The organism is Proteus sp. GOKU (assembly GCF_015475555.1).
In the GTDB taxonomy this organism is placed as follows: domain Bacteria; phylum Pseudomonadota; class Gammaproteobacteria; order Enterobacterales; family Enterobacteriaceae; genus Proteus; species Proteus mirabilis_B.
The window spans coordinates 3,740,001-3,797,671 of record NZ_CP034105.1 but is presented as its reverse complement, the minus strand read 5'-3'; the positions used below and the strand labels follow the sequence as shown (position 1 = coordinate 3,797,671).

At 40.2% G+C, this 57,671-nt stretch carries 54 protein-coding genes and 1 riboswitch (1 of these 55 only partly in view); of the genes, 35 read left to right on the top strand and 19 right to left on the bottom strand.

From position 1 onward, the window contains the following. Positions 1–25 precede the first annotated feature (25 nt). On the top strand, positions 26–601 hold the full coding sequence (locus EHE21_RS17340; protein ID WP_036933913.1) for an aminodeoxychorismate synthase component II: 576 nt from the start codon (positions 26–28) through the stop codon (positions 599–601). Positions 602–718: 117 nt separating this feature from the next. Further along, a complete protein-coding gene (argD, locus tag EHE21_RS17335; protein ID WP_088494370.1) occupies positions 719–1,933 on the top strand; it encodes a bifunctional acetylornithine/succinyldiaminopimelate transaminase in 1,215 nt (404 codons plus the stop codon). Between the two features lie 94 nt (positions 1,934–2,027). On the opposite strand, the gene crp is transcribed toward argD, so the two are convergent. After that, positions 2,028–2,660 (bottom strand): cAMP-activated global transcriptional regulator CRP, encoded by a 633-nt coding sequence (gene crp / locus EHE21_RS17330; protein WP_004246872.1) that lies wholly within the window; start codon positions 2,658–2,660, stop codon positions 2,028–2,030. A gap of 313 nt (positions 2,661–2,973) precedes the next feature. Between crp and EHE21_RS17325 the strand changes: the two genes are divergently transcribed. Further along, on the top strand, positions 2,974–3,381 hold the full coding sequence (locus tag EHE21_RS17325) for an OsmC family protein (protein ID WP_023583286.1): 408 nt from the start codon (positions 2,974–2,976) through the stop codon (positions 3,379–3,381). A gap of 89 nt (positions 3,382–3,470) precedes the next feature. On the opposite strand, the gene EHE21_RS17320 is transcribed toward EHE21_RS17325, so the two are convergent. The 3 genes from EHE21_RS17320 to EHE21_RS17310 all read right to left on the bottom strand — a co-directional run bounded on the left by EHE21_RS17320 (position 3,471) and on the right by EHE21_RS17310 (position 5,604). Next, on the bottom strand, positions 3,471–4,340 hold the full coding sequence (locus EHE21_RS17320) for a phosphoribulokinase (RefSeq protein ID WP_088494371.1): 870 nt from the start codon (positions 4,338–4,340) through the stop codon (positions 3,471–3,473). A gap of 65 nt (positions 4,341–4,405) precedes the next feature. Beyond that, entirely contained in the window at positions 4,406–4,627 is a 222-nt protein-coding gene (locus EHE21_RS17315) for a YheU family protein (RefSeq protein WP_036933921.1), read from the bottom strand. After that, on the bottom strand, positions 4,624–5,604 hold the full coding sequence (locus EHE21_RS17310) for a hydrolase (RefSeq protein WP_088494372.1): 981 nt from the start codon (positions 5,602–5,604) through the stop codon (positions 4,624–4,626). Before EHE21_RS17310 ends, EHE21_RS17315 begins: the two co-directional genes overlap by 4 nt. A 98-nt stretch (positions 5,605–5,702) precedes the next feature. On the opposite strand from EHE21_RS17310, the gene EHE21_RS17305 reads away from it, so the two are divergent. The 3 genes from EHE21_RS17305 (at position 5,703) to EHE21_RS17295 (ending at position 9,573) form a co-directional block, all read left to right on the top strand. Next, entirely contained in the window at positions 5,703–6,308 is a 606-nt protein-coding gene (locus tag EHE21_RS17305) for a LysE family translocator (protein ID WP_194951366.1), read from the top strand. A gap of 710 nt (positions 6,309–7,018) precedes the next feature. Further along, entirely contained in the window at positions 7,019–7,879 is an 861-nt protein-coding gene (locus tag EHE21_RS17300; RefSeq protein WP_165122195.1) for an SIS domain-containing protein, read from the top strand. Positions 7,880–8,028: 149 nt separating this feature from the next. After that, entirely contained in the window at positions 8,029–9,573 is a 1,545-nt protein-coding gene (locus EHE21_RS17295; protein ID WP_088494375.1) for a methyl-accepting chemotaxis protein, read from the top strand. 99 nt (positions 9,574–9,672) lie between these two features. Here EHE21_RS17295 and EHE21_RS17290 read toward each other — a convergent pair whose 3' ends face one another. The 3 genes from EHE21_RS17290 to EHE21_RS17280 form a co-directional block, all read right to left on the bottom strand. Then, positions 9,673–11,418 carry a methyl-accepting chemotaxis protein gene (locus tag EHE21_RS17290; protein WP_194951365.1) on the bottom strand — a complete coding sequence of 582 codons (1,746 nt, stop codon included), beginning with the start codon at positions 11,416–11,418 and terminating at the stop codon, positions 9,673–9,675. 539 nt (positions 11,419–11,957) lie between these two features. Then, positions 11,958–13,646, bottom strand: a complete 1,689-nt coding sequence (locus tag EHE21_RS17285) for a methyl-accepting chemotaxis protein (protein WP_088494377.1) — start codon at positions 13,644–13,646, stop codon at positions 11,958–11,960. Between the two features lie 331 nt (positions 13,647–13,977). Further along, the gene (locus EHE21_RS17280) at positions 13,978–15,912 is read right to left on the bottom strand and encodes an ABC transporter ATP-binding protein (protein ID WP_194951364.1); all 1,935 of its coding nucleotides are present in this window, start codon (positions 15,910–15,912) and stop codon (positions 13,978–13,980) included. A gap of 118 nt (positions 15,913–16,030) precedes the next feature. On the opposite strand from EHE21_RS17280, the gene kefG reads away from it, so the two are divergent. The 4 genes from kefG to slyD all read left to right on the top strand — a co-directional run bounded on the left by kefG (position 16,031) and on the right by slyD (position 19,382). After that, complete coding sequence (gene kefG, locus EHE21_RS17275) at positions 16,031–16,585, top strand: glutathione-regulated potassium-efflux system ancillary protein KefG (protein WP_416384055.1); 555 nt, start codon at positions 16,031–16,033, stop codon at positions 16,583–16,585. Further along, positions 16,585–18,438 (top strand): glutathione-regulated potassium-efflux system protein KefB, encoded by a 1,854-nt coding sequence (kefB, locus tag EHE21_RS17270; RefSeq protein ID WP_194951362.1) that lies wholly within the window; start codon positions 16,585–16,587, stop codon positions 18,436–18,438. The genes kefG and kefB overlap by 1 nt, the downstream gene beginning before the upstream one ends. Positions 18,439–18,451: 13 nt before the next feature. Then, positions 18,452–18,655: a YheV family putative zinc ribbon protein gene (locus EHE21_RS17265; protein WP_088494381.1), complete on the top strand. Its 204-nt coding sequence runs from the start codon at positions 18,452–18,454 to the stop codon at positions 18,653–18,655. Between the two features lie 88 nt (positions 18,656–18,743). Then, positions 18,744–19,382: a peptidylprolyl isomerase gene (slyD, locus tag EHE21_RS17260; protein ID WP_194951361.1), complete on the top strand. Its 639-nt coding sequence runs from the start codon at positions 18,744–18,746 to the stop codon at positions 19,380–19,382. A gap of 80 nt (positions 19,383–19,462) precedes the next feature. On the opposite strand, the gene EHE21_RS17255 is transcribed toward slyD, so the two are convergent. Further along, a complete protein-coding gene (locus tag EHE21_RS17255) occupies positions 19,463–19,681 on the bottom strand; it encodes a SlyX family protein (RefSeq protein WP_023583298.1) in 219 nt (72 codons plus the stop codon). 334 nt (positions 19,682–20,015) lie between these two features. Between EHE21_RS17255 and fkpA the strand changes: the two genes are divergently transcribed. Beyond that, positions 20,016–20,768 carry an FKBP-type peptidyl-prolyl cis-trans isomerase gene (gene fkpA / locus EHE21_RS17250; RefSeq protein ID WP_088494382.1) on the top strand — a complete coding sequence of 251 codons (753 nt, stop codon included), beginning with the start codon at positions 20,016–20,018 and terminating at the stop codon, positions 20,766–20,768. A 98-nt stretch (positions 20,769–20,866) separates the two neighbouring features. On the opposite strand, the gene EHE21_RS17245 is transcribed toward fkpA, so the two are convergent. Both EHE21_RS17245 and EHE21_RS17240 read right to left on the bottom strand, forming a co-directional pair. Beyond that, the gene (locus EHE21_RS17245) at positions 20,867–21,748 is read right to left on the bottom strand and encodes a DMT family transporter (protein WP_194951360.1); all 882 of its coding nucleotides are present in this window, start codon (positions 21,746–21,748) and stop codon (positions 20,867–20,869) included. A 146-nt stretch (positions 21,749–21,894) separates the two neighbouring features. Then, positions 21,895–22,050, bottom strand: a complete 156-nt coding sequence (locus tag EHE21_RS17240) for a hypothetical protein (protein WP_194951359.1) — start codon at positions 22,048–22,050, stop codon at positions 21,895–21,897. Positions 22,051–22,397: 347 nt separating this feature from the next. Between EHE21_RS17240 and EHE21_RS17235 the strand changes: the two genes are divergently transcribed. The 18 genes from EHE21_RS17235 to EHE21_RS17150 all read left to right on the top strand — a co-directional run bounded on the left by EHE21_RS17235 (position 22,398) and on the right by EHE21_RS17150 (position 43,942). Beyond that, positions 22,398–23,102 (top strand): helix-turn-helix transcriptional regulator, encoded by a 705-nt coding sequence (locus EHE21_RS17235; RefSeq protein ID WP_023583301.1) that lies wholly within the window; start codon positions 22,398–22,400, stop codon positions 23,100–23,102. A 9-nt stretch (positions 23,103–23,111) separates the two neighbouring features. Further along, positions 23,112–23,507 carry a sulfurtransferase complex subunit TusD gene (tusD, locus tag EHE21_RS17230; protein ID WP_088494384.1) on the top strand — a complete coding sequence of 132 codons (396 nt, stop codon included), beginning with the start codon at positions 23,112–23,114 and terminating at the stop codon, positions 23,505–23,507. Next, on the top strand, positions 23,507–23,875 hold the full coding sequence (gene tusC / locus EHE21_RS17225) for a sulfurtransferase complex subunit TusC (protein WP_194951358.1): 369 nt from the start codon (positions 23,507–23,509) through the stop codon (positions 23,873–23,875). Before tusD ends, tusC begins: the two co-directional genes overlap by 1 nt. 31 nt (positions 23,876–23,906) lie before the next feature. Beyond that, on the top strand, positions 23,907–24,200 hold the full coding sequence (tusB, locus tag EHE21_RS17220) for a sulfurtransferase complex subunit TusB (RefSeq protein ID WP_098941725.1): 294 nt from the start codon (positions 23,907–23,909) through the stop codon (positions 24,198–24,200). 127 nt (positions 24,201–24,327) lie between these two features. Continuing rightward, the gene (gene rpsL / locus EHE21_RS17215; RefSeq protein ID WP_004236497.1) at positions 24,328–24,702 is read left to right on the top strand and encodes a 30S ribosomal protein S12; all 375 of its coding nucleotides are present in this window, start codon (positions 24,328–24,330) and stop codon (positions 24,700–24,702) included. A 98-nt stretch (positions 24,703–24,800) separates the two neighbouring features. Further along, positions 24,801–25,271 (top strand): 30S ribosomal protein S7, encoded by a 471-nt coding sequence (gene rpsG / locus EHE21_RS17210; RefSeq protein WP_004246897.1) that lies wholly within the window; start codon positions 24,801–24,803, stop codon positions 25,269–25,271. Between the two features lie 78 nt (positions 25,272–25,349). Continuing rightward, the gene (fusA, locus tag EHE21_RS17205) at positions 25,350–27,464 is read left to right on the top strand and encodes an elongation factor G (protein ID WP_088494386.1); all 2,115 of its coding nucleotides are present in this window, start codon (positions 25,350–25,352) and stop codon (positions 27,462–27,464) included. Between the two features lie 67 nt (positions 27,465–27,531). Further along, positions 27,532–28,716 (top strand): elongation factor Tu, encoded by a 1,185-nt coding sequence (tuf, locus tag EHE21_RS17200; protein WP_088494064.1) that lies wholly within the window; start codon positions 27,532–27,534, stop codon positions 28,714–28,716. Positions 28,717–28,988: 272 nt separating this feature from the next. Continuing rightward, positions 28,989–29,366 (top strand): preprotein translocase subunit SecE, encoded by a 378-nt coding sequence (gene secE / locus EHE21_RS17195; protein WP_023583091.1) that lies wholly within the window; start codon positions 28,989–28,991, stop codon positions 29,364–29,366. A gap of 7 nt (positions 29,367–29,373) precedes the next feature. Then, on the top strand, positions 29,374–29,919 hold the full coding sequence (nusG, locus tag EHE21_RS17190; RefSeq protein WP_004246900.1) for a transcription termination/antitermination protein NusG: 546 nt from the start codon (positions 29,374–29,376) through the stop codon (positions 29,917–29,919). 146 nt (positions 29,920–30,065) lie between these two features. Then, positions 30,066–30,494 carry a 50S ribosomal protein L11 gene (rplK, locus tag EHE21_RS17185; RefSeq protein WP_088494387.1) on the top strand — a complete coding sequence of 143 codons (429 nt, stop codon included), beginning with the start codon at positions 30,066–30,068 and terminating at the stop codon, positions 30,492–30,494. A gap of 4 nt (positions 30,495–30,498) precedes the next feature. Continuing rightward, positions 30,499–31,200: a 50S ribosomal protein L1 gene (rplA, locus tag EHE21_RS17180; RefSeq protein ID WP_072064767.1), complete on the top strand. Its 702-nt coding sequence runs from the start codon at positions 30,499–30,501 to the stop codon at positions 31,198–31,200. A gap of 326 nt (positions 31,201–31,526) precedes the next feature. Continuing rightward, a complete protein-coding gene (rplJ, locus tag EHE21_RS17175; protein WP_006534706.1) occupies positions 31,527–32,024 on the top strand; it encodes a 50S ribosomal protein L10 in 498 nt (165 codons plus the stop codon). A 63-nt stretch (positions 32,025–32,087) separates the two neighbouring features. Further along, positions 32,088–32,453 (top strand): 50S ribosomal protein L7/L12, encoded by a 366-nt coding sequence (gene rplL, locus EHE21_RS17170; RefSeq protein WP_023583093.1) that lies wholly within the window; start codon positions 32,088–32,090, stop codon positions 32,451–32,453. Between the two features lie 352 nt (positions 32,454–32,805). After that, on the top strand, positions 32,806–36,834 hold the full coding sequence (gene rpoB, locus EHE21_RS17165) for a DNA-directed RNA polymerase subunit beta (RefSeq protein WP_072071066.1): 4,029 nt from the start codon (positions 32,806–32,808) through the stop codon (positions 36,832–36,834). A gap of 122 nt (positions 36,835–36,956) precedes the next feature. Beyond that, positions 36,957–41,183, top strand: coding sequence for a DNA-directed RNA polymerase subunit beta' (gene rpoC / locus EHE21_RS17160; protein WP_194951357.1), 4,227 nt, complete (start codon positions 36,957–36,959; stop codon positions 41,181–41,183). 79 nt (positions 41,184–41,262) lie between these two features. After that, the gene (locus EHE21_RS17155; RefSeq protein ID WP_194952707.1) at positions 41,263–42,618 is read left to right on the top strand and encodes a polysaccharide deacetylase family protein; all 1,356 of its coding nucleotides are present in this window, start codon (positions 41,263–41,265) and stop codon (positions 42,616–42,618) included. A 190-nt stretch (positions 42,619–42,808) separates the two neighbouring features. Then, positions 42,809–43,942 carry an Rpn family recombination-promoting nuclease/putative transposase gene (locus EHE21_RS17150; protein WP_194951356.1) on the top strand — a complete coding sequence of 378 codons (1,134 nt, stop codon included), beginning with the start codon at positions 42,809–42,811 and terminating at the stop codon, positions 43,940–43,942. Between the two features lie 187 nt (positions 43,943–44,129). On the opposite strand, the gene thiH is transcribed toward EHE21_RS17150, so the two are convergent. The 7 genes from thiH to EHE21_RS17115 form a co-directional block, all read right to left on the bottom strand. After that, complete coding sequence (thiH, locus tag EHE21_RS17145) at positions 44,130–45,248, bottom strand: 2-iminoacetate synthase ThiH (protein WP_194951355.1); 1,119 nt, start codon at positions 45,246–45,248, stop codon at positions 44,130–44,132. Next, positions 45,248–46,027 (bottom strand): thiazole synthase, encoded by a 780-nt coding sequence (locus EHE21_RS17140; protein ID WP_194951354.1) that lies wholly within the window; start codon positions 46,025–46,027, stop codon positions 45,248–45,250. Before EHE21_RS17140 ends, thiH begins: the two co-directional genes overlap by 1 nt. A 1-nt stretch (position 46,028) precedes the next feature. Then, positions 46,029–46,229 (bottom strand): sulfur carrier protein ThiS, encoded by a 201-nt coding sequence (gene thiS / locus EHE21_RS17135; protein WP_006534717.1) that lies wholly within the window; start codon positions 46,227–46,229, stop codon positions 46,029–46,031. Beyond that, entirely contained in the window at positions 46,226–46,975 is a 750-nt protein-coding gene (locus EHE21_RS17130) for a HesA/MoeB/ThiF family protein (RefSeq protein ID WP_194951353.1), read from the bottom strand. The genes thiS and EHE21_RS17130 overlap by 4 nt, the downstream gene beginning before the upstream one ends. Beyond that, positions 46,969–47,616, bottom strand: coding sequence for a thiamine phosphate synthase (gene thiE / locus EHE21_RS17125; RefSeq protein WP_194951352.1), 648 nt, complete (start codon positions 47,614–47,616; stop codon positions 46,969–46,971). Before thiE ends, EHE21_RS17130 begins: the two co-directional genes overlap by 7 nt. Next, positions 47,600–49,552 (bottom strand): phosphomethylpyrimidine synthase ThiC, encoded by a 1,953-nt coding sequence (gene thiC / locus EHE21_RS17120; RefSeq protein ID WP_194951351.1) that lies wholly within the window; start codon positions 49,550–49,552, stop codon positions 47,600–47,602. Before thiC ends, thiE begins: the two co-directional genes overlap by 17 nt. A 141-nt stretch (positions 49,553–49,693) precedes the next feature. Beyond that, a riboswitch (TPP riboswitch) is annotated at positions 49,694–49,816 on the bottom strand. A 44-nt stretch (positions 49,817–49,860) separates the two neighbouring features. Then, positions 49,861–50,541: an HAD family hydrolase gene (locus EHE21_RS17115; RefSeq protein ID WP_194951350.1), complete on the bottom strand. Its 681-nt coding sequence runs from the start codon at positions 50,539–50,541 to the stop codon at positions 49,861–49,863. 145 nt (positions 50,542–50,686) lie between these two features. Between EHE21_RS17115 and nudC the strand changes: the two genes are divergently transcribed. The 6 genes from nudC (at position 50,687) to EHE21_RS17085 (ending at position 55,130) form a co-directional block, all read left to right on the top strand. After that, positions 50,687–51,472 carry an NAD(+) diphosphatase gene (gene nudC, locus EHE21_RS17110; RefSeq protein ID WP_069368758.1) on the top strand — a complete coding sequence of 262 codons (786 nt, stop codon included), beginning with the start codon at positions 50,687–50,689 and terminating at the stop codon, positions 51,470–51,472. 88 nt (positions 51,473–51,560) lie between these two features. Further along, a complete protein-coding gene (gene hemE, locus EHE21_RS17105) occupies positions 51,561–52,634 on the top strand; it encodes a uroporphyrinogen decarboxylase (protein WP_069368752.1) in 1,074 nt (357 codons plus the stop codon). After that, on the top strand, positions 52,627–53,295 hold the full coding sequence (gene nfi / locus EHE21_RS17100) for a deoxyribonuclease V (RefSeq protein WP_088494399.1): 669 nt from the start codon (positions 52,627–52,629) through the stop codon (positions 53,293–53,295). Before hemE ends, nfi begins: the two co-directional genes overlap by 8 nt. A gap of 74 nt (positions 53,296–53,369) precedes the next feature. Beyond that, positions 53,370–53,960: a YjaG family protein gene (locus EHE21_RS17095; RefSeq protein ID WP_075673760.1), complete on the top strand. Its 591-nt coding sequence runs from the start codon at positions 53,370–53,372 to the stop codon at positions 53,958–53,960. Positions 53,961–54,150: 190 nt separating this feature from the next. Continuing rightward, the gene (locus tag EHE21_RS17090) at positions 54,151–54,423 is read left to right on the top strand and encodes an HU family DNA-binding protein (protein WP_004246922.1); all 273 of its coding nucleotides are present in this window, start codon (positions 54,151–54,153) and stop codon (positions 54,421–54,423) included. Positions 54,424–54,467: 44 nt separating this feature from the next. Then, on the top strand, positions 54,468–55,130 hold the full coding sequence (locus EHE21_RS17085; protein ID WP_227718966.1) for a DUF1481 domain-containing protein: 663 nt from the start codon (positions 54,468–54,470) through the stop codon (positions 55,128–55,130). A gap of 24 nt (positions 55,131–55,154) precedes the next feature. Here EHE21_RS17085 and purD read toward each other — a convergent pair whose 3' ends face one another. Next, complete coding sequence (purD, locus tag EHE21_RS17080; protein ID WP_194951349.1) at positions 55,155–56,444, bottom strand: phosphoribosylamine--glycine ligase; 1,290 nt, start codon at positions 56,442–56,444, stop codon at positions 55,155–55,157. 12 nt (positions 56,445–56,456) lie between these two features. Continuing rightward, positions 56,457–57,671, bottom strand: partial view of a bifunctional phosphoribosylaminoimidazolecarboxamide formyltransferase/IMP cyclohydrolase gene (purH, locus tag EHE21_RS17075; RefSeq protein ID WP_194951348.1) — the 3' portion only. The gene runs 375 nt beyond the window's last position; 1,215 of the gene's 1,590 nt are visible here — the last part of the coding sequence; its start codon lies off the right edge, out of view — the gene reads right to left on this strand; it ends in the stop codon at positions 56,457–56,459.

The following is a 57,671-nucleotide window of genomic DNA, read 5'->3' as shown; positions in this document are numbered from 1 at the left end:
AAGAAAATCAGTCGGATAGGCTAATATGCTGTTACTTATTGATAATTACGACTCGTTTACCTACAACCTCTATCAGTATTTCTGTGAATTGGGTGCTGAGGTTGTTGTTAAGCGTAACGATGAGATCGGACTTAAAGAGATAGAAAAGATGATGCCAGCACATCTTGTTATCTCGCCAGGACCTTGTACTCCTGATGAAGCCGGGATCTCTCTTGAGGCTATACAGCGGTTTGCCGGTGAAATTCCTATTCTTGGGGTTTGTCTTGGACATCAAGCGATAGGGCAAGCTTTTGGTGCATCGGTTATCAGAGCACGAGAAGTGATGCATGGTAAAAATTCATTAATACATCATAACCAACAAGGTGTTTTTAAGGGACTGAATCGACCTTTAAGTGTGACGCGTTACCACTCTTTAGTGATTGATGCGACAACATTACCAGTACCTTTTGAAGTGACGGCATGGAGCCAACATGATGGAAATGTTGATGAAATTATGGGAATTCGCCATCGTACACTTCCAATTGAAGGGGTTCAATTTCACCCAGAAAGTATTTTAAGTGAACAAGGACATGAGCTATTAAATAATTTCCTTAAATATTAAATGGATAGCATTTAAATAGCGAAATAATGCCTTTTTATACAAAACCACATTTGATTTTTTATTCATATTTAGTGATTATATTTTCATATTGAATATGAATAACGATCAGGTGGGGTAATGACAAAGCAAAGCATCAACAGGGCAACTTACGATCAAGTAATGTTGCCAATTTATTCACCCGCAGAATTTATTCCTGTTAAAGGGATGGGTAGCCGTGTTTGGGATCAGCAAGGAAAATCGTATATCGATTTTGCTGGTGGTATTGCGGTTTTAGCACTAGGGCATGCCCATCCTGCTCTAAATCAAGCCTTAAAAGAACAAAGTGAGCAACTTTGGCACGTCAGTAATATTTTCACGAATGAACCTGCATTACGTTTAGCACAAAAATTAATAGATAACACATTTGCAGAACGTGTCTTTTTTGCCAATTCTGGCGCAGAAGCAAATGAAGCCGCATTTAAATTGGCTCGCCATTATGCCATTACTCGCCATAGCCCTTATAAAACAAAAATTATTGCCTTTCACAATGCATTTCATGGCAGAACGCTGTTTACAGTATCTGTTGGTGGACAACCTAAATATGCGGATGGTTTTGGTCCTAAGCCTGCCGATATCGTGCATGTTCCGTTTAATGACTTAGATGCCGTTAAAGCGGTAATGGATGACCACACTTGCGCCGTTGTTTTAGAGCCAGTTCAAGGTGAAGGTGGCGTAACAGCAGCAACGCCTGAGTTTATGAGAGGGCTACGTGAGTTGTGCGATAAGCATCAAGCACTGCTTGTTCTTGATGAAGTACAAACAGGTATGGGGCGTACCGGCAAGCTTTTTGCCTATATGAACTATGATGTGACACCAGATATTATTACAACCGCCAAAGCGCTGGGAAGTGGTTTCCCACTCAGTGCGATGTTAACAACATATGAGATAGCTTCTGCAATGGGTGTTGGAACTCATGGTACAACTTATGGTGGCAATCCATTAGCTTGTGCAGTGGGCAATGTCGCATTTGATTTAATTAATACACCTGAGGTACTTGAGGGTGTCGAAAAGCGCTATCAATGGATTGTGGATGAGCTAGCGTCAATCAATCAAACGTATCAGGTCTTTTCGCAAATCCGTGGACAAGGTTTATTGATTGGTGCGCAATTAGCGCCACAATATAAAGGTAAAGCCAAAGAGTTACTCGGTCTTGCTGCTAAACATGGCTTAATGATGTTAAATGCAGGAGCTGATGTGATGCGTTTTACACCGTCGTTAATTATTACCCAAGAAGAGCTACAAGAAGGAATGGTGGCATTAAAAGCGGCTATCGCAGAATTTGTAAAAGGGTAGTAGCAACTAAAAACCCCATCAGCGAGGATGGGGTTTACACAAAAAGTATATCAATAGCCCTGTTATGGGCTATTGTTTGTTTGAGCGGGGAAACTTAACGAGTCCCGTAAACGACGATAGTTTTACCGTGTGCGGAGATCAAGTTTTGATCTTCCAGCATTTTCAGAATACGGCCTACAGTTTCGCGTGAACAACCAACGATTTGACCAATTTCCTGACGTGTAATTTTAATTTGCATGCCATCAGGATGCGTCATTGCATCGGGTTGTTTTGCTAAGTTTAATAAGGTTTGTGCAATACGACCTGTTACATCAAGGAAAGCAAGGTTACCTACTTTTTCTGATGTTGTTTGTAATCTGTTCGCCATTTGAGCAGAAAGGCGCATCAGAATATCAGGGTTAACCTGAATTAATTGGCGGAATTTTTTATAGGAAATTTCTGCTACTTCACAGGCTGTTTTTGCTCGAACCCATGCACTACGTTCTTGATCTTCTTCAAATAATCCAAGTTCACCGATGAAATCCCCCTGATTTAGGTAGGAGAGGATCATTTCTTTTCCTTCTTCATCTTTAATAAGAACAGCCACGGAACCTTTAACAATATAATAAAGTGTTTCCGCTTTCTCACCTTGGTGGATCAGCGTGCTCTTGGATGGATATTTGTGAATATGGCAGTGTGACAAAAACCATTCAAGAGTCGGGTCTGTTTGCGGCTTGCCGAGAACCATTCGCGTTATCCTCTGTACGTTAAATGCAGCCTTTCAAAACGGATAGGCTCCCTTTTGAGACAGCGTGCTTAAAAATCCTATCTTTACCTATTAACTTCCTGAGAACACGGTAAGTTAATATGGAGTAGATTATAATAAATGAGAAAATAATGCATTGATCTTAACCACTATCATCAAGCAGATATTGTTTTTAACACAATTAGTGCATTAAGTCTCGTTTTACGCAGTCAGCATAATAAACCTATTTGCTAATTGCTAGTTGAATTATGAGAATGTACTCTTTTAGTTTCTGTCATCTTTAGGGGGAAAATAAATGGAAGCACGAGTTAAGTGGGTTGAAGATTTATCTTTTGTCGGCGAATCTTCATCTGGCCATCAAATTATGATGGATGGGAATTCGGGCGATAAAGCCCCAAGCCCAATGGAAATGGTATTAATTGCTGCGGGTGGATGTAGTGCTATTGATGTCGTAAGTATTTTACGTAAAGGGCGTCATCAAGTAACTGATTGTGAAGTGAAATTAACATCAGAGCGCCGTGAAGAAGCCCCTCGTTTATTTACTGATATCAATTTACATTTTATTGTTTCAGGTAAAGAATTAACGGATAAAATCGTAGAACGAGCCGTTCAATTATCCGCAGAAAAATATTGTTCTGTTTCCTTAATGTTAGGAAAAGCAGCCAATATTACGCATTCATTTGAAATAAAAGATGCCGACTAATTTTGATATTTTAAAATAAAGTTTAATTTGAAAAATAATATCCCTTAATTAATGGGATATTATTTTTATAGAGATAAATTTTATTTTGGTTAACTTATCTTTTCGCCATTTAATAATTTTTTGACTAATGGTGCCATAATTAATTCCATCGCTAATCCTAATTTCCCGCCCGGTACAACAATAGTGTTTATTGTTGACATAAACGAGCCATGTAACATCGCAAGTAAATAGGGAAAATCAATATCAGTTAAACCACGAAAACGAATAACAATAAAGCTTTCATCGAGAGTGGGAATTGCTTTGGCAGAAAAAGGGTTCGAAGTATCAACAGTCGGAACACGTTGGAAGTTAATATGAGTGCGTGAGAATTGAGGAATAATGTAGCTAATATAATCATCCATTGAGCGTACAACGGAATCTCTTACCGCCTCTTGTGAGTGTCCTCTTTCTGTCGTGTCTCGAATAAGCTTTTGTATCCACTCTAGGTTGACGATAGGAACAACACCGACCAATAAATCAACATGTTGAGCTACATCATGTTCGTTGGTAACAACGCCACCGTGCAATCCTTCATAAAAGAGAACATCAGTATTATTAGCTAATGGCTCCCAAGGGGTAAATGTTCCCGGTAATTGGTTGTAAGGAGTTGCTTCATCATAAGAGTGTAGATATTTGCGAGATTGTCCTTGTCCTGTATCGCTATATTGACTTAAGGTCTTACTCAGTAAGCTAAAATCATTTGCTTCAGGGCCAAAATAACTGATATGTCTGCCTTGTTCTCTAGCTTTTCTTATCGCCATATCCATTTCAGGACGGGTATAGCGATGAAAACTATCTCCATCAATCAATGCAGCATTTGCATTGAGTTGTTGGAATATTTTACGAAAAGCTTGGCTTGTTGTGGTGGTTCCTGCACCGCTTGAGCCAGTCACTGCGATGATAGGATGCTTAATTGACATAGGTTATCCTTTTGCTAAATAAGGTTGGCCCTTATTGATGGCGATACATCGCTAACTTTGAATAACTAATCAGAGCGAAATTGCGATGCAGGCATAATATTGACGCTCTCATGAAGTTCAGACCAAACTAACACGGCCTCACCGGATTTAAGCTGTTTTTTGACGTCGGCGACTTTTTGTTCAAGCGTTTTCTCTTGGATACCATAATCAGTACCTTCGCGTAAAACGAAACTTTCAATGAGATTGTCTAGTGTTTCAGTTGAAAGCTCGTTCCAAGGTATTATCATTTTGCTTTCTCCAAATAGGTCGCCAACCAGTCAGGGATACGGCTTTCTAGCCACATCACTGGTTTAGAGAGCTTTCCTCCAACAAATCCTACATGTCCACCAAACTCAGTAAGTTGATATTCAATGTTATTGGGTAGTGTTTTGACATCAGGAATAACATCCGCAGACATAAATGGATCGTCTTTAGCATGAATGATAAGTGTCGTTTTCTTTATTTTATTTAATAAAGGCAACGCACTGCATTGGCGATAATAATCTAATGCATCTTTAAATCCGTGAATTTTAGACGTAATAAGATCGTCAAATTGACGTAGTTTTTTGATGGATTTTATCGTCAATAAGCTAATCGGTAAGGATTCTGGATAGCGAATAAGTTTTCGTGTTGCGTTGTTTTTGAGCTCTTTTAATAGATACCATTGGTAAAAACGGGAAAAACCATGTTCAATTTTTGTTGAGCATGGTTCTAGCATTAATGGTGCAGAGACAATAACAGCAGCGTCTACAACTGCATTTTCACCACTTTCAGCAAGATAATAGGCAAGCATATTTCCACCAAGTGAATAGCCAACTGCGGCTGTTGGTTGCTCGCCAAATTCCTTTTTCAACCAATTTAAGAAGTAGCGAGCATCTTCTGTTTCACCTGAGTGATAAATGCGATTTTGTCTATTGGGTTCACCACTGCATCCTCTAAAATGCATCACAACGCTTAGCCAGCCTCTCTCTTTTGCAGCAGCTAACATGCCATGAGCATAAGGGCTACTAAACCCACCTTCTAAGCCATGAAAGATGACTAAGCGTGGTTTATCGAGTGCCGTCGTTGGGTCTTCACTCCATGCTAAATCGACAAAATCATTGTCCGGAAGATTGAGCCGCTGCCAATGTGGCGTAAGTTGTGGCGTCCTACGTACAATTCTTGGTAAGAGCGTTTGTAAATGTGGATTTTTAGCCCAACGCATTGGATTAAAGTATTGAGACATATTTTCCGTCTATCAAAATGAATTAACACTTGTTTGCTAAATAACATACTGCTATTTTCGGTGAAAATAAAACGTCTGTCACATCTTTGAGCCACTTTATGACAATTAGCCTTATTTTCTCTTTAACTATTTTCCTGTTTATTGCAGCGATAACACCTGGACCGAACAATTTACTGCTTACCTCATCAGGGGCTAATGTAGGCTTTAAAGGCTCGTTAAAGCTAATGGCAGGCATTATGCTGGGTATGCAATGCGTTTTATTGAGTTCTGCATTTGGCGTAGCCGCATTATTGATAATTTATCCTGCACTGCATATCGGATTGAAGATAGTCGGGAGTGCGTATTTACTTTGGCTTGCTTGGAAAACAGCGACATCATCTTATCAGCGTTTAGATATTCCAGCAAAAACACCCCAAGCAGTAAGTTGGTTTCAGGGCGGATTATTGCAATTTCTAAATCCAAAAGCATGGATGATGGGATTAGGCGCAGTAGGGAGCTTTAGTCTATCGGGTGATGCTTATTTTAGCTCTGTTATTGCTATTAGTATTGTTATGGTTATTGTTAACTTCGTTGCTGGTATTGTTTGGATATTAGGCGGAACATTAATTAGCCTATTTTTACAAAGCAGACGCTCTTGGTTTATTTTCAATATCTCAATGGGGCTATTAACGGCGCTCTGTGTTCCTTTGATTTGGATAGAGTAAACTCATAAAATAGGTATAAATCAAGGGTTAATCAAACTTTTTTGATTTAAATGATGTTTTTTTAAGATTGGTTGAAATGATCTCTCTTGATATGTGTCAAAAAAAGAGTATTCCTCTATAAAAAGAGAGATCTACGATCGCCCACTGACACAATCATTCATGTTAAAATGCTCTCTTATATCAAGTGATGACTGATTTTTAGTCGTTACATAGATCCTATTATTTAACTATTTAGTTTTTTATTTCTTATTATTAACACTATTAAAATGGACAACTAACTATTTTATATGGGAATTATTTATTCTTTTTAATGTTTCTATTAAAGTAATTTTTATTACGTTTATGTGTTTGAATTGTTATTAAATAAAAGGAAGTGTTTGAAAATAACAAATTATTAAGAGTAAATAGATTAAGTCTATATCGTTCTATTGACCTAAAAGAATAAATTATTATTAAAAATAGAGAGGGAATAAATTAAGTATTATAAATGTAGGGATTGATGAGCATAGTTCTGATTGAAAAGATATTTATAAAACTATTATAAAAACAAGTATTCTAATAATAAGGTAATTTTTTCTATGCTTTATTGTGACTCATTTTCTATTTTTAATTGATTTTATTCTAAAAAATTAATTGTTTTAGGTATTAAACGCTGTACCAAGAATTACTCCATATATAACTATATAGTACTCGAAGTGGATATTGTCATTATGCCGACATTAACGAAAATTGCCTGGATAAAGCCGGGTATGGCTACAAATCAGCGAAAAATAGCAGACTACATTTTAGATAATCCAGAGAAAACAATCACTTTATCGTCACAGCAACTTGCTGAAACAATGGGTGTGAGTCAATCTGCTATTGTTAAATTTAGTCAAAAAATAGGATTCAAAGGCTTTCCTTCTTTGAAACTTGCCATTAGTGAAGAGCTAGGTCGAAAGAACGCGAATTCAGGAGCAAATCCGAGCCTATTACATAATCAAATAGGCTCGGAAGATAGTTTAGTGGTTATTGCACAGAAACTTGCTCAAGAGAAAAATAATTCAATTTGCGATACGACTCGCCAAATTAATTACCTTCATTTTGAAAAGGTGATCCAACTTATTGATGAAGCTCAACGAGTTCAGATTATTGGTATTGGTGGTTCAGGGCTAGTTGCTAGAGACTTAAGCTATAAATTACAGAAAATAGGAATAACCACGCTGATTGAAACAGATCATCATGTTCAGATATCTGTTGCCCAAATGTTAAGTTCAAAGGATTTACAGATAGTCATTTCTTATAGTGGCAAAAGAAAAGATATGTTAGTTGCAGCCTCTGTGGCTAAAAAACAAGGGGCAAAAATCATTGCTATTACAGGAGAAAAACACTCTCCATTAGGAAGGATTTCTGATTATATATTAGAAACAATTGCGGATGAAGGTGAGTGGCGAAGCGCTTCAATTTCTTCACGTACAGCACAAAACACGATCACTGACCTTATTTTTATGGCGTTATTAAAGAAACGAGATGAGTGTGCGAAGACATTAGTGCTAAGTTCACAGGCATTAATTAATAGCCTGGATAATTAAAAATTTTGAACTGATTCAAAAAACTAATATTTAAATGTAGGTATTTCCACTTATTACTAAAGTTATTCTCCTAACGGCCGAAACGATAGTTATTTAGGCAGTCTTTTTTTGTTGAGATGTTTTAATTTCAATGTCGAGGAGAGTAACTAATGCGTAACAATCAACCGGTGACACAGCGAGAATACCCGGTATCTGAAAACGCAACACTGATGTCGACGACAGATCTTGATGGCAATATTATTTATGCCAACGAGGACTTTGTCGAAGCCAGTGGGTTTTCAGTGGAAGAACTTGTGGGGCAACCCCACAATATTGTCCGACATCCAGATATACCTTCAGAAGTCTTTAAGGATATGTGGAGGACGTTAAAGCAAGGCGAAATTTGGACCGGGATCGTGAAGAATCGTCGTAAAAATGGGGATCACTATTGGGTAAGAGCGAATATCACTCCTATTATACGTCAGGGTAAGATTCAAAGTTTTATGTCAGTAAGGACTGCTGCAAAAAAAGAGGAAATAGCACAAGCCTCAGCACTTTACGCCGCATTTAATCAGGGTAAGTATCCTTCACACACGTTTTTAAAAGGTGCTTTTGTTTATAAAGGGTGGCAACGTTGGCGCTCATGGAATCAAACAATTTCATTAAAAAAACGGCTCCGTCTTTTTATTCTCTTACCCCTACCTTTTATGTTGTTAAGTGCATGGTTTGCTGGTTTGTCGGGTTATGCTCTTTTTATGCATATCGCAATTTTACTGGTATTACTAATGGCAAATGAACGTATTCTCTATTTTCAGATTGTTAAGCCCATTAGGCTACTTAATAAGCAAGCGAATCGTGTTGCAACAGGCGATGAACATAACGTTACATATATAAATCGCATCGATGAAGTGGGTATGACACAGCGTTCAGTTAATCAATTAGGACGCATGTTCCGTTGGTTAGTCAGTGATGTGAGTCATCAAATTCATCAAGTAGATATCTCTTGTGATCAATTAGCCGCAGGTAATCGCGATCTGTATGTAAGAACAGAGCAAACCGCCAGCAATGTTGAAGCAACCGCCTCAACGATGAATGAATTAACGACGGCGGTAAGCAGTAATAGTGAAACGGCAGGACAGGCAAACAACCTTTCTAATATTACTTGTGAGGCTGCGATAAAAGGAGGTGGTGCAATGGATAATATCGTCAATACGATGAATGATATTGCGAAGAGCTCTGATCGCATTAGTAATATCATTGGTGTTATTGATAGCATTGCCTTCCAAACTAATATCCTTGCACTAAACGCATCCGTAGAAGCCGCCAGAGCAGGTGAACAAGGTCGAGGTTTCTCGGTGGTTGCAACAGAAGTAAGGGAGCTAGCACAGCGCAGTGCTGAAGCGGCGAAAGAGATCAAAACATTGATCAGTGCTTCAAGTAGCAATATCAAAGTTGGCTCAAAGCAAGTCAATGAAACCGTCGAAACAATGGAAGATATTGTGGTACATGTTAAAAATGTGACTGATTTAATTGGTGAAATTAGTCTTGCATCATCAGAACAGAGTGCAGGTTTAAAAGAGCTTGGTCGCGCTGTTGAAAAATTGGAATCGATTACGCATGAAAATGCGAATTATGTTTCTAAAGCATCAATGATTTCAGGTGAAATGAAAGTACAAACTAATTACTTAGTTAGTGCAATCAATGTATTTCATTAATTTGTCATTATTTAAGAAGTAAAAGAAAAAGACACCTACTAAAAATAGGTGTCTTTGTGTTTATCTAAATCACGTTTTTATCATGATAAAATCAATGGCTTAAAAGCTTGTCCAATCATCATCTTCACCATCATTTACAGTCGCTGTTCCTTTTGCTGGCTTTTTCTCTTTCGCGTCATCCTTGACTGTATTTTTTATCTTCTCATCTTTTGTATGCAGTGATTTTTCAGATGAGAATTGTTTTTCTATTACTTTGTGTTGTGCCTTCTTATTGAACTGTTCACTTTCAGCCGTTTTAAACTGCTCAACGATTTGTTCAAGATTACCCGCTTCTTCAGTTAATAAGCTGGCAACAGCAGATGATTGTTCAACCATAGTGGCATTTTGCTGTGTGGCTTTATCCATTTCAGTGACCGCAAGAGAGACTTGAGTAATACCTCGAGTTTGCTCTTCTGACGCAGATAAAATTTCTGTCATTGAATCTTCAACATGTTTTACGGACGTCAATATTTCGCCCATAGAAATGCTAACTTGTTCAACCAGATCGTTACCATGACGAACACGGCTAATAGAGGCATCAATTAACTCTTTTATTTCCTTTGCAGCTTCGGCACTGCGTTGTGCTAGCTCCCTTACTTCTGTTGCAACCACCGAGAAACCTCGACCTTGTTCACCTGCTCTTGCGGCTTCAACCGCAGCATTTAACGAGAGAATATTGGTTTGGAAAGCGATGCTATTGATAACGGCAGTGATTTCACCAATTTTTTGTGAGCTATCGGCAATATCAGTCATCGTTTTCACCATTCTATTGGTGACATCGCCCCCTTTGCTGGCAATATTGGAAGTCTGACTGATAAGGTGTGAAACTTCACGAGCACTTTCTGTATTATTTCTCACTGTTGCTGTGAGTTGCTCCATACTTGATGCGGTTTCTTCTAATGCACTCGCTTGCTCTTCGGTACGACAAGAAAGATCGGTATTCCCTGCAGATAATTCTTGAACGCCTGTATAAATATGATGGCTTGTCCCTCGGATCGCATTCACAATTAATGACAGTTCAGTACGCATATATTGAATACCTGTTATTAATTGGTCGATTTCATTATTTCCTTTCGCTGTGACATCTTTATTTTCTAATAAGTTTCCTTGTGAAATTTCCGACATATAATCGACAATTTGATTGATACGTAAAACAATATTTCGACGTATCCAAAGTACAACAAGGACAGTAAAAAGAATAAAAACAAACATAAAGACAAAAGCTAAAACCAAGGTACGTTCATAATTACCTTGAGCTGCTTTTATTGCATGAGTAACAACGTTATCACTGAGATAATCTGTTGCTTCATAAAGGGATTGAGTAAAGCGCTCATTGGTATTATGTGCATAAAGAGATTGAAAACCGTAGTAATCACGAATTTCTAAACACGATACAAGTTGGTCAAGATCGTAAAGCACACGGTTAAAGAGTTTTTTCATGCTCTCTATTTTTTCGGGATCAAAATTTGCTTCTTCGGTAGCAGTGAAGTATGTAGTTATAATACGTATAACTTCTTGTTTTCTTTTGGGATAAGAGGAAATGAAATCAGAAATTTTATTTTCTGCAATATCTGGTGTGAGATGAGCTTCAAACATAACATTTAGCATATCTTCACGTAATTTATTTAATTCAGCATAACCATAATCCATCGTTTTTATCTGTTCAAAGCCATTCGCTAATTGTGAGATCCGCTTATTTGTTAAACTCGCATCACGGATACTCATTGCACCAGAAAAAAGTTGAATGGCGCAAAACAGTATTAAGATAAACATTAAGCCATTAGATATTTTTATTCGTTTCAGCATAGCCTTACCTATTTAATTGGTTTGTAGGACACACAGCAAGGAGCGATAACTATTTATCAATTAAACTTATTCGGCTAGATGTTTAAAAACTTTACCTTTTCTACTCTTTTTGATAGTAAAGACGACTTATATTTCTTTTTTTAGCTTTAATTGCCAGCTAATGGCTAAAATTTTCTAATGATTAATAGAAAAATCTATAAGTATATTAGCTTACTTATTTTTTGTGTTAATTGTTAATTTATAAATTTAAATAATCTTTTGTTGGATATTAAAGCGATAATAAGCAGTATTTTATTTTTATTTATCTTTTTATCTTATGATAAGACAAATAAAATTATCGCTTTCATAAACACTCTTAATTTTTCTTAAAAAATGTGTTTATTTCGTATAAAAAATGATCTTTTTTTTGTGTTTATGTGCGGTGAGATTAGAAATACTCCCAGAAAAAGCACTGGGAGTATGGTAGGTAGAGGTTTTGTTATATGTTCTGGACTATTTTCTACACAGCTATCTTTCACATCATAGTGTGAGAGATATCATTAAAAGCTTTCCCAATTATCGTCAGTTTCATGATTATTGGTTTTGATTGTTGGTGTTTTAAGTGTTTCCGAGTCTTGTGATTTAGCTGAAAATGCAGGCAACTTAGTTTTAGTTGGCGCAACTTTTTCGTGCTCCACTTTGAATGTATTCACAATCGTATCCAACATACTTGCTTGTTCACTTAATGTGGCAGAAGCAGCCGTTGATTGCTCAACCATCGCCGCATTTTGCTGAGTGGCTTTATCCATTTCATTAACAGCAAGGCTGATCTGTGCAATACCACGGGTTTGCTCTTCTGATGCAGATAAAATTTCTTTCATCGAACCCGAAACATGATTAACAGATGTGACAATCTCACCCATTGATAAACTTACTTGTTCGACAAGATCATTACCTTGTCTAACACGTAATATTGTTGATTCAATCAGCTCTTTGATCTCTTTCGCCGCTTCTGCACTACGCTGTGCTAAATTACGAACTTCACTTGCAACCACAGAGAAACCACGGCCTTGTTCACCCGCTCTAGCCGCTTCAACGGCAGCGTTTAGGGCTAATATGTTGGTTTGGAAAGCAATATCATCAATAACTGCGGTGATTTCACCAATTTTTTGTGAGCGGTCGGCAATGTCTGTCATTGTCATTACCATCTTATTACTATGCTCACCACCTTGAACGGCAATATCAGCAGTACTCATAACAAGCTCTGTGACTTCACGAGCGCTTTCTGTGTTGTTACGAATAGTTGCGGTCATCTGTTCCATGCTGGATGCCGTTTCTTCTAATGCGCTGGCTTGCTCTTCCGTTCTACTAGATAAATCATTATTACCCGCAGCAATCTCTTGTACGCCAGTATAAATGGTTGCACTAGTATTTCGAATAGAGCTTACCATCTCTTTTAATTGAGCACGCATTTGCTGTAAGCCGAGCATGAGTTGATCAATTTCAGTCTTACCTGAAACATCGCTATCAATACGACTGACTAAATCACCTTTAGCAATTGCCTCTTGATAAATGATCATTTGGTTAATGCGCACAATGATGTATTTGCGGATCCAAATAAGCACTAAGGTGGTAAAGATGAGGAAGATACCCATAAAGAGTGATGCTATCCACAACATGCTGTGGTAGTTATCTTCTGCTTCAATCACTGAAGGATTCACAACTTCATCGGTAATAAAGTCCGTGGCTTCATACAATGAATTCGTGAAGTTAGTGTTTGCTGGGCTTTTTAAAATTAAACGAACTGCGTTAGTGTTGCGTTCACTTAAATACTGCGCCAGTAAATCAAGATCAGCTCGGCTCTTTTGATAGAGCTGTTTGATCTGAGCCATACGTTGCTGATCGAAACCTGTTTGCGCAGATAGCTCAACATACTCATTCATCAATGCATCAACTTGCGCTTTACGTGCAGGCATGGTTTGCATAAATGTGGTGATGTTCGCATCCTCAGCTTGAGGATTTGAAATATAACTAAATGCTTGTGCAATAATATCAGTACGTAATGTATTCAACTCCGCATAGGTATTATCCATTGTGCGTAGTTGATCGAAACTGTATGAAATTTTTTTAAGAGTATTTTGAGTCTGGTAGGCATCGTGAATGCTTTGTACTCCAGAAATGATCTGAATAATACAAAACAGAGTCAGGACACACATTAAACCTTGAGAGATTTTAATTCGTTTTAACATAACCCTACCTATTAGCTTTGCCTTTTCGTTGGTAAGTGGGAGGTCCACTTAGCAGAATGATTAATTCGGCTGGAATGTTAAAAACTTTAGTGTGAAAGAATTTATTTCCCTTACTTAATATAAATAGGTAGAAAATAAACGTTAGATGGTTATTTTTATTGGGTTATTACTAGATAGGGTGAGATTATGTTTTGTGTAAATAGTGCTATTGTAAAATGATATAAATACCGTAAGTGAAATGAATTGTATAAATTTTCAGAATGAATTGAAGGGCGAAAATAAAGGAACTATTTCACTTAAAATAGTTCCTTTTTTAATGAATTGCGTTGTATTACTGGGCTTCAAATGTGTTTGTCATTTCTTCCAGTGTTTCTTGTAACTCCATCCACTCCATTTCCACTTCTTCTAGTGCAGATTTCGTAACACCTTGTCGGCTTAAGCAATCAGAAAGCTCATTTTTACGGCTAGTATCATAAATGCCACTATCAGAAAGAGCAGTTTCGATATCACTAAGCTCTTGGCTTAATTTATCCATCTTGCTTTCTAATGTTGTGAGTTTCTTGCGTAGAGGCTGGGTTTGTTGTCTAAACTCCGCTTCTTTGCGTTTTTGCTCTTTTTTATCTTGAGCGCTTAAATTGGTGCTTGTCGTGATATTGTCGTTATCTTGTTGGCTCTTATTTGCTTGTGTCTCTTGACGATTTTGATCAACTAACCACTGTTGGTAATCATCAAGATCACCATCAAATGGCTCAACTTGACCATCGTGTACCAGATAGAGATCGTCAGTGGTCGAGCGTAATAAATGCCTATCATGCGATACGACAACAATTGCCCCTTCAAAGCTAATTAAAGCTTGAGTGAGTGCTTGGCGCATATCTAGATCAAGGTGGTTTGTTGGTTCATCCATTAATAGCAAGTTAGGGCGTTGCCAAACTAAAAGTGATAAGACCAAGCGCGCCTTTTCACCCCCAGAGAATTGACCACAAGCATCTGTGACTTTATCGCCATGAAAACCGAAACCACCCAAGTAATCACGTAATTTTTGTTCAGTTTCTTTAGGTGCTAAACGCGTTAAATGTTGTAGTGCCGATTCATCTGAGCGCAAAAACTCTAATTGATGCTGGGCAAAATAACCAAGCTTAATACCTTTAGAAAGTGCCAATTTCCCCTGTAACGGTTCAATTTCACCTGCAAGTAATTTAATCAGTGTCGATTTACCCGCACCATTGCGTCCTAATAATCCAATACGCGAGCCGGGAACTAAATTGAGTTTGATATCATTAAGAATAACTTTTTCACCATAACCCGCGCTGACTTTCTCCATTGATAAAAGTGGATTAGGTAAGCTTTCAGGTTGGCGGAAGCTAAAATGGAATGGGTTATCTGAATGCGCAGGAGCAACCTTTTCCATTCGCTCAAGCATTTTGACACGGCTTTGAGCTTGTTTGGCTTTTGTCGCTTTCGCTTTAAATCTATCTATGAAGCTCTGTAAGTGTGCAATTTTGGCTTGTTGATTTTCAAACAGAGCTTGCTGTTGTGCGAGTTTGGTTGCACGTTGCATTTCAAACGAAGAGTAGTTACCTGAATATTCAAAGATTTTTTCTTGCTCGATATGCAAGATTTTATCTACGATAGGATCAAGAAAATCACGGTCATGGGAAATTAAAATAAGCGTGCCTGTGTAGCTTTTTAGCCATTTTTCTAGCCAAATAACGGCATCTAAATCTAAGTGGTTGGTTGGTTCATCGAGTAGCAGTAAATCAGAGCGACAAATCAGCGCTTGTGCCAAGTTTAAACGCATTCTCCAGCCACCTGAAAATGATTTTACAGGTTCATTAAGCTGTTGTTGGCTAAAACCTAAACCATTCAGTAAAGTTGCTGCACGAGATTGTATCGTCCATGCATTAATCGCATCTAATTGCCCGTGGATCAGAGCGATAGCATGGCCGTCATTTATTTCGTTCGCTTTTTGTAATCGTTGTTCTAACTGGCGATATTCTCTATCACCATCAATAACATAATCAATAGCAGGTACATCAAGCGCAGGTGTTTCTTGGTTAACCCACGCCATTGACCATGTACTAGGATAGGTGACATTGCCTGCTTCAGCTTGCAGCTCACCTTTCAATAAAGAAAGTAATGTGGTTTTGCCACAGCCATTTTTACCGACTAGACCAATCTTTTGCCCTGGATTAATGGTTGCACTGGCATTGTCCAGTAACACTCTGACACCACGGCGAATTTGCAAAGAAGAAAAAACAATCATAAATATCGTCTATTAAGAGTATGTAAATTAATATATAGAGTAAGTTGTTCGTAACAGTTGGTCACAATGCGTGCATGGTAACGGAAAAAACAGTTTCTGACACGTTTTGTAAGGAGGAATGATGTCAAACGCATCAAATGTATTACTGGTGTATGTTCATCCCGAGCCGCGCCAATCAGTCGCCAATAAAGCGTTATTAAAAGCGGTGAGGGATTTAGAGAATATAACTATCCATGATTTATATGCTACTTATCCTGATTTTTTTATTGATATACACCATGAACAATCCTTGTTGTGTAAGCACCAAGTGATCGTTTTTCAATTTCCATTGCAAACATATAGTTGCCCAGCATTATTAAAAGAGTGGCAAGACAGAGTGTTAACTCGTCCATTTGCTAACAAAGCTGGTAGAGCGCAATTAAAGGGTAAGTCATTTCGTTGTGTTATTACAACGGGAGAGCCTGAACAGGCTTATCAATATAATGGGAAGAATCACTACACACTGACAGAATTATTACGTCCTTTTGAATTAATGGCAGAAATGTGTGGTATGCGCTGGCTATCACCAATGATTGTATATTCAGCAAGACAACAATCCAAAACAACACTGACTCATATCGGTGAGGCTTATCGCCATTGGTTAAGTGCGCCACTTGAAGGGGAGCAAGCCTAATGGAAGATAATTGGATGATTAAAGCTGTGCTCTTTTTCTTGTGTGCTGCCGTGATTATGGTACCGATTGCACAACGCCTTAAAATTGGTGCAGTACTCGGCTATTTGATTGCCGGTATTGCCATTGGTCCTTGGGGATTAGGGCTGTTTAAAGATGTTGATAACATCTTACATTTTGCTGAATTAGGTGTGGTCTTTTTAATGTTTCTTATTGGTTTGGAATTGAATCCAGCCAAACTATGGGAATTAAGACGTGCCATTTTTGGTGTTGGTTCAATGCAGGTGGTATTAACGGCTTCTATTTTTTCAGGGCTCATTCTCGTTTTTACTTCTTTTTCATGGCAGGCAGCTGTTATTGGAGGCTTAGGTATTGCGATGTCTTCTACGGCGATGGCATTGCAACTTATGAACGAGAAAGGGATGAATCATAATGAAGGCGGACAATTAGGTTTTGCTGTTTTACTTTTCCAAGATATGGCAGTTATTCCTATCCTTGCTGTTATCCCTTTGTTAGCTGGAGAAACGGCAAGCAGTGATTGGTATCGCATTGGCGTGAAAGTGGCAGCTTTTGCTGGATTGCTGATTTGTGGTCGTTATTTATTACGCCCACTCTTGCGCTTAGTGGTGAAATCGGGAGTAAGAGAAGTTTTTACTGCCGCAGCGCTGCTTGTTGTGTTAGGTGCTGCTATTTTTATGGAAACCCTTGGTTTTTCAATGGCGATGGGAACCTTTATTGCGGGTGTGTTATTGGCAGATTCAGAGTATCGACACGAATTAGAGATCTCTATTGAGCCTTTTAAAGGTCTACTTTTAGGACTCTTTTTTATCTCTGTCGGTATGTCTTTAGATATCGGTATCTTATGGCGGTATCTTCCACAAGTATTATTGGGTGTCTTAGTTCTGGTTATTGTAAAAGCATTGATACTTTATAGTATCGCTTGGTTAGCCAGACTGCGTTTTTCCACACGACTACAATTCTCAGCTGTGTTAAGCCAAGGCGGGGAATTTGCGTTTGTTGTTTTCTCGACATCGATGGCTATGGGCGTATTAGATAGTCAGCAAATGGCGTTATTGTTGGTTGTTGTCACACTTTCTATGATGACAACGCCTCTTGTGATGCAAATGACAGACGCTGTGTTTGCTCGTCGTTATAATGACGCTAAAACGGACGAACAGCCCTTTGTTGAAAATAACCACCCAGAGGTCATCCTTGTCGGATTTGGTCGAATGGGACAGGTTGTAGGACGCTTGTTAATGGCGAATAAGATTAACGTCACGGTATTAGAGCATGATGTCGGAAGCATAAGCACCATGCGTAAATATGGCTATAAAGTTTATTACGGTGATGCCACTGATCTCAATTTATTGCGCGCAGCTGGTGCTGAACATGCTAAAACTATTGTTATCACCAGTAATGAACCTGAAGCAACGATGGAAATTGTTCATCTCTGTCAGCATCACTTCCCTAATTTGCATATTATTGCAAGGGCAAGAGGGCGTGTTGAAGCTCATGAGTTGCTCAAAGCGGGTGTGACAGATTTTAGCCGTGAAACATTTTCGAGTGCTTTAGAATTAGGGCGTAAAACGTTGATTGAATTAGGAATGCATCCTCATCAAGCTTATCGAGCACAACAGCATTTTCGTCGTCTGGATATCAACTTATTGAGAAAGCTGGTGGATGAATCACCTGAAGAAGTTTCTAACGTTTCACGAGTAAAAGAAGCGAGACGGGAACTTGAGGAGTTATTTAGTGAAGAAATTCGTCAAGAGCACCATCAGCCTGATATTTGGGATGAATCTTTAACAGAAGACATTCCTGAAATACGTAAAGAAAAAAAATCTATTGATAAATAGGAGAACTGACCCCATGTCTGCAACCCGTAAACGCTTTATCGCAGGAGCTGTGTGTCCACACTGTCAAGCTCAAGATACACTCAAAATGTGGCGTGAAGATAAAGTGGATATTGTGGAATGTGCGAAATGTGGCCATCAACAACGGCAAACAGAGGGTGAAGTTAATGCCCTTGTTCGTGAAAATGAGCAGGTCATTGGGATCTTTACACCACAATAATTGTAGGTTTTTTGATATAACCCGATACAGAAGATTTATTTTTCGTTACAATCGGGAAAATTTTGCCCACGGGTATGTAGGAGATGTCATGAAAGTAGCAAACGACTTGGTAGTTAGTCTGGCTTATCAAGTAAGATCAGAAGACGGTGTTTTAGTTGATGAGTCCACGGTGAGCGCACCGTTAGACTATCTGCATGGCCGTGGTTCTTTAATCAGTGGTTTAGAAAATGCATTAACAGGTCGCGAAGTCGGTGAAAAATTCGACGTAGAAGTGGCTTCTGATGATGCGTATGGTCAATACGACGAAAACTTAGTTCAACGCGTACCGAAAGATGTTTTTGTTGGTGTTGATGAGTTAGAAGTTGGTATGCGTTTTCTTGCTGATACCGATCAAGGTCCAGTACCAGTAGAAATTACAGGTATTGAAGGTGACGAAGTTATCGTTGATGGTAACCACATGTTAGCGGGTCAAAACCTGAAGTTTCATGTTGAAATCGTTGCAATTCGTGAAGCGACTGAAGAAGAATTAGCTCACGGTCACGTACACGGTGAAGAAGAAGAGCACGAATGTTGTGGTGGCCACGGTCACGGTGAAGAAGGCGGATGCTGTGGCGGTGGTCATGGTCATGGTCATTCACACGGTGAAGAAGGTGGATGCTGCGGTGGCGGCGGTCATGGTCACGGTGGTCACGGCCACGGTCATGGCGGTTGTGGTTGCCAGCACTAATCTTTCGTTGAAAAGATCAAAAGGAGCGTTTAAACGCTCCTTTTTTGTTTTCGGTTTTGATATCAATAACAAACGAGAACTTAGTAGTGAGGTGGAGGCGTTTCATCCTCAGGTCTAGCAAGTATTGAAGTTTGAGAGTTTTTTAGGCGCTCAGAAACAATTTTTAAGGCTTCTTTAAAGCGGCTAATTTCTATTTGCTGCTGTGTGACCACTTGGTTTAATTCTTCAATAGTCGCATCTTGGAAAGCAACTTTGCTTTCTAATTGAATGAGCAATCGCTCTACTTCCTTAATATCCATTGTGTTTTTCCTCCTTTAAAATGTCCTATTACGACGAATATGATGAACAAACTCGCGAAATTTAATCTTATTTACTGATATATACACAGGAAGACATAAATCTGGTTTGAGATAAAAGACTATTTTGCTAATGTGATAGCACTCTGTGCTGACAAAAATCCTAACATTAACTGTTAAGAGTGTCGGCAAATTTTTTAAATTCATATAAAATTGCTACCCGCGGATGAGATCTATACCGCAACGACAGCAAGATGTGATGCAAAACGTTTAAGCAAAGATCTATGATGATCGCTTGTAAAACGTAGCGACTCACTAACATATACTGGAGAATGGGATGAAATCTTTATTAAAAACGACGTTGCTGGCAACCAGTTTAGCTTTCGCATTCAGTGCACCTCATGCATTCGCTGAAGAAGCTACAGCTAAAGTGCCAACATTAAATAGCGCATTTAAAACTCAAAATGAGCAAAATGCCTATGCGTTAGGCGCGTCGATGGGTCGCTATATGGAAGCTGCATTACAAGAACAAAAAAATATTGGTATTACTTTAGATTCTAAACAACTGTTAGCAGGTGTTCAGGATGCATTTAATAGCAAATCAAAATTATCAGACGCTGAAATTGAATTAACATTAGCGGCTTTTGAAGATCAAGTCCGTACTGCTGCAACAGCAAAAATGGAAAAAGAAGCGACTGAGAACAAAACTGCGGGTGATAAATTCCGTACAGAGTTTGCCGCTGAGAAAGGTGTAGTAAAAACTAAATCAGGTCTACTGTATTTAGTTGAAAACCCAGGTAAAGGCAAAACACCAACAGATGCTGATCGTGTTACTGTAAACTACAAAGGCATGCTGATTGATGGTAAACAATTTGATAGCTCTTATGATCGTAACGAACCTCTGACAATCAGCCTGAAAAGCGTTATTCCTGGCTGGACTGAAGGTATGAAGTACATCAAAGAAGGCGGTAAAATCAAGTTAGTTATTCCACCAGAATTAGGCTACGGACAACGTGCAACAAGTGGTATTCCTGCTAACTCAACATTAGTATTTGAAGTTGAATTACTGAGTGTTGAAAGCGATAAGTAATTCACTTATCTCTAATTATCACTAAAAAAATGCTGACATTAATGTCAGCATTTTTATTTCTAATGTATAGCTCATTATTTGTTTCTTAACACATAGCGTTAGTCCACAGTCTCTTCAATAATAATGGCTTTGGGCTTTTTGAAAACAAACAGCAAGCCCACAATGATTGCGCCCATCCCAGCCAAACTTAGCCAAGACATCTTGTTACCTAAGAAGATGTAATCCATTAATGCGGTCACGCCAGGTACTAAATAAAATAAGCTAGTGACATTAACCAAATTACCCGTAGTGAGTAAGCGGTATAATAGCAACTGAGCAACAACAGAAATGATCACCGCAAGCCAAAGTACAGGAATAACAAAGCCAATGTCGAATGAAGCATGAAAGGGCTGGAAGGGGACAAATAATAAACACAACACAAGGCTAACAACATATTGTAGCGGTAAGGCATCCATCGGCGCTAATTGCAGTTTTTTCTGTGAGATCGCACCAAAGCTCATGCAAAGTAGTGCAACTAACGCATAAATCATTCCCGTTAATGAGAGGGATGTATTAAATAAACTTTGGGCAACCACTAACACTAATCCAGCCAAGGCGATTAAAAGCCCTAATAGACGCGTCGCTGTAAAATTACGTTCTATTATCCATAATGTAATAATCGGCTGAACACCCATAATTGTGGCTAACATTCCCGGTGTAATACTATTAGCGAGCGCTAAAAGATAACAGATAGAATAACCACCAATAATAAGTAAACCGACCCATGCCGTTTTTAAACGACTTCCTTTTGGTGGTAAAAAGCGATGACGCTGAATACACAAAAAAGAGAGAAACGCTAAAGCGATAATAAAACGCCAAGTTAAAATTGCAAATGAGCTACCATTATCTAAACCCCAGCGAGAAAAGATAGCGCCACTACTCCACAATAAAACGAATAACGTTGTTGGGCCGAATTTTGCCCAATATTGACGTAAGTACATGATGATATACCTGTAAAATAAGCAATAAGAGAGCTTGATTATTTTTAATGATTATTAGCAAATTGATAAAATATCAATGAATAAACGCAAGCAACATATCACTATATAAGTGGTGATTAAGTACGTTCTTAAGCTAAGTAAACAAATCAAGCAACGTGAGCTGCAACAACCGTTGTATTGACTACAACCACTTTCACAGGCGGAGGTGGTGAAGAGAGAATCTCAATAGGTATAGAAGCAACAGAAATTAATCCTATTATTGATGAAGTTTGCTGAGATTGGCATATCATCAGTGTATTCATAGGATTAATCGCTCGTTAAAATAACAATAATTTGGAATATAGGTAATCTATTCAGTAGTGTCAATCTTTATCCTGCCCACACCAAAAAAGGAAAATTTTCAAAAAATAAAGGTGGGAATAAGTCCAAAAGATAAAGAAAAATGAAAAAAGCTGTGACCTATCACAAAGCTCTTATTCTAAGTCACTTGACGTAGATCTTCTGGCGATCTAACGTCAGAATCGTTCTTAATTCTGTTTTTATATTTAAATTTTTTTAATATTGAATTGATCCGCAATGACGAATCGTTATAAAAAATAGAACCTCAAGTCATTATCATAATTAAAGCCTTTAAGGATTATATAATCAAATGTCTAGCCCGTTATTTAATGGTGACAGCAGCGAGTTTGAAAAACTAGATAGCCGACCTTTTACTCAAACTGATCACGAAATACTAAAGTCCTATGAAGCAGCTGTGGATGGTTTGGCAATGCTCATCGGCAATCATTGCGAAATCGTATTGCACTCTCTGGAAGATTTGAAATGTTCAGCGGTTAAAATCGCGAATGGAGAACATACTGGTCGTAAGATTGGTTCTCCAATTACCGATTTGGCATTACAAATGTTACATGACATCACAGATGAAGATTCAAGTTTTTCAAAGGCTTATTTTACTAGAGCAAAAAGTGGTGCATTGATGAAGTCAATCACGATTGCTATTCGTAATCGTGAACGTCGTGTCATTGGTTTATTGTGTATTAATATGAACCTTGATGTTCCATTCTCTGAAATAATCAAAACCTTTATTCCTGAAGAAACGCATGAAGTTGCATCCGATGTTAACTTTGCCTCATCTGTCGATGATTTAGTGGCTCAAACATTAGAGTTTACGATTGAAGAAGTAAATAATGATCGTGAAGTTGCGAATAATGCCAAGAATAAACAAGTGGTGTTAAGCCTTTATGAGAAAGGTATTTTTGATATTAAAGATGCCATCAATCAGGTTGCAGATCGCTTAAATATCTCAAAACATACTGTGTATCTCTATATTCGCCAGTTTAAAAATGGAGAATAAGGCAACATTATGAGTTCCTTGACATATTGTTTAGTGGTTACAGGGCCTCATTACGGAACTGAACAAGCTTCAAGTGCCTATTTGTTCGCAAATGCCCTTCTTGAAAAGGGGCATCAAATTTCACAAATTTTCTTCTATCGAGAAGGTGTTGTGAATGCTAATAAATTGGTATCGCCTGCAAATGATGAATTTGATCTCCCTAAAGCGTGGGTTACATTGGCGAAAGAACATCAAATTCCCCTGCATGTTTGTGTTGCCGCCGCATTGCGTAGAGGAATTATCGATGAGCAGCAGGCAAAAGAGCAGGAAATGGATAGCCATAACATGGCAACTGAATTTGAGTTAAGTGGGTTGGGTTCACTGGCTCAAGCGATGTTAACCTGTTCCCGTGTGGTGCAATTTTAATGAAGAAAATGAATTCAATCGCATTCCTTTTTACTCAAGCACCTCATGGTAATAGTGCAGGGCGAGAAGGTTTAGATGCTTTACTCGCAACCTCTGCATTAACAGAAGATATTGGTGTTTTTTTTATCTCTGATAGTGTGTTTCAACTTGTTGAAAATCAACAACCTGAAGGAGTGCTATCACGTCATCATGCTGCAACATTTAAAGTGCTACCCTTGTATGATGTGACAAACGTCTATATATCACAGAAAGACATGGCTCATCGTGGATTATCCTCTCAAACTTCTTTTGTGTTGGATGCACAGGTGATATCCCAAGAAGATATTGCTCAAAAATTGAGTGAATATGATGTGGTATTACGCTTTTAATACAGAAGTTAGTCAGGAAGGTTGAACGGTTATGTTGTATACTTATTCTGTCTCTATTTATCAAAGTGATTTAGAGGCTTTTTTATCTTTATTGACAAAAGAAGATGATGTTTTGTTAATACAAGATGGTGTACTGGCAGTTCTTGAAGACAATCCCTTATTAAAATATTGTCTCCAACAGCAAATTTCAGTTTACGCATTAATTGATGATGTTTTGGCAAGAGGCTTAAAAGATCAAGTATCTCATCACATTAAACTTATCAATTATGGTGATTTTGTCGATTTAACGGTAAAACACCCCCAACAAATTCATTGGGGAGCGTAGAATTGCTGTATAATTCTTGACACATGAGCCCGTCAGCAATAAAATTCTGCGTCCTCATGTTTTGTCTTGTTGACAAGACAGAGTTCAAATCCGTGTTTACGAAGCAAAAACCAGGAGCTTTTTTTAAATGGCAACTATTAACCAGCTGGTGCGCAAATCTCGTAGCTCGAAAGTTGTTAAAAGCAACGTTCCAGCTCTGGAAGCTTGCCCGCAAAAACGTGGCGTATGTACTCGTGTATATACTACCACTCCAAAAAAACCAAACTCAGCACTGCGTAAAGTATGCCGTGTGCGTTTGACTAACGGTTTCGAAGTTTCTTCCTACATCGGTGGTGAAGGCCACAACTTGCAGGAACACTCCGTAATCTTAATCCGTGGTGGTCGTGTTAAAGACTTACCAGGTGTGCGTTACCACACTGTTCGCGGCGCGCTGGACTGTTCCGGTGTTAAAGACCGTAAACAAGCTCGTTCTAAGTACGGTGTGAAGAAGCCAAAGGCTTAATGGTTCTCCGTTAAGTAAGGCCAAACATTTTTTCACCATTAATGTCAAAATAAACTCATTGAGTTTTGGACAACCCTGAATTTAAACGGAGTATTTCCATGCCACGTCGTCGTGTAATTGGTCAACGTAAAATTCTGCCAGATCCTAAGTTCGGATCAGAACTGCTGGCCAAATTTGTAAACATTCTGATGGTAGACGGTAAAAAATCTACTGCAGAATCTATCGTATATAATGCGCTTGAGACCCTGGCTCAGCGTTCAGGCAAAACTGAACTGGAAGCGTTCGAAATCGCATTAGATAACGTACGTCCTACTGTGGAAGTTAAATCCCGCCGTGTTGGTGGTTCAACTTACCAAGTTCCAGTTGAAGTACGCCCAGTTCGTCGTAATGCATTAGCAATGCGTTGGATTGTTGAAGCTGCTCGTAAACGCGGTGATAAATCCATGGCTCTTCGCCTGGCAAATGAATTATCTGATGCGGCTGAAAACAAAGGCGCTGCTGTTAAGAAACGTGAAGACGTTCACCGTATGGCAGATGCAAACAAGGCGTTCGCACACTACCGTTGGTAATCCACGGAGTATCGCAACTCTTTTCAGGACAGCTCTGCTGTCCTTTACCTGAATTGAACGCCCACGAGAGAGGAAAAAATGGCTCGTCAAACCCCCATAGCACGCTACCGTAATATCGGTATCAGTGCGCACATCGATGCCGGTAAAACCACTACAAGTGAACGTATTCTGTTTTATACCGGTGTAAACCATAAAATTGGTGAAACTCACGAAGGTTCAGCAACAATGGACTGGATGGAGCAGGAGCAGGAACGTGGTATTACTATCACATCCGCAGCAACTACTGCATTCTGGTCTGGTATGGCTAAACAGTTTGAGCCTCACCGTGTAAACATCATCGACACCCCGGGACACGTTGACTTCACAATCGAAGTAGAACGTTCTATGCGTGTTCTTGATGGCGCGGTTATGGTTTACTGTGCAGTTGGTGGTGTTCAGCCTCAGTCAGAAACAGTATGGCGCCAGGCTAACAAATATCATGTACCACGTATCGCGTTCGTTAACAAAATGGACCGTATGGGTGCAAACTTCCTGCGTGTTGTTGAACAAATCAAAACACGTCTGGCAGCAAACCCAGTTCCACTGCAAATCCCAGTAGGCGCTGAAGAAAATTTCACCGGTGTTGTTGATTTAATTAAAATGAAATCAATCCGTTGGAATGAAGAAGACCAAGGTGTTACCTTCGAATACGAAGACATTCCTGCAAATCTGCAAGATTTAGCTGAAGAATGGCACAACAACCTGGTTGAATCTGCTGCTGAAGCATCAGAAGACCTGATGGACAAATATCTGGGCGGTGAAGAACTGACAGAAGCAGAAATCAAAGCTGCTCTGCGTAAACGCGTTCTAGATAACGAAATTATCCTGGTTACCTGTGGTTCTGCATTTAAGAACAAAGGTGTTCAGGCAATGCTGGATGCGGTAATTGAATACCTGCCAGCACCAACAGATGTTCCTGCTATCAACGGTATGTTACCAGACGGTAAAGATACTCCAGCAGAACGTCATTCAAGCGACGAAGAGCCATTCTCATCTCTGGCATTCAAAATCGCTACTGACCCATTTGTTGGTAACTTAACATTCTTCCGTGTGTACTCTGGTGTTGTAAACTCAGGTGACACAGTTCTGAACCCGGTTAAAGACAAAAAAGAACGTTTTGGCCGTATTGTTCAGATGCATGCTAACAAGCGTGAAGAAATTAAAGAAGTTCGTGCGGGCGACATCGCTGCTGCTATCGGTCTGAAAGACGTAACTACAGGTGATACTTTATGTGCAATTGATGCACCAATCATCTTAGAACGTATGGAATTCCCAGAGCCAGTAATCTCTGTTGCTATCGAACCTAAGACTAAAGCTGACCAAGAAAAAATGGGTATCGCTCTGAACCGTCTGGCTCAAGAAGATCCATCTTTCCGCGTATCAAGCGACGAAGAAACTGGTCAGACTATCATTGCTGGTATGGGTGAGCTGCACTTAGACGTGTTAGTTGACCGTATGCGTCGTGAATTTAAAGTTGAAGCGAACGTAGGTAAACCACAGGTTGCTTACCGTGAAACTATTCGTGATACAGTAACTGATATCGAAGGTAAGCACGCGAAACAATCTGGTGGTCGTGGTCAGTACGGTCATGTTGTTATCGACCTGTCTCCATTACCAGCAGGTGGTGAAGAGAACTACGTATTTATCAACGATATCGTTGGTGGTGTAATTCCTAAAGAATTCATCCCAGCTGTTGATAAAGGTATTCAAGAACAGCTGAAATCTGGTCCATTAGCAGGTTACCCTGTTGTGGATATTCAGGCTCGTTTACATTACGGTTCTTACCATGATGTTGACTCCTCAGAAATCGCGTTTAAAATTGCCGCATCAATGGCATTTAAAGACGGCTTCATGAAAGCTAAGCCAATTCTGCTTGAGCCAGTCATGAAAGTTGAGATTGAAACGCCAGAAGATTACATGGGCGACGTTATCGGTGACTTAAACCGTCGTCGTGGTATGGTTGAAGGTATGGACGATCTGCCTACCGGTAAGATCATCCGTGCTCAAGTACCACTGGCTGAGATGTTCGGTTATGCAACTGACCTGCGTTCACAAACTCAGGGTCGTGCTTCTTACTCTATGGAGTTCTTGAAGTACAACGAAGCGCCTAGCAACGTCGCTCAGGCTATTATCGAAGCTCGTAAAGCGAAATAAGATCCTTTCGAGTTCAATTTAGTTTACGCTCCCTCTAATTGAGGGAGCGATATTAAGGAATATAGTCGTGTCTAAAGAAAAATTTGAACGTTCAAAACCGCACGTTAACGTTGGTACTATCGGCCACGTTGACCACGGTAAAACAACTCTGACTGCTGCAATCACTACAGTTTTAGCTAAAACTTACGGTGGTGCTGCTCGTGCATTCGATCAAATCGATAACGCACCAGAAGAAAAAGCTCGTGGTATCACCATCTCTACTTCACACGTAGAATATGACACTCCAACTCGTCACTACGCACACGTAGACTGCCCAGGTCACGCCGACTATGTTAAAAACATGATCACTGGTGCTGCGCAAATGGACGGAGCTATCCTGGTTGTTGCTGCGACTGATGGCCCAATGCCACAAACTCGTGAGCACATCCTGTTAGGTCGTCAGGTTGGTGTTCCTTACATCATCGTATTCCTGAACAAATGTGACATGGTAGATGATGAAGAGTTACTGGAATTAGTAGAAATGGAAGTTCGTGAACTTCTGTCTCAGTACGATTTCCCAGGTGACGACACTCCAGTAATCCGTGGTTCAGCGCTGAAAGCACTGGAAGGCGAAGCTGAGTGGGAAGCAAAAATTGTTGAATTAGCAGAAGCACTGGATTCATACATCCCAGAACCAGAGCGTGCAATTGACAAACCATTCCTGTTACCAATCGAAGACGTATTCTCAATCTCAGGCCGTGGTACAGTAGTAACTGGTCGTGTTGAGCGTGGTGTTGTTAAAGTTGGTGAAGAAGTTGAAATCGTTGGTATCAAACCAACAGTTAAAACAACTTGTACTGGCGTTGAAATGTTCCGTAAATTACTTGACGAAGGTCGTGCAGGTGAGAACGTTGGTGTTCTTCTGCGTGGTACTAAACGTGAAGAAATCGAACGTGGACAAGTACTGGCAAAACCAGGTTCAATCAAGCCACACACTAAATTCGAATCAGAAGTTTATATTCTGAGCAAAGATGAAGGTGGTCGTCATACTCCATTCTTCAAAGGCTACCGTCCACAGTTCTACTTCCGTACAACTGACGTAACTGGTACTATCGAATTACCAGAAGGCGTAGAAATGGTAATGCCAGGTGACAACATCAACATGATCGTTGAACTGATTCACCCAATCGCGATGGACGACGGTTTACGTTTCGCTATCCGTGAAGGTGGCCGTACAGTAGGTGCGGGCGTTGTTGCTAAAGTATTAGGTTAATTACTCGCGTAATTTCCTAGAGAAGGGCATCAATTGATGCCCTTTTTATGCGTTGTTTGAAAAAGAACCTATCTCATCACTAGTTTGCTGTAAATTATTGGTGAGATAGGCTCTGATACAACGAATCGAGTCCAGTATCTTGCAGATACGAATGTCATAGAGATATGACACTGTGTCAGATGCAATCATAGTTGATTTTATGGTTAGTCTGATTTGTTTTGCTCTTGCGAGGCAAGCTGGCTATTTATTTACATCATATGACAGGTTAATTTATGAGTGCGAATAGCGGAGCTCAAGATAGCAAACGCGGTGGTGATATCGCTAAGTGGATCATTACCGTTTTATTGCTGGCAGTAGCAGTGGGTGGCAACTATCTTTACCGTGAATTTAACCTAGCGTTACGAGCTTTAGCTGTTGTTGCTTTGTTCGTAGCAGCGGGTGGGATCGCGTTGTGGACAACACAAGGTAAAGCAACATTAGCATTTGCTCGCGAAGCGCGTATTGAAATGCGTAAAGTAGTATGGCCAACACGTCAAGAAACATTGCAGACAACCCTGATTGTTGCTGCGGTGACGGCTATTGTGTCATTAGTTCTTTGGGGACTGGATGGCATTCTGGTTCGTTTTGTTTCCTTTATTACTGGCCTGTGAGGTGTTCATGACTGATTCTCCAAAAAAACGCTGGTATGTCATTCAGGCTTTTTCAGGCTTTGAAGGCCGTGTTGCACAGTCTCTGCGTGAACATATCAAATTAAACGAAATGGAAGACTCATTCGGCGAAGTTATGGTTCCAACCGAAGAAGTGGTTGAGATCCGTAGCGGTCAACGTCGCAAAAGTGAGCGTAAATTTTTCCCAGGCTATGTTCTTGTCCAAATGGTCATGAACGATGCAACTTGGCACTTAGTACGTAATGTACCTCGTGTTATGGGATTCATTGGCGGAACGTCTGACAGACCTGCACCAATTAGCGATAAAGAAGTTGATGCGATTATGAATCGCTTACAACAAGTTGGTGATAAACCGCGTCCTAAAACACTGTTTGAACCAGGTGAGATGGTTCGTGTTAGCGATGGTCCATTCGCTGACTTTAACGGTGTTGTTGAAGAAGTTGATTACGAAAAAAGCCGCTTAAAAGTCTCTGTATCAATCTTTGGTCGTGCAACACCAGTTGAATTAGACTTTAGTCAGGTTGAAAAAGGTTAAACCTTTTTACGTTGCTTTCTTGCAAAAGGTGGAAAAGTTATCTACAATTTTCCACCTTTCGTTTTGAGTTGTTTTGCCATAAGGCAAAACAAAGTAAAATCGGGGAGCCCTAGCCGGGCGATATACCCAAATTGAGGAATTAATTAATGGCTAAGAAAGTCCAAGCCTATATCAAACTGCAAGTTTCTGCAGGTATGGCTAATCCAAGTCCACCAGTTGGTCCAGCTCTGGGTCAACAAGGTGTTAACATCATGGAATTCTGTAAAGCATTCAACGCTAAAACTGAAAGCGTAGAAAAAGGTTTACCAATTCCTGTTGTTATTACAGTTTATGCTGACCGTTCTTTCACTTTCGTTACCAAAACTCCTCCAGCAGCAGTTCTGCTGAAGAAAGCGGCGGGCGTGAAATCAGGTTCTGGCAAACCGAACAAAGAGAAAGTAGGTAAAATTACTTCTGCTCAAGTTCGTGAAATCGCAGAAACTAAAGCTGCGGACCTGACTGGTGCTGACGTTGAAGCTATGATGCGTTCAATCGAAGGTACTGCTCGTTCCATGGGCCTGGTAGTGGAGGATTAATCTGATGGCTAAACTAACCAAGCGCATGCGCAATATCCGTGAGAAAGTTGAAGTAACTAAACAGTACGAAATTACTGAAGCTGTTGCTTTACTGAAAGAACTGGCTACTGCTAAATTCGTTGAAAGCGTTGACGTTGCTGTTAACCTTGGCATCGATGCACGTAAATCAGATCAAAACGTTCGTGGTGCAACTGTACTTCCACACGGTACTGGCCGTTCAGTTCGCGTTGCTGTATTCGCACAAGGTGCAAATGCAGAAGCTGCTAAAGAAGCAGGCGCTGAATTAGTCGGTATGGACGACTTAGCTGCTAAAGTTAAAGCTGGCGAAATGGACTTCGACGTTGTTATCGCATCTCCAGATGCAATGCGCGTTGTAGGTCAATTAGGTCAAATCCTTGGCCCACGTGGCTTAATGCCAAACCCGAAAGTGGGTACTGTAACTCCTAACGTTGCTGAAGCAGTTAAAAATGCTAAAGCTGGTCAGGTTCGTTACCGTAACGACAAAAATGGTATTATCCATACCACTATCGGTAAAGTTGATTTCAACGAAGCTCAGTTGAAAGAAAACTTAGAAGCTCTGCTGGTTGCTCTGAAAAAAGCAAAACCATCAGCAGCGAAAGGCGTTTATATCAAGAAAGTAAGCCTGTCTACCACTATGGGTGCAGGTGTTGCTATTGATCAAGCTAGCTTGAGCGCGACAGTTTAATCTTAGATTAGACTAAAGTCATAAAAGACTTTACCTTGGCGTCAAATTTGTATAGAATTTGACGCCTTGAGTTTAGCTATGTTGTATTTTATTTAAGTCGACATAACTAAATTCTCTGAATTTCGGTTGGAGTCTGGCCTATCCAGACCCCGTCCAAGACCGCAGGTGTAAGTAATTACTTAATTTTCCTGCGTAGACGGTGAGAGAGCCAATAAAGAATTATATATTCTGGATTCTACTCACCGTGTTTTAGCGCTTATACCATTGTGGTAATAAGTGATGTGAGTCCCGAGTTTTTACTCGGTTAATCCAGGAGCAAGAAGCTAATGGCACTAAATCTTCAAGACAAACAAGCGATTGTTGCTGAAGTCAGCGAAGTTGCCAAAGGTGCGCTTTCTGCAGTTGTTGCGGATTCCCGTGGCGTTACTGTAGCTAAAATGACCGAACTGCGTAAAGCATGTCGTGAAGCTGGTGTTACTGTACGTGTAGTACGTAACACACTTCTGCGTCGTGCTGTTGAAGGTACTTCTTATGAAGTACTGAAAGATGCATTTGTTGGTCCAACCTTGATTGCATTTTCTGCTGAACATCCGGGCGCTGCAGCTCGTCTGTTCAAAGATTTCGCGAAAGCGAACCCAGCATTCGAGATTAAAGCGGCTGCCTTTGAAGGTGAGTTTATCCCAGGTTCGAACATCGATCGTCTGGCTACACTCCCAACTTACGATGAAGCAATCGCACGCCTGATGGCAACCATGAAAGAAGCCTCTGCAGGCAAATTGGTTCGCACTCTGGCTGCTCTGCGCGATCAGAAAGAAGCTGCTTAATAGCCAATTTCTTCGTTGCTTTATTTACGTATAAACTTTTTCTGAATTTTAGGAACACTTGTTATGTCTATTTCTAAAGACGATATCTTAAACGCAGTTGCTGAAATGTCTGTAATGGACGTTGTTGAACTGATCTCTATGATGGAAGAAAAATTCGGTGTATCTGCTGCTGCAGCTGTTGCTGTTGCTGCGGGTCCAGCAGAAGCTGCTGAAGAGAAAACTGAATTTGACGTTATCCTGAAAGCTATCGGCGGTAACAAAGTAGCAGTAATCAAAGCAGTACGTGGCGCTACCGGTCTTGGCCTGAAAGAAGCTAAAGACTTAGTAGAATCTGCACCAGCAGCTCTGAAAGAAGGCGTAAGCAAAGATGATGCTGAAGCTCTGAAGAAAGCTCTGGAAGAAGCAGGCGCTGAGGTTGAAGTTAAATAATTTAACTTCCCAGAGTGCAGCCTAACGGCTGATGGCTGGTGATTTTTTGGTCACCAGCCTTTTTGCGCTGTAAGGTAAGAGTCACTTTTTCACACTTTTTTGGTGTCTCATTACTTCAATATTTTTTGCTATTGACGACTTAATATACTGTGTTAATCACTACGATCCACGTTCTCGAAAGCTCGGTAGTGAGATCAGCACAATGAAATGATTTAAGAGTAATAGCAATGAATATTCGGAAAATAGTTGTTTTCCTACCTACAAAAAAACAGTGTTAGCAGAATGTCGAGCCATCCTTAAAAAAGTTAAGGACAGGCAGAGTGGGTCACTTTTCAGCGAGCTGAGGAACCCTATGGTTTACTCCTATACCGAGAAAAAACGTATTCGTAAGGATTTTGGTAAACGTCCACAAGTTCTGGATGTTCCCTATCTCCTTTCTATCCAACTTGACTCGTTCCAGAAGTTCATCGAGCAAGATCCTGATGGTCAAAACGGTCTGGAAGCAGCTTTCCGTTCCGTATTTCCTATCCAAAGCTACAGTGGTAATGCTGAATTACAATATGTCAGCTACCGCTTAGGCGAGCCTGTTTTTGATGTTAAAGAATGTCAGATCCGCGGTGTAACTTACTCAGCACCTTTGCGTGTAAAACTGCGTCTGGTCATTTATGAACGTGAAGCCCCAGAAGGCACCGTTAAAGACATCAAAGAACAAGAAGTCTATATGGGTGAAATCCCATTAATGACCGATAATGGTACTTTTGTTATCAATGGTACTGAGCGTGTTATCGTTTCCCAGTTACACCGTAGCCCTGGTGTGTTCTTTGATAGTGACAAAGGTAAAACACACTCTTCAGGTAAGGTACTGTATAACGCACGTATTATCCCTTATCGTGGCTCATGGTTAGACTTCGAATTCGACCCTAAAGATAACCTTTTTGTCCGTATTGACCGTCGCCGTAAATTACCTGCGACTATCATTTTACGCGCAATGAACTACAGCACTGAAGAAATCTTAGGATTATTCTTCGAAAAAACACTGTTTGAAATCAGCAACAACAAGCTGATGATGACATTAGTGCCTGAACGTCTGCGTGGTGAAACTGCTTCATTTGATATTGAAGCAAACGGCAAAGTGTATGTCGAAAAAGGCCGTCGTATTACCGCTCGCCATATTCGTCAATTAGAAAAAGAGCAAGTTGACCGCATTGAAGTACCTGTTGAATACATTGCAGGTAAAGTGGTTGCTCGTGATTATATTGATGAAGCGACAGGTGAACTGATTTGTGCTGCTAACATGGAAATCTCTTTAGATGTGTTAGCTCGCTTAAGTCAAGCTGGTCATAAAACGATTGAAACTCTGTTTACCAATGACTTAGATCATGGTGCTTATATTTCAGAAACTGTTCGCGTCGATCCTACAAACGATCGTTTAAGCGCGTTAGTTGAAATCTATCGCATGATGCGTCCTGGTGAACCACCTACACGCGAAGCCGCAGAAAACTTATTTGAGAACTTATTCTTCTCTGAAGATCGTTATGATCTTTCTGCTGTAGGTCGTATGAAGTTCAACCGTTCGTTAAGCCGTGACGAAGTTGAAGGTTCTGGCATCCTAAGCCAAGAAGATATCATTGAAGTAATGAAAAAACTGATTGATATCCGTAATGGTAAAGGTGAAGTGGATGATATCGACCACTTAGGCAACCGTCGTATTCGTTCTGTTGGCGAAATGGCTGAAAACCAATTCCGTGTTGGTCTGGTGCGTGTTGAACGTGCAGTTAAAGAGCGTCTGTCTTTAGGCGATCTTGATGCATTAATGCCACAAGATATGATCAACGCAAAACCGATTTCTGCTGCTGTCAAAGAATTCTTTGGCTCTAGTCAGTTATCACAGTTTATGGATCAGAATAACCCGCTATCAGAAATTACGCATAAACGCCGTATTTCTGCATTAGGCCCAGGTGGTTTGACCCGTGAACGTGCAGGCTTCGAAGTTCGAGACGTACACCCAACTCACTACGGTCGTGTGTGCCCAATCGAAACGCCTGAAGGTCCAAACATCGGTCTTATCAACTCATTATCTGTTTATGCACAGACTAACGAGTACGGTTTCCTAGAAACGCCTTACCGTGTTGTTGAAAACAACGCTGTAACAGATGAAATTCACTATCTGTCTGCAATTGAAGAAGGTAACTTCATCATTGCTCAGGCTAACTCCGTATTAGACGATGACAATCACTTCGTTGAAGAATTAGTTACTTGCCGTCATAAAGGTGAGTCAAGCTTATTTAGTCGTGACCAAGTTCAGTACATGGACGTTTCAACTCAACAGGTTGTTTCTGTCGGTGCTTCACTGATCCCATTCCTTGAACACGATGACGCCAACCGTGCATTGATGGGTGCGAACATGCAACGTCAGGCTGTTCCTACACTTCGTGGTGATAAACCACTAGTAGGTACAGGTATGGAACGTGCGGTTGCGGTTGACTCCGGTGTTACTGCGGTTGCTAAACGTGGTGGTGTTGTTCAGTATGTTGATGCTTCTCGTATCGTTATCAAAGTTAACGAAGAAGAGACTTACGCTGGTGAAGCGGGCATCGATATCTACAGCTTGACTAAATACACCCGTTCTAACCAGAACACATGTATTAACCAAACTCCTTGTGTATCTTTAGGTGAGCCTGTTGATCGCGGTGACGTGTTAGCTGATGGTCCTTCAACAGACCTTGGTGAGTTAGCATTAGGTCAAAACATGCGCGTGGCATTTATGCCATGGAATGGTTATAACTACGAGGACTCCATCCTTGTATCTGAGCGTGTTGTTCAAGAAGACCGTTTCACTACTATCCACATTCAAGAACTCGCTTGTGTCTCTCGTGATACTAAGTTAGGGCCTGAAGAGATCACAGCTGATATACCGAACGTCGGTGAAGCAGCGTTATCTAAACTGGATGAATCAGGTATCGTTTATATCGGTGCTGAAGTGAAAGGTGGCGACATTCTGGTTGGTAAAGTAACACCTAAAGGTGAAACTCAACTGACTCCAGAAGAGAAACTGCTACGTGCTATCTTCGGTGAAAAAGCGTCTGATGTTAAAGATTCTTCTCTACGTGTTCCTAATGGTGTGTCTGGTACAGTTATCGACGTACAAGTCTTCACCCGTGATGGCGTAGAAAAAGATAAACGTGCATTAGAAATCGAAGAATCACAGTTACGTGAAGTTAAGAAAGACTTAACTGAAGAACTGCGTATTTTTGAAGCTGGTCTATTCGCTCGTATCCGTGGTGTTCTGATTGCTGGCGGTATTGAAGCAGAGAAATTAGACAAATTACCTCGTGAACGTTGGTTAGAGCTGGGTATTGCGGATGAAGAGAAGCAAAACCAGCTAGAACAATTAGCTGAACAGTATGATGAACTGAAAGCTGAGTTCGCGAAGAAACTGGAAGCTAAGCGTCGTAAAATCACTCAAGGCGATGATTTAGCACCTGGCGTGCTGAAAATCGTTAAGGTTTACCTGGCTGTTAAACGTCAGATCCAACCTGGTGATAAGATGGCGGGTCGTCATGGTAACAAGGGTGTTATCTCTAAGATTAACCCAATTGAAGACATGCCATACGATGAAAATGGTAATCCAGTAGACCTCGTACTGAACCCACTAGGTGTACCATCACGTATGAACATCGGTCAGATCCTTGAAACTCACTTGGGTATGGCTGCTAAAGGTATCGGTGATAAGATCAACGCGATGCTGAAACAGCAACAAGAAGTTGCTAAGTTACGTGAATTTATCCAGAAAGCTTACGATCTGGGTATGGCACCTCGTCAGAAAGTTGATCTGGACACCTTCAGCGATGAAGAAGTGTTACGTCTGGCTGAAAACCTGAAAAAAGGTATGCCAACCGCAACACCAGTGTTCGATGGTGCAGAAGAAATGGAAATTAAAGAGATGCTGAAATTAGCTGATCTTCCAACTTCTGGTCAGATTACACTTTTCGATGGTCGTACAGGTGAACAATTTGAGCGTCCAGTAACTGTTGGTTACATGTACATGCTGAAACTGAACCACTTAGTTGATGACAAGATGCACGCCCGTTCTACCGGTTCGTACAGCTTGGTTACTCAGCAACCTCTTGGTGGTAAAGCACAGTTTGGTGGACAGCGTTTCGGGGAGATGGAAGTGTGGGCACTGGAAGCATACGGTGCAGCATATACTCTTCAAGAAATGCTTACTGTTAAGTCGGATGACGTTAACGGTCGTACCAAAATGTACAAAAACATCGTTGATGGTAACCATCAGATGGAACCAGGTATGCCAGAGTCGTTCAACGTATTGTTGAAAGAGATCCGTTCACTGGGTATCAACATCGAATTGGAAGACGAATAACGTATTCCATATAGACAGACTGCTAGAAATGGCAGTCTGTCAAACAGTGACTACACTGGTTTAAAGGGGTGAATGACAGGGGTCATTTGCCTGGCAGGTCTAACTCCGACAGGAGCCATTTCGTGAAAGACTTATTAAAGTTTCTGAAAGCGCAAACCAAGACCGAAGAGTTTGATGCGATCAAAATTGCTCTGGCATCACCTGATATGATCCGTTCATGGTCATTTGGTGAAGTTAAAAAGCCAGAAACAATTAACTACCGTACGTTCAAACCAGAACGTGACGGTCTTTTCTGTGCCCGTATTTTCGGACCAGTAAAAGATTACGAATGTTTGTGTGGTAAATACAAACGTTTAAAACACCGTGGTGTTATCTGTGAGAAGTGTGGCGTTGAAGTTACACAAACTAAAGTTCGTCGTGAACGTATGGGTCACATCGAATTAGCTTCTCCAGTTGCTCACATTTGGTTCTTGAAATCACTGCCGTCCCGTATCGGTCTGCTGCTGGATATGCCACTGCGCGATATTGAACGTGTACTGTATTTTGAATCTTACGTTGTTGTTGAAGGCGGGATGACCAGCCTTGAGCGTGGACAAATCTTAACAGAAGAGCAATATCTTGATGCATTAGAAGAGTTCGGTGACGAATTCGATGCGAAGATGGGTGCAGAAGCTGTTCAGAACCTGTTACAGAGCATGGATCTGGAACAAGAGTGTGAAACGCTGCGTGAAGAGTTAAATGAAACTAACTCTGAAACCAAACGTAAGAAACTGACTAAACGTATCAAGTTACTTGAAGCATTCATGCAATCAGGCAATAAACCTGAGTGGATGATCTTAACTGTACTGCCTGTGTTACCACCAGACTTACGTCCACTGGTTCCACTTGATGGCGGTCGTTTTGCGACTTCAGACCTGAACGATTTATATCGTCGTGTGATCAACCGTAACAACCGTTTAAAACGCCTGCTTGATTTAGCAGCACCAGACATTATCGTACGTAACGAAAAACGTATGTTACAAGAGTCTGTGGATGCGTTATTAGACAACGGTCGTCGTGGTCGTGCGATTACAGGTTCTAACAAACGTCCTCTGAAATCTTTGGCTGATATGATCAAAGGTAAACAAGGTCGTTTCCGTCAAAACCTGTTAGGTAAACGTGTTGACTATTCTGGTCGTTCTGTAATCACCGTTGGTCCATACCTGCGTCTGCATCAGTGTGGTCTACCGAAGAAAATGGCTCTTGAGTTATTCAAACCATTTATTTACGGAAAACTGGAAACCCGTGGTTTAGCGACAACAATTAAAGCCGCTAAAAAAATGGTTGAGCGTGAAGAAGCGGTTGTTTGGGATATCTTAGATGAAGTTATCCGCGAACATCCAGTGATGCTAAACCGTGCACCAACACTTCACCGTTTAGGTATTCAGGCATTTGAACCAATCCTTATCGAAGGTAAAGCTATTCAGTTACACCCACTCGTTTGTGCGGCATATAACGCCGACTTCGATGGTGACCAAATGGCGGTTCACGTACCATTGACATTAGAAGCACAGTTAGAAGCTCGTGCGCTGATGATGTCAACAAACAATATTCTGTCTCCAGCAAGTGGTGACCCAATCATCGTTCCTTCACAGGACGTTGTATTAGGTCTTTACTACATGACTCGTGACTGCATCAATGCCAAAGGTGAAGGCATGGTGTTAAGTGGTCCTAAAGAAGCTGAACGCGTTTATCGCGCAGGTTTAGCCTCTTTACACGCACGTGTTAAAGTACGTATCACTGAAGAGATCAAAGATGGCGAAGGTAACATCACCACTGAAACTAGCTTAAAAGACACCACTATCGGCCGAGCTATTTTATGGATGATCGTACCAAAAGGCCTACCTTACGCGCTGGTTAACCAACCATTAGGTAAGAAAGCAATTTCTAAAATGCTGAATACCTGTTATCGCGTAATGGGCTTGAAGCCAACAGTTATTTTTGCTGACCAAATCATGTATACCGGTTTTGCTTATGCAGCACGTTCAGGTGCTTCAGTAGGTATCGATGACATGGTTATCCCTGCTAAAAAAGCAGAGATCATTGCGGAAGCAGAAGCTGAAGTTGCAGAAATTCAGGAACAGTTCCAATCCGGTCTGGTAACAGCGGGCGAACGTTACAACAAAGTTATCGATATTTGGGCTGCGGCGAATGAGCGCGTAGCAAAAGCGATGATGGAAAACCTGTCTACTGAAACCGTTATTAACCGTAATGGCGAAGAAGAACAACAAGTATCTTTCAACAGCATCTTTATGATGGCTGACTCCGGTGCTCGTGGTTCTGCAGCTCAGATCCGTCAGTTAGCAGGTATGCGTGGTCTGATGGCTAAGCCAGATGGCTCAATCATCGAGACACCAATCACAGCGAACTTCCGTGAAGGTCTGAACGTACTCCAGTACTTCATCTCAACCCACGGTGCTCGTAAAGGTCTTGCGGATACCGCACTGAAAACAGCAAACTCCGGTTACTTGACTCGTCGTTTAGTTGACGTTGCACAAGACTTAGTCGTAACAGAAGACGACTGTGGTACAACCGAAGGTGTTATGATGACTCCGGTTATCGAAGGTGGTGATGTTAAAGAACCACTGCGTGAACGTGTATTAGGTCGTGTGGCTGCAGAAGATATTCTGAAACCAGGTACTGCCGATATTCTTGTTCCACGTAACACCCTGTTAAACGAAAAACTGTGTGACCTGTTAGAAGAAAACTCAGTTGACAGCGTGAAAGTACGTTCAGTTGTAACCTGTAACACAGACTTCGGTGTGTGTGCGAATTGTTATGGTCGTGACCTTGCTCGTGGTCATATCATCAACAAAGGTGAAGCTATCGGTGTTATCGCGGCACAGTCAATCGGTGAACCAGGTACACAGTTAACGATGCGTACGTTCCACATCGGTGGTGCGGCATCTCGTGCGGCAGCAGAATCTAGCATTCAAGTACGTAACAAAGGTACTCTGAAGCTGTTCAATGCGAAGTTCATTACTAATACTGCTGGTAAGTTAGTTATCACTTCTCGTAACACTGAATTACGTTTAATTGACGAATTCGGTCGTACGAAAGAAAGCTATAAAGTACCTTACGGTGCTCAATTAGCGAAAGGTGATGGCGAAGCAGTTAACGGTGGCGAAACTGTTGCTAACTGGGATCCACATACAATGCCAGTTGTGAGTGAAGTATCTGGTATCATCCGTTTTGCTGACATGGTTGATGGTCAAACTATCACACGTCAAACAGATGAATTAACAGGTCTTTCTTCACTGGTTGTTCTGGATTCAGCAGAGCGTACAGGTAGCGGTAAAGATTTACGTCCAGCATTGCGCATCACTGATGCACAAGGTAATGATGTATTAATTCCGAATACTGATATGCCAGCACAGTACTTCCTGCCAGGTAAAGCAATTGTTCAGTTAGACGATGGCATTACAATTAACGCAGGTGACACTTTAGCGCGTATTCCACAAGAATCTGGCGGTACTAAAGATATCACCGGTGGTCTGCCACGCGTTGCTGACCTGTTTGAAGCTCGTCGTCCGAAAGAGCCTGCAATCCTTGCTGAAATCAGCGGTATTGTTTCGTTCGGTAAAGAGACTAAAGGTAAACGTCGTCTAGTTATTTCTCCATTAGACGGTAGCGATGCATACGAAGAGATGATCCCTAAATGGCGTCAGCTTAACGTATTCGAGGGTGAGGTTGTGGAACGCGGTGATGTTATCTCCGATGGTCCAGAATCACCACACGACATTCTGCGCTTACGTGGTGTTCATGCGGTTACTCGCTATATCACTAACGAAGTACAGGAAGTTTACCGTTTACAAGGCGTTAAGATTAACGATAAACACATCGAAGTTATCGTTCGTCAGATGCTACGTAAAGTTACCATCGAGAATGCAGGAAGCTCTGAGTTCCTCGAAGGTGAACAGGTTGAATACGCTCGCGTTAAAGTATCAAACCGTGTTCTGGAAGATGATGGTAAAGTACCAGCAACGTATGCTCGTGACCTGTTAGGTATCACGAAAGCATCTCTGGCAACTGAATCTTTCATCTCTGCTGCATCGTTCCAAGAAACAACTCGTGTTCTGACGGAAGCTGCGGTAGCGGGTAAACGTGATGAGTTACGTGGCTTGAAAGAAAACGTTATTGTTGGTCGCTTGATCCCAGCTGGTACTGGATATGCGTATCACCAAGACCGTATGAAGCGTCGTCAATCACAACTGCCGACAGATGAAACTGAAACAACAATCAGTGCTGATGAAGCATCTGCTAACTTAGCAGAATTACTGAATGCTGGTTTCGGTGGATTAAAAGACTAAAATCTAATTTAGATTAGATTGAAATGCCCTCCATTGTGAGGGCATTTTTTGTTTCTGTTCTACATAAGTAGGCGAAATGATGAGAATAATAACTAATAGTTTGATTATTCTATGCTTTATTTTTACTGGATTTGTTTCCGCAGTACCTTATGAAAGAGGTATTCCAACAGAAGCTCAATGGGATTTAAAAAAGCCCATTACAACATTGATGCAACTGCGCCAACAAAAAACGCTATATGCATTTGTGGGAGATAAATTACGCCCTGTTGCAGAGCTTTGTCCTAACCAAGGTTTTTATGCATCAGTCGCGGAGGGTGATTACCACAAAATACAATTTGGAAATGCTCAAGGTTATCTTGAAGCGGGTTATTTAGAAGATGGTTATTTAGAAGATATTGCCTCTATTAAACCCGATAAGAAAATACGTTTCTTATCAGATAGCACGAAGAAAACAGATTATCCTATCTACGAATATTTAATTACGACAAAAAATACCCCCATCTATAGTGATAAAGATATTGCTAGCTCACAAATAGCAATACTCTTATCCAATCTACGTTATCCCGTGTTATCACGGACAATAAAAGAAGATGCTGATGGAAATAAAATCAATTGGTTTGAAATTTCTTTAGGTGACCGCTTAGGTTATATTTCATCAAGGGATGTAAAGCCTGATTTAGGGATACCTGTACTCACCTATCATCATATTCTCAAAGCAACGGAAAACCATAATTTTCGCCATACATCAACGACAACATCATTAACTGCATTTACAGAGCAGATGAATTATTTAAAAGATGCGGGATATGAAACACTTTCACTAAATCAAGTTGCAGGCTATTTAAATAAAAGTGTCAATTTGCCGGGTCGAGCTGTTGCATTAACATTTGATGATGGTTTGCAGTCTGTTTATCGCTATGCTTACCCTCTTTTAAAAGAAAATGGCCAACGAGCGACACTATTTGTTATCTCTTCACGAATAAAATCTAAAACACTTAAGTGGGCACCTAATTCATTGCAATTTATGAGTTGGCAGTCACTTAAATCGAGTCGTGATGTTTTTGATATTCAATCACACTCCCATTTTTTACATCGTTTAGATAATAATAAAAAACCTATTATCTTTAGCCGTCAATCCCACACGATTATATTGGATTTGCAACGTTCACAACGTGTATTGCGATTATTAAATCCACATCAATATGCCTTTGCATATCCTTTCGGTGGATATAATCAAAGAGCAATTAATGCAGTCAAAGCATCGGGTATGACATTGGCGGTGACGACTCAGCAAGGAAAAGTTCGTTTAGGTGATCCGCCTTTTGCTCTAAAACGGCTCTATGCTTTGAGTACCGACCCCATTGAGAAATTTGCGAGGATGGTGGGTAATGATGAATATGAAGTGGTTAATAAAAATATCGTTGTTGATAAATAATTAAAAATAAAATTTATAATCTTAAAAAATACCTTTGATATTTATTGAAGGTATTTTTTATTTCTCTATTACTTATTCAGTTAAGATCAATAAATAACTTATATTTTTCAGATAATTATGATGATTTTTTAGTGATAAAAATTCATTTTTTTCTGTAAGCTGGCAATCCAAATTCAGCATGGAGCTAGTTATGAAAAAATCTATATCCATATCTTCTTATGATTCTGCATTTAAACGTTTTATGATGAATGTCAGTAATGCGAAAGACTTTTTCTTTGTCCATTTACCAGAGGACTTGAAAAGTCATTGTGATTTTTCAACGTTGCAATTACAAAATTCTTCTTTCATCGATATTAACTTACGTTCTCGTATGTCTGATATTTTGTATTTAGTGAAAACCAAAGAGGGTGATATTTCTATTTATTTACTGATAGAGCATCAATCTAGACCAGATAAAATGATAGCTTGGCGTATGATGAACTATGCGTTTTACACTATGAATCAACATTTACAGCAAGGTTATAAATCTTTACCTCTCGTTGTTCCCATTCTGTTTTATCATGGAAAGAAAAAACCTTATCCTTTTCCTGTTAATTGGATGTCATGCTTTCCGCTTACTTCACTTGCTAATAAACTTTATTCTAATAGTTTCTCTTTAATTGATTTGACTTCAATTGATGATGATATTTTGCTGACACATAAAAAAGCGGCGGTAATGGAAATTGCACTGAAGCATGTTAATAGTTGTCATGATATTAATGAGATTGCAATACTTCTATCAAAAGCAATAAATCAGAAAAACTGCAGAGATGAAGACACGGTTGCTGTTGTAGAATATTTATTCTCAATTATGGACGCATCAGACTTTGAGTTCATTTTAAATAAGATAGTTGAACAAGTAGATAACCACAAAGAGGTGATTATGAATATAGCGTGGAGATTAGAAAATAAGGGATTTAATTTAGGTGTAAGTGAAGGGTTTGAAATAGGCAAAAATGAGGGGATCGAACTGGGCAAAAATCTAGGTCTTGAATTAGGTAAGAATGTAGGTATTGAAATAGGCTGGGCTAAAGGCATTGAGTTAGGTAAAACGGAAGGCATTGAGTTAGGTAAAATAGAAGGCATTGAGTTAGGCAAAACAGAAGGCATTGAGTTAGGTAAAACGGAAGGTATTGAGTTAGGCAAAACAGAAGGTATTGAAATCGGTAAAAAAATAGTACAAATAGAATTAGCTCAAAACTTATTAAAAGAGAACTTTGATCTTTTATTTATTGAGAAAATATCAGGTTTAAGTATTCAAGAACTTGAAGAATTAGCAGTGTAATAATTTAACTACCTATTCTATATAATATTAAATTAAAAACATTCTAATATATTGTTGTAATATTTTATTTTTCTTTAATTTTTTTAAATTTATTATATGTTACTTTTATTAAACTATTTAATAAAAACCGCCTTTACTATTTGTGATTAAATAAATTAAAGGCGGTTTTATATTATTTAAGCTTCAATTAACGGCCCAAGTAATTATCCCAATCTTTCCATACAGGTTGTAATCCTCGTTCTTTTAATACGTTAATAACATCATTTACATGACGATTATCATTAGGTGAAAATTGTTCTAACTCTTCATGGTTGTCAGAATATCCACCGGGTTGAGTTTTAGATCCTGCACTAATATTATTAATTGCTAAGGGTACTGTATTATCACGAAAATACGGAGATTCACGCGTTGAAAGTGAAAGTTCAACATCGGGCGCTAAAATGCGAAAAGCACAGATCAACTGAACTAATTCAGCTTCATTCATTACTGATGCAGGACTAAGTCCACCAGCACAAGGACGTAAACGAGGAAAAGAGATAGAGTAACGACTTTTCCAATAGCGTTTTTGTAAGAACAAGAGATGTTCCGCCACCATATAACAATCGCTACGCCATTGGCTTGAAAGACCAATCAATGCACCTAAACCAATTTTATCAATCCCAGCTTGTCCTAATCTATCAGGCGTTTGTAATCGCCAATGGAAATCCTGTTTTTTACCTTTTAGATGATGAAGCTGATAAGTGGGTTCATGATAGGTTTCTTGATAAACCATCACACCATCAATACCCAGAGTTTTTAATTCTGCATACTCTTCTGTTGCAAGAGGCTGAACCTCCATCATCAATGAACTGAAATTCTCTCGAATAAGAGGAATGTATTGGCGAAAATAATCCATACCCACTTTTCTTTGATGTTCTCCAGTCACTAATAACAGGCTATCAAAGCCTAATTGTCTGATGCTATTACATTCAGCAATGATCTCGCTTTCATTTAATGTTTTACGTTTAATGGCATTACTCATTGAAAAGCCACAATAAGTACAGTCATTTGCACATAAATTAGAAAGATAGAGTGGAACGTATAATCCCACAATATTACCAAAACGTTGTCGAGTAAGTTGCTGAGCGCGTTGAGCCATAGGTTCTAAGTAATGCCGACCCGCAGGCGAGATCAGCGCCATAAAATCATCAAGTGTAAGGGTATGGTGATTTAATGCGGCTTCAACATCCGCATTGGTTTTACTATTGAGTTTTAATGTAATGTCATCCCAGTCGAGTTGTTGCCAATAATCAGAAAAAGTGTCCATTAGAATGCCCCTAAGTATTGGGTTAATGGACTAGAGGCTTGCGCTTGCATATTCACAACTGAAGCAGGTGTAGCAAGCCCTGATTGTCGAGCAAGTTCACCAGCATCAAGCGCAGCTTTGAATGCTTGTGCCATTAGAATAGGATTTTTGGCAACAGCAATCGCAGTGTTAACTAAAACTGCATCCGCACCTAATTCTAACGCTTCAAGTGCATGACTTGGCGCACCAATACCTGCATCAACAACAACAGGAATTGAGGCTTGTTCAATGATAATTCGTAGAAAATCACGAGTCTGTAAACCTTGATTAGAGCCAATAGGAGAACCTAGAGGCATCACAGCGGCACAGCCAGCTTCTTCTAAACGACGGCATAAAACGGGATCAGCACTGCAATAAGGTAAAACCACAAAACCTTCTTTAACGAGTATTTCAGCGGCTTTAAGTGTTTCAATAGGGTCGGGTAATAAATATTTGGTATCAGGATGAATTTCTAATTTTACCCAATGAGTACCAAAAGCTTCTTTGGCTAAACGAGCCGCAAAAACAGCTTCTTGTGCTGTTTTCGCACCGGATGTGTTAGGTAATAATTTTACCCCTAATGATTTAAGCGGTGCGATTAAATCATCATTACCATTTTTTAAATCCACACGCTTCATTGCCATCGTGACTAATTGGCTACCCGAAACCTTAATGGCTTCCGTCATTAGTGTTGGTGTTGCAAATTTCCCTGTGCCTGTAAAAAGTCTAGATGTGAATGTTGTATCAGCAATTTTTAACATATCAGCCCCCTGCAATTGCTTGGAAGAGAAGAATAGTATCGCCATCATTAATAAAATGTGTTTCCCAATTCTCACGGGGAACGATGGTTTCATTGATAGCAAGTGCTACACCAATAGGTGGTTGCTCTAACTGAATAAGGAGCTGACAGATAGTGACAGGCATATCCAGAGAATATTGTTCGTCATTTACGGTAATGTTCATGCTACCCCTCGACAAACAGGACATGTTTTTGATGGTGTTAAACGCAAAGTACTCCAATTTTGTTTTCTACCATCGAAGAGGCGAAGTTTTCCACTTAGAGAACAGGGTAACCCTGAAAGTAATTTAATTGCTTCAAGTGCCTGAAGTGTGCCAATCACACCCACAACAGGACCTAGAATTCCGGCTGTTCTGCAATTTCGTTGTGGTTCAGCCTCATCTGGATAGAGGCAGTGATAGCAACCATGAGTGAAAGGAGGTTCAAATACCATAAGTTGGCCACTAAACCCTACGGCACTGCCACTGATAAGCGGAGTTTGTTGTGCGACACAAGCACGATTAATCGCTTGGCGTGTGAGCATGTTATCTGTGCAATCTAAGACTAAATTGACCTCTTTAACTAGTTTAGACAATGAGTCATCATCAATACGTTGTTTATAAGAGGTAATTTTTATCTCTGGATTTAATGCAAGCAGAGACTGCTTTGCGACCTCTGATTTTGCATCAGGAATATCTTGAGTTCGATAAAGAATTTGACGCTGTAGATTAGAAACATGCAATTCATCATCATCAACTAAAATAAGTTCACCAATACCTGCACCAGCAAGATAAAGTGATGCAGGAGAACCTAATCCACCAAGTCCAACAATCAGTACTCTTGCTTGTTGAAGCTTATTTTGACCCTCTAAGCCAATATCTTCTAACATCACTTGTCGGCTATAACGCATAAAATCATTATCATTTAGCATGATGGTTTTCCCTCCACTAATTCTAATAATTTACGAGTCACTTGTTCCCAATCTGGTGCTTTTGTTATTGCACTGACTAAGGCAACACTACCGACGCCGGTTGCAACAACATCAGGTACTCTCTCTAGTGAAATCCCACCAATAGCAACAGTTGGAAAATCAGGCGTCTGTTCTACTTGATGTTTGAGTGCCTCCAAACCTTGAGGTTTAGATGGCATATCTTTAGTTGTGGTTGGAAAGATATGCCCTAATGCGATGTAAGATGGATGTAATATTTTTGCTCTTTGTAATTCCGCTTCGTCGCGAGTGGAAATACCAAGGCGTAGCCCTGATTTTTTTATGGCATCAAGATCTGCAATATCGAGATCTTCTTGACCAAGATGAACACCATAGGCGTGATGTTTAATAGCCAGTTGCCAATAGTCATTAATAAACAGTCTTGCGTGATACTGTTTACCTAGTTCTATTGCTTCAATGATCTCTTGTTCAACATTGTCCGGTTGTTTATCTTTTATGCGTAATTGCAGGGTGGTAACGCCTGTTTTTAACAAGCGTTCGATCCATTCAACAGAATCAACAACAGGATAAAGCCCAAGCTTTTTTTCTGTTGATGCGAAAGGGGTGTTAGAGGATCTGTTCATTTTCAGTCACCTCAACACTGGCGATTTCTGCACTGTGGTATAACTCACTGCCATGCTCTTTAAAGGCTTGAGACATTTGTTCCATACCAGCCGCATAATCACGTACTTCTTGAGTTATTTTCATTGAGCAGAATTTAGGGCCACACATTGAGCAGAAGTGAGCGACTTTACCTGATGCTTGAGGCAAGGTTTCATCGTGATATTGGCGTGCGGTTTCAGGATCAAGTGCCAGATTAAATTGATCTTCCCATCTAAACTCAAAGCGGGCTTTTGACATTGCATTATCACGAATTTGAGCTCCAGGATGTCCTTTGGCTAAATCGGCGGCATGAGCAGCAATTTTATAAGTAATAAGTCCTTGTTTTACATCTTCTTTGTTAGGCAAGCCTAGATGCTCTTTAGGGGTGACATAACAGAGCATTGCACAACCAAACCAGCCAATCATTGCCGCACCAATACCTGATGTGAAGTGATCGTAACCCGGTGCAATGTCCGTAGTGAGGGGACCTAATGTATAAAATGGTGCTTCATGACAATGCTCTAATTCTTCTGTCATATTGCGACGGATCATCTGCATTGGAACGTGGCCAGGGCCTTCTATCATGACTTGAACGTCATATTCCCATGCAATTTTTGTCAGTTCACCTAAGGTATGTAATTCAGAAAATTGTGCTTCATCGTTCGCATCTTGAATTGAACCTGGTCTTAATCCATCGCCCAGAGAAAGGGAAACATCATAAGCCGTACAAATTTCACAGATTTCACGGAAATGTTCGTAGAGGAAATTTTCTTTATGATGCGATAAACACCATTTTGCCATGATCGAACCACCGCGAGACACAATGCCCGTTAGGCGTTTTGCCGTCATAGGCACATAACGTAACAACACGCCTGCATGAATAGTAAAGTAATCAACGCCTTGCTCTGCTTGTTCAAGCAAGGTATCTCGGAACATTTCCCAAGTGAGATCTTCAGCAATACCGTTAACTTTCTCGAGTGCTTGATAAATTGGAACTGTGCCGATAGGAACCGGACTGTTACGAATGATCCACTCACGCGTTTCATGAATATAACGACCTGTTGAGAGATCCATTACGGTATCCGCTCCCCAGCGTGTAGACCAAATCAGCTTTTCAACTTCTTCCTCAATGGAGGAGGTTACAGAGGAGTTTCCAATATTGGCATTCACTTTCACTAAGAAATTTCGTCCAATAATCATAGGCTCTGATTCAGGGTGATTGATATTGGCAGGAATGATAGCTCGACCAGCAGCAACTTCTTGGCGTACAAATTCAGGGGTAATATTATCGGGGAGATGCGCACCGAAGCTGAACCCTGCATGTTGTTGACGTAAAACTTCGCTACGAATTCTCTCTCGACCCATATTCTCACGAATAGCAATAAACTCCATTTCAGGCGTAATAATGCCTTGGCGAGCATAATGCAATTGCGTCACACTTTTACCATTTAGCGCTTTTTTAGGGCTTGGTTTTAAGGGAAAACGTAGATGCTCTAATCCTGCATCAGAAAGGCGCTGTTGAGTGAAATCCGAACTTAAAAGAGAAAGTGCTTCAGTATCATTGCGTTCATCAATCCATGGTTGTCGTATTTTTTTTAATCCAAGATTAACGTCGAGTTGAGAAGCCGGATCGCCATAAGGGCCTGATGTGTCATATACAGGTACAGGTTCATTATCTTCAAAAATAGGGGAATCTTTTGATCCTCCGACTAGCGTTTTATCAAGTTGGATCTCACGCATTGGAACTTGAATATCAGCACGTGATCCTTCGAGGTAAATGCGGTTTGAATTTGGGAAACTAACACCTTGAATGGTGCTGATAAACTCTTGAGCTGCATCACGCTGCTCTTTTCGTGGGCGCTGTTTGTTGTTTGTTGGTGAAATATCTTTAACGGATATAGTTTGATTTTGGGACATAGCATTTCCTAATAAATATCATGCAGGCTAATCGCCTGTCGGGTGAATATTGAGAAAAATGCTTGTCTGGAGGTCGCAGGGAGTATCGACAGATAGGTGTATATAGGTGTGTAAAAAATATACGCAATGAAGCTATCAAAAGGTCGAATCACTCTTGTTCCCTTCGCGGGTATTAACCCGATCAGGTTCCGCGGATCCCGAATTAACGGTCTCAGCCTGTGTTTATAATAGCCTTATAAACACTAGGCACTCCGACAAGAAGATGTCCAGTATATGAAAGATTTTAAAAACTACAAGTCCGACATGGGTTATTTATTTAAACCCCAATGTTGTTGTTCCCACGCTTTTTCATCTGAAACTTGAGTTAATTTTTTATCTGCATTAACCGCGATAACGCGATCCGCTTGGTAACATAATGGGAGATCATTAGATGAATCAGTATAGAAATAAATATAAATATTGTTAATGTTACTGGCTTCTTTCCATTGATTTAAACGCTCAACCTTTCCTTCTCGAAATGTAGGAATGCCTTCAATAAATCCGGTGTAATGATTGTCCTTAATTTGCATATCAATACCCATTGAAACATCCACATTGAGTTGTTTTGCAATAGCGTGAACTAGAAAGGACATTGTCGCTGAAATAATTATAACGGGAATATTTTGCTGTCGATATTGTGTAATTATTGATATTCCTTGTGGGTAAAGTAGAGGCTGAATTTTTGTTTCAGTGAAGTCATTAACCCAATGATTTATTTTACTTATATCATGATGTTTAAAATATGCCAGATGTTGAAATAGATATTGGTCTATATCCAGCTTTTCAGCGTAATAGTCTGCGATCATTTGTTCATCTAGTTTTAGAAAATGAGGATCTGTGACTATTTTTTTATCCCACAAATAGTTTGTCCATAAGCGACTAGAATCGCCTGCTAAAAGTGTTTCATCTAGATCAAAAATAGCAATTCTGTTTTTTATTTTATCTGTCATTATAACGGTTCTTACTATTAATAAAATTTATATTTCTATTTAAGAATGTTAATGAATTATAGAAGATAGTCATAATTCATTGAGTGGTTCTTGCTAAAAAGAGTATCCTCTATTCTATATCATTATTTTGGATAGAATGGTCGTTATGCATTTATATACATTAACAGGCTCCGAAAAGGGCTGGTGGACAGTCAGTCTTGGTGGACGAGTATGGTTACCTAAAGGTGAACTTCCGTTTGGCTTAGCTAAAGATTGGGATCTCATTGGTCAGCACGCCAAAATTGTTGGTGAATGGCAAGGTGAAACAGTTTGGCTTATTCATGGAAAAATGGATAACGACATGTGTTCACCAAGGCTTATCGCTTCACAGGATGAAAACTTATTTAAATTAGTTGGTCGAGGTGTCCAGCTGGCTGAGTTTTATCGTTCCCATCGTTTTTGTGGTTATTGTGGCTCTAAAATGCGCCATAGTGAGAGTGAATGGGCGTGTTTATGCGACAACTGTCATGAACGTTATTATCCACAAATTGCCCCTTGCATTATTGTGGGTATTCGCCATGAAGATAAAATCTTATTAGCACATCATGTTAGGCATAAACATTCACCTCTTTATACTGTACTTGCTGGTTTTGTTGAGGTTGGTGAAACCTTAGAAGAAGCCGTAGCCCGTGAAGTGTTTGAAGAGAGTAATATTCGTATTCGTAATATTCGCTATGTATCCTCTCAGCCTTGGCCATTCCCTCATTCCTTAATGATGGGCTTTTTAGCCGACTATGATGGTGGTGAACTACGCCACGATCCTTCTGAATTAACGAGTGCAGGTTGGTATCGTTACGATCAATTACCGCAGATCCCACCGCCAGATACGATTGCTCGACGCTTGATAGAAGATACGATAGCCAATATTAGACAAGATAAAGAAAAGAACTAAATAAAGGCGCTGTCTGCCAACAGTTATTTTTCCAGCATGTTACAATGCATGCTATTTTGCGGCCCTATTACTGTTAATGGAGTTAGTCATGAGTGAGTTGAAAAACGACCGCTATTTACGTGCGCTGTTGCGCCAACCTGTTGATGTCACCCCAGTTTGGATGATGCGTCAGGCAGGCAGATATCTTCCTGAATATAAGGAAACACGGGCACAGGCGGGGGATTTCATCTCATTGTGCAAGAACACAGAATTAGCATGTGAAGTGACATTACAGCCTTTAAGACGCTTTCCTTTAGATGCTGCTATTTTATTTTCTGATATTTTAACTATTCCAGATGCAATGGGATTGGGTCTTTACTTTGAAACAGGTGAAGGTCCTCGTTTTAAATCACCAATAAATAGTATTGATGATATTAAAAAACTACCTATTCCTGATCCTGAAGATGAGCTGGGATATGTGATGAATGCAGTGCGTGCTATTCGTCATGCTTTGCAGGGTAGTGTGCCATTAATTGGTTTTTCAGGAAGCCCTTGGACACTGGCAACCTATATGGTTGAAGGTGGAAGTAGTAAGGCCTTCACAAAAATTAAAAAAATGATGTATTCAGAGCCTCAAGCACTACATCTATTGCTGGATAAACTGGCAGATAGCGTTATTCTGTATCTGAATGCTCAAATTAAAGCGGGTGCGCAGTCTATCATGATCTTTGATACATGGGGCGGTGTGCTAACAGGCCGTGATTACCAACTCTTCTCATTACACTATATGCATAAGATTGTTGATGGTCTTATCCGTGAATATGATGGAAGAAAAGTACCAGTCACTTTATTTACCAAAGGTGGCGGTCGCTGGCTAGAAGCGATGGCTGCGACAGGTTGCGATGCATTAGGACTCGATTGGACGATTGATATCGAAGATGCACGTCGTCGAGTAGGGGATAAGGTTGCTCTACAAGGCAATATGGATCCTTCTATGCTGTATGCACCGCCTGCCAGAATAGAACAAGAAGTCGAAACTATTCTTGCTGGATTTGGTAAAGGTAATGGTCATGTCTTTAATCTTGGGCACGGTATTCATCAAGATGTTCCACCAGAACATGCTGGTGCATTTATTGATGCGGTTCACCGTTTATCGAAGCCTTATCATCAGGATAATGATTAATACCCAACAATTACGTCAAGAGCAGACAGAAAAAGCTCAACAGATTATTTTAACAGACCAATTTACAGCACCAACTTACATAGCAGGTGCTGATGTTGGTTTTGAAGAAGGTGGCGCAGTTACTCGCGCCGCCATCGTGATAATGCATTACCCTTCTTTTGAAATTCTTGAATATCAAATCGCGCGAATACCTACAACTCTTCCTTATATCCCCGGTTTACTTTCATTTAGAGAGTGCCCTGCGTTACTTGCTGCCTGGCAACTAATAAAACAAAAACCTTCTCTTATTTTTGTCGATGGGCAAGGTATTGCGCATCCTAGAAGGCTCGGTGTTGCAAGTCATTTTGGCTTATTAGTGGATACACCTACTATCGGTGTGGCAAAAAGCCGTTTATGTGGCACCGATAAAGCTATCAATGAAGAGATAGGAAGTCATGAGCCGTTAATGGATAAGAATGAGCAAATAGGATGGATTTATCGCAGTAAGAAAAAATGCAAACCCCTGTATATTTCTCCGGGTCATAAAGTGAGTATGGATGGCGCTTTGCAGTGGGTTGAGTTGTGTATGAAAGGATATCGATTGCCAGAACCTACGCGTTGGGCTGATGGTATTGCTTCAAATAGGCGATTATTTGAGCAGTTGAATAAGAATAAGCTCTAAATGACCGGGAAATATGTGGATATTTTTAATTTTCAGGTAAACTGCGCCTAAGTTAAGAAAATGAGTAATCACGAATGTTGAAGAACCCAATCCATTTACGTTTAGAAAAGCTAGAAGCTTGGCAACACCTGACGTTTATGGCATGCCTGTGTGAGAGAATGTACCCAAACTATCAGGTATTTTGTCGCGAAACAGGATTTACCGATCCAATGCTTTATCGCCGTATTCTCGATCTGGTTTGGGAAACTTTAACGGTGAAAGATGCAAAGGTTAACTTTGATTCTCAATTAGAGAAGTTAGAAGAAGCTATTCCTGATGCATCTCAGTTCGAGATTTATGGTGTCTATCCTGCGATTGACGCCTGTGTTGCACTTAGTGAAATTGTTCACTCTCGTTTAAGCGGTGAATCATTAAGTCACGCTATTGAAGTGAGCAAATTATCAGTAGGGACAGTTGCTTCACTTGAAATGACACAAGCAGAAAGAGAAATGAGTGAAGAAGAGCTTAGATCTCTACCTGCAGTTATTGAAGAGTTCGATATCCAATGGGAAATTTACCGTCTACTTGTAGAATGTGAAGAAAGAGATATCGAGCTGATTAAAGGTCTACGTGCAGACCTTCGTGAAGCTGGAATGAGCAATATCGGTATAGAATTAACGCACTAAATCAGAAAAACGTGATTTAGTGCTTGAAAAGCGACGTTTAAAGACTTCACATCACCCCCGTGTATGTTCTACATTGGGTACGAAAAGAAGTGGCTCAGGTGTTTTACTTAATTTATCCTCTTAAAAAGATAAGTTAAGTTTTTTCACCAGATGTTTTTCAAACGATAAAACATACTTTAAGGACTATTTTATGAACAAAGCTGAATTAACCGAATCAGTTGCTGAAAAAGCGGATCTGACAAAAACTCAAGCAAAAGCTGCTATTGAAGCGTTTATCGATTCAGTAACAGGTGCTCTGAAAGAAGGCGATTCTGTACAGTTAGTTGGTTTCGGTACATTCAAGGTGAATCACCGTGCAGAGCGTACTGGTCGTAACCCTCAAACTGGTAAAGAAATTAAAATTGCAGCAGCTAACGTTCCTGCATTTACTGCCGGTAAAGCACTGAAAGACGCAGTAAAATAATTCCTTTGAACGGAATGAACAATAGAGGGGGATTTACTCCCCTTTTGTTGAAACGACAGGGGCTGTTAGCAATAGGATCTGCTTTTTTGCTCAGCGCCTGCTCCTCTACTGTGCAACTACCTGAATTTTCTGCAACAGGTTATATTGCAGATGAAGGTGTTGTCCGGCTATGGCGTTTAAATAATAAAGCGTCAGAACCTCAAGTGATCATGAGTGTTTATAGCTTTTATAAAAAGCCAGAAACTGTCATCACATTCTATGAGTATCGTCAAAATAAGCTTTGGCAAGTCCGCTCTGAAGTTATCAATCCAAATGATCCTTCCTCTTGGCACCTTCGTTTAAATAAACGAGGTGAAGTTATTTTCATGCAACAAGAAAGCCAGAAGCAAAAACGAGCATTGACAGAAGATGAGCGTTTAAGAATGGTGTTTGCTGCAAGTAAAGAGCGTGAAATCAGTGAAGCGCTTACTATTGGGAAAGTAAATTTAGTGCAGGGTGTCTGGTATCAAAATACGATGACAACATGTGCTGGTGAGAAAGTGAGTGTTTCATTTGAAGGTCCAGAACAACGCTGGTTAAAAACAAGAACACGTAATTCAAGTAAGCCTTCTTATGTTGCTTGGCTTGATTCGCCAGAAGGTAAGCAATTACTTATGGTTGCAGAACACGATTTTTGTAAATGGGAACCAACAAAAGAGAGCTTGTGATCACTCCCTTTTGCCGTTGTTAATTTATTTCTTTAAGCGTGCAATCGCTCGATAGCCGATATCATGGCGATAAAAACTACCATTCCAATGAATATCTTTTGCTAAAGCATAAGCATTTTTTTGAGCTTGCTCGATATCATCACCTAATGCAGTTACACATAGTACTCGCCCACCTGCTGTGATAACGTCGCCTTTGTTATTGAGTGTTGTTCCAGCTTGAAATACTTTTGCCGTTGTTGATGATGTTGGTGTTAAGCCTTCGATAACATCACCTTGACGATAATCCGCAGGGTAGCCGCCAGCTGCAATTACAATCCCTAAAGCTGGACGAGGGTCCCAAAGGGAATCCTTATCTTTTAAGTTACCCTTTGCTCCAGCTAAACACAGCTCAACTAAGTCAGATTGCATACGCATCATAATCGGTTGAGTTTCTGGATCACCAAAACGACAGTTAAACTCGATAACTTTAGCAACGCCTTGCTTATCAATCATCAACCCAGCATAAAGGAAACCTTGGTAACGATATCCTTCAGAAGCCATTCCCTTAACTGTTGGATAAATGATTTTTTCCATTACTTGCTGGTGGATTTCTGGTGTAACAACAGGTGCTGGTGAATATGCACCCATTCCTCCTGTGTTAGGTCCAGTATCTCCATCGCCAACACGTTTATGATCTTGGCTTGTAGCCATTGGAATAACGTGTTCACCATCAACCATCACAATAAAGCTAGCTTCTTCGCCATCAAGAAATTCTTCGATAACAATACGATGTCCTGCATCACCAAACACATTGCCAGCCAGCATATCTTTAATTGCAGCTTCAGCCTCAGCTTGAGTCATAGCAACAATAACGCCTTTACCTGCAGCTAAACCATCCGCTTTGATAACAATTGGCGCACCTACTTTATTAAGGTACTCAAGTGCAGGTGCTATTTCTGTGAAATTTTGATAATCCGCAGTTGGAATTTTATGACGAGCTAAAAAATCTTTTGTGAAGGCTTTAGAGCCTTCTAACTGCGCGGCTCCTTTTGTTGGTCCAAAGATGGTCAGCCCAGCATCTTTAAATGCATCTACAACACCAATAACTAGTGGTGCTTCAGGCCCTACAATAGTTAAATCAATTTTATTTTCGAGAGCAAATGCGACTAATGCAGAAATATCTGTTGCACTGATAGCGACATTCTCAACACCACTTTCTAATGCAGTGCCAGCATTGCCAGGGGCAACAAAAACGTGTGTTGCAAGCGGCGACTGAACCGCTTTCCAAGCTAAAGCATGTTCACGACCGCCATTACCAATAATCAGAATCTTCATATCAATACCTTATTAATGACGGAAGTGACGCATATTGGTGAAAATCATTGCGATGTTATGCTCATTTGCAGCTGCAATCACTTCATCATCACGAATTGAACCACCAGGTTGAATAACACAAGTCACGCCAGCAAGTGCTGCTGCATCAATGCCGTCTCTAAATGGAAAGAATGCATCTGATGCCATTGCACAGCCTGCAACTTCTAAACCTTCATCAGCAGCTTTAATACCTGCAATTTTTGCAGAATACACACGACTCATTTGTCCTGCACCAATACCGACTGTCATATCGTTTTTAGCGTAAACAATGGCATTTGATTTTACGAATTTGGCGACTTTCCAGCAGAAGAGTGCATCTTTAAGTTCACGTTCACTTGGTTGACGTTGAGTGACCACTCTTAAGTTTTCTTCTTTTACCATACCTAAGTCACGATCTTGAATTAGCAGCCCACCATTAACACGTTTGAAGTCCAACGCTGGTTTGGCTTCTTGCCATTGACCACAAGCTAATACACGAACATTTGGTTTTGTTTCTAAAATTGGTAATGCATCTTCATTAATAGAAGGAGCAATGATCACTTCAACAAATTGACGCTCAATGATTGCACTTGCTGTTTTTGCATCTAATGGCCGATTGAATGCGATAATGCCACCAAATGCAGAGGTTGGATCAGTTTTAAATGCATTGTCATATGCTTGTGCGAGCGTGTTCGCAATTGCAACACCGCAAGGGTTTGCATGTTTCACAATAACACATGCGGGCTCAGAAAATGATTTCACACATTCTAATGCTGCATCAGTATCAGCTATATTGTTATAAGAAAGCGCTTTGCCTTGTAATTGGTTTGCAGTGGCAATAGATGCTTCTTCTATATTCTCTTCTATATAGAAAGCTGCTTGTTGGTGAGCATTTTCACCATAACGCATATCTTGTTTCTTTATATAGTTCAGATTTAAGGTACGAGGGAAAGTACCTGATGGTTGTGAAGTATCGCCATAATAAGGAGCAACTTTCTGACCGAAGTAGTTAGCAATCATTCCGTCATAAGCAGCGGTGTGTTCAAAGGCTTTAATCGCCAAATCAAAACGTGTATCTAAAGTAAGGCTATTTTCGTGATTATCCATTTCTTCAATCACTCTTTCATAGTCATTACTATTTACTACAATCGTAACGTCTTTATGATTTTTTGCCGCGGAGCGAACCATCGTTGGTCCACCAATATCGAT

Coding starts and splice junctions, on each gene's coding strand:
- EHE21_RS17340 (WP_036933913.1), top strand. CDS start 26: ATGCTGTTACTTATTGATAATTACGACTCGTTTACCTACAACCTCTAT.
- argD (WP_088494370.1), top strand. CDS start 719: ATGACAAAGCAAAGCATCAACAGGGCAACTTACGATCAAGTAATGTTG.
- crp (WP_004246872.1), bottom strand. CDS start 2,660: ATGGTTCTCGGCAAGCCGCAAACAGACCCGACTCTTGAATGGTTTTTG.
- EHE21_RS17325 (WP_023583286.1), top strand. CDS start 2,974: ATGGAAGCACGAGTTAAGTGGGTTGAAGATTTATCTTTTGTCGGCGAA.
- EHE21_RS17320 (WP_088494371.1), bottom strand. CDS start 4,340: ATGTCAATTAAGCATCCTATCATCGCAGTGACTGGCTCAAGCGGTGCA.
- EHE21_RS17315 (WP_036933921.1), bottom strand. CDS start 4,627: ATGATAATACCTTGGAACGAGCTTTCAACTGAAACACTAGACAATCTC.
- EHE21_RS17310 (WP_088494372.1), bottom strand. CDS start 5,604: ATGTCTCAATACTTTAATCCAATGCGTTGGGCTAAAAATCCACATTTA.
- EHE21_RS17305 (WP_194951366.1), top strand. CDS start 5,703: ATGACAATTAGCCTTATTTTCTCTTTAACTATTTTCCTGTTTATTGCA.
- EHE21_RS17300 (WP_165122195.1), top strand. CDS start 7,019: ATGCCGACATTAACGAAAATTGCCTGGATAAAGCCGGGTATGGCTACA.
- EHE21_RS17295 (WP_088494375.1), top strand. CDS start 8,029: ATGCGTAACAATCAACCGGTGACACAGCGAGAATACCCGGTATCTGAA.
- EHE21_RS17290 (WP_194951365.1), bottom strand. CDS start 11,418: ATGCTGAAACGAATAAAAATATCTAATGGCTTAATGTTTATCTTAATA.
- EHE21_RS17285 (WP_088494377.1), bottom strand. CDS start 13,646: ATGTTAAAACGAATTAAAATCTCTCAAGGTTTAATGTGTGTCCTGACT.
- EHE21_RS17280 (WP_194951364.1), bottom strand. CDS start 15,912: ATGATTGTTTTTTCTTCTTTGCAAATTCGCCGTGGTGTCAGAGTGTTA.
- kefG (WP_416384055.1), top strand. CDS start 16,031: ATGATGTCAAACGCATCAAATGTATTACTGGTGTATGTTCATCCCGAG.
- kefB (WP_194951362.1), top strand. CDS start 16,585: ATGGAAGATAATTGGATGATTAAAGCTGTGCTCTTTTTCTTGTGTGCT.
- EHE21_RS17265 (WP_088494381.1), top strand. CDS start 18,452: ATGTCTGCAACCCGTAAACGCTTTATCGCAGGAGCTGTGTGTCCACAC.
- slyD (WP_194951361.1), top strand. CDS start 18,744: ATGAAAGTAGCAAACGACTTGGTAGTTAGTCTGGCTTATCAAGTAAGA.
- EHE21_RS17255 (WP_023583298.1), bottom strand. CDS start 19,681: ATGGATATTAAGGAAGTAGAGCGATTGCTCATTCAATTAGAAAGCAAA.
- fkpA (WP_088494382.1), top strand. CDS start 20,016: ATGAAATCTTTATTAAAAACGACGTTGCTGGCAACCAGTTTAGCTTTC.
- EHE21_RS17245 (WP_194951360.1), bottom strand. CDS start 21,748: ATGTACTTACGTCAATATTGGGCAAAATTCGGCCCAACAACGTTATTC.
- EHE21_RS17240 (WP_194951359.1), bottom strand. CDS start 22,050: ATGAATACACTGATGATATGCCAATCTCAGCAAACTTCATCAATAATA.
- EHE21_RS17235 (WP_023583301.1), top strand. CDS start 22,398: ATGTCTAGCCCGTTATTTAATGGTGACAGCAGCGAGTTTGAAAAACTA.
- tusD (WP_088494384.1), top strand. CDS start 23,112: ATGAGTTCCTTGACATATTGTTTAGTGGTTACAGGGCCTCATTACGGA.
- tusC (WP_194951358.1), top strand. CDS start 23,507: ATGAAGAAAATGAATTCAATCGCATTCCTTTTTACTCAAGCACCTCAT.
- tusB (WP_098941725.1), top strand. CDS start 23,907: ATGTTGTATACTTATTCTGTCTCTATTTATCAAAGTGATTTAGAGGCT.
- rpsL (WP_004236497.1), top strand. CDS start 24,328: ATGGCAACTATTAACCAGCTGGTGCGCAAATCTCGTAGCTCGAAAGTT.
- rpsG (WP_004246897.1), top strand. CDS start 24,801: ATGCCACGTCGTCGTGTAATTGGTCAACGTAAAATTCTGCCAGATCCT.
- fusA (WP_088494386.1), top strand. CDS start 25,350: ATGGCTCGTCAAACCCCCATAGCACGCTACCGTAATATCGGTATCAGT.
- secE (WP_023583091.1), top strand. CDS start 28,989: ATGAGTGCGAATAGCGGAGCTCAAGATAGCAAACGCGGTGGTGATATC.
- nusG (WP_004246900.1), top strand. CDS start 29,374: ATGACTGATTCTCCAAAAAAACGCTGGTATGTCATTCAGGCTTTTTCA.
- rplK (WP_088494387.1), top strand. CDS start 30,066: ATGGCTAAGAAAGTCCAAGCCTATATCAAACTGCAAGTTTCTGCAGGT.
- rplA (WP_072064767.1), top strand. CDS start 30,499: ATGGCTAAACTAACCAAGCGCATGCGCAATATCCGTGAGAAAGTTGAA.
- rplJ (WP_006534706.1), top strand. CDS start 31,527: ATGGCACTAAATCTTCAAGACAAACAAGCGATTGTTGCTGAAGTCAGC.
- rplL (WP_023583093.1), top strand. CDS start 32,088: ATGTCTATTTCTAAAGACGATATCTTAAACGCAGTTGCTGAAATGTCT.
- rpoB (WP_072071066.1), top strand. CDS start 32,806: ATGGTTTACTCCTATACCGAGAAAAAACGTATTCGTAAGGATTTTGGT.
- EHE21_RS17155 (WP_194952707.1), top strand. CDS start 41,263: ATGAGAATAATAACTAATAGTTTGATTATTCTATGCTTTATTTTTACT.
- EHE21_RS17150 (WP_194951356.1), top strand. CDS start 42,809: ATGAAAAAATCTATATCCATATCTTCTTATGATTCTGCATTTAAACGT.
- thiH (WP_194951355.1), bottom strand. CDS start 45,248: ATGGACACTTTTTCTGATTATTGGCAACAACTCGACTGGGATGACATT.
- EHE21_RS17140 (WP_194951354.1), bottom strand. CDS start 46,027: ATGTTAAAAATTGCTGATACAACATTCACATCTAGACTTTTTACAGGC.
- thiS (WP_006534717.1), bottom strand. CDS start 46,229: ATGAACATTACCGTAAATGACGAACAATATTCTCTGGATATGCCTGTC.
- EHE21_RS17130 (WP_194951353.1), bottom strand. CDS start 46,975: ATGCTAAATGATAATGATTTTATGCGTTATAGCCGACAAGTGATGTTA.
- thiE (WP_194951352.1), bottom strand. CDS start 47,616: ATGAACAGATCCTCTAACACCCCTTTCGCATCAACAGAAAAAAAGCTT.
- thiC (WP_194951351.1), bottom strand. CDS start 49,552: ATGTCCCAAAATCAAACTATATCCGTTAAAGATATTTCACCAACAAAC.
- EHE21_RS17115 (WP_194951350.1), bottom strand. CDS start 50,541: ATGACAGATAAAATAAAAAACAGAATTGCTATTTTTGATCTAGATGAA.
- nudC (WP_069368758.1), top strand. CDS start 50,687: ATGCATTTATATACATTAACAGGCTCCGAAAAGGGCTGGTGGACAGTC.
- hemE (WP_069368752.1), top strand. CDS start 51,561: ATGAGTGAGTTGAAAAACGACCGCTATTTACGTGCGCTGTTGCGCCAA.
- nfi (WP_088494399.1), top strand. CDS start 52,627: ATGATTAATACCCAACAATTACGTCAAGAGCAGACAGAAAAAGCTCAA.
- EHE21_RS17095 (WP_075673760.1), top strand. CDS start 53,370: ATGTTGAAGAACCCAATCCATTTACGTTTAGAAAAGCTAGAAGCTTGG.
- EHE21_RS17090 (WP_004246922.1), top strand. CDS start 54,151: ATGAACAAAGCTGAATTAACCGAATCAGTTGCTGAAAAAGCGGATCTG.
- purD (WP_194951349.1), bottom strand. CDS start 56,444: ATGAAGATTCTGATTATTGGTAATGGCGGTCGTGAACATGCTTTAGCT.